Genomic DNA, 55,740 nt, shown 5'->3' on the forward strand with positions numbered 1-55,740 from the left:
TCCTATCGCGTGCAAATCAACCTGGGCGATGTATCCCCAGGCTTGAGCGCAGGGCTTTCCCTTGGTCTGGTGACGTGCGTGCTCGGGTTGTTGCTGTGGCGCCCACGCCTGGCGCTCTGGTTGACGCTCACGGGGATGGCTTGTGCGTTGCTGACCAGTGCCGGCCTTGCGGAGTTCAAGCGCTGGTGGTGGTCACCGACGCCTGCGGTGCTGGGGATGCTGTTTGGTTATCTGATCTGGAACTGGCGGCGCCTCAGTGTGGTGCTGACCTATTTCGGTTGGGAATTGGCGCGGCTGGACAGCGAGCCGAAAGTGTTTCCGGAGCGCCGTCGTGCCCAGTATTCCGGTGACGACAGTTTGCAGAAGCAAATCATGGCGCTGGAACAAGCCATGAGCCTGACCCGCGATACCCACCGATTCATCGCCGATGGCCTGGAGTACTTGCCGGTGGCCACGTTGATCAGCGATCCCCAAGGACAGATTCTGCTCGGCAACCGCAAGGCCCGCGACCTGTTTGGTGGGAATCTGGTCGGCGATGATGTGCTCGGGCGACTTAAACAGCTAGGGTATCCGGATTTGAGTCATGGGCCGGGCTCGTCTTTATCGACACTGCCGCTGCTGGAGTTTCGCGACCTCAAGGAGCGCAGCCTGCGCCTGGAGCGTGCCGAGTTGTTGCCGGCAGACGGTGATGCTCCGGTCGGCTGGCTATGGAACCTGACTGATTTGAGTGTGGAGCGCGATGCGGAGGAGCAGCGCGCGGTCCTGTTACGCTTTCTGTCCCACGACCTGCGGGCGCCTCACTCGGCCATCCTCGCGTTGCTCGACGTCCACCGTCATCAGGTGGGCGGTGATTTGCAACTCTTTGATCAAATCGAACTCCAGGTACGCCGGGCCCTGGAACTGACTGACGGTTTCGTACAACTGGCGAGGGCCGAGTCCGAGGCTTATCAGTTCCAGCCAAGCCTGTTTGCGATGCTGGTGCTGGATGTGTTCGACCAAGCGCTGCCCATCGCGCAGCAGAAACAGATCGAACTGGTCCATCAAGTGGAAGAGGAAGCCCAGGAAAGTCTGGTTCTTGCGGATCAGGCGCTGCTGACCCGGGCGTTGTTCAATTTGCTGGAAAATGCCATCAAGTACAGTGTTTCAGGTACTCGTATCCGTTTGCACGTCAGTCAACGCGACGGCTGGCTGATCTGTGAGCTCATCGATCAGGGCAAAGGCATCGCCGCTGAGGAGTTACCCGAACTGTTCAGCCAATACCGACACTTTTCTTCCGCCCAGGGTATCGATGGCGTGGGGCTGGGATTATCGATGGTCAAAGCCGTTGTGGATCGGCACGGCGGGCGAATCGAGTGTCAGAGCGAGGTGGGTCGGGGGCACGACATTCAGGCTGCAATTTCCACTGTTTACAGAATGAAAGCGAGCGACCCAGGTCGCCCTGTCATGTCGACAGTCTGTGATTGTTCCTGGCATAAAAAAACCGGCTATATCAGCCGGTTTTTTTACGTCCGAAAAAAACTTATGCACGTTTTTATGGTTTTTATCTCTCTGAGAAATATGTAAAAAAATCATAAACTTACGTACAAATAACGACGGTTTTCAAGGAAACGGTACACAGGTTATCCACAGAATCTCAGACAGCCACCTGATCGTTTGAAACCGGCGCTTGCGGAGCCGGTGGCAGCGAGCCCATTTCCCGTTGCATCTGCTCATTCCACGCCTGAACCCGGTCGTTCAATTCGGCAATGGCTCGCGGTCCGGTGCCTGCGGCATACATCGGCTCGCCAATGATCACAGTGATGACGCCCTGCTTCTTCGCCCAACCGGTTTTCGGCCAGAACTTGCCTGCGTTGTGCGCAATCGGCAGCACCGGCAATTCGGCGTTGACCGCCAAGGCACTGCCACCGCGCGAGAACTTTCCGACGGTGCCGAAAGGAACGCGCGTGCCTTCGGGGAAGATCAGCACCCAGACATTGTCCTTGAGCAACTCATCACCTTTTTGTGCCACATGCTTGAGTGCGGCTTTCGGGTTGCCGCGATCGATGGCGATCGGTCGCAGCATGGCCATGGCCCAACCGAAGAACGGCACATAGAGCAATTCACGTTTGAGCACCTGGCTCAGCGGTGAGAAGTAGGCCGAGAGAAAGAACGTCTCCCAGGTACTCTGGTGGTTTGACTGAATGACGCAAGGCCGTTCAGGTACGTTCTCGGCGCCCTTCACTTCGTAGCGGATGCCAAGAAATACTTTGCTCAGCCACAGGGCGCAGCGGCACCAGTACACGTTGATGAAGCGATAACGTGCCTTGAAGGGCAGAAACGGCGCGATAAAAAAGCTCAGGCTGCACCACAGCAAGGAGCTGGTGCCCAGCAGCAGGTAAAAGAGGAAGGTTCTGATGGCCTGCAGTATCGACATGGTGACGTTTACCGTTGCGGGCAATGCCCGCCTATGTAAAGCGCACTTCCCTATCATCCTTTGCCAGGAAATTCAGAAGCGCACACTTAGTTAAGTGCATTTGTGCACAAGTTCTGCGGCAATCGCCGCCAGATCGTCAAAAATCAATGTGCCTACCGGTAGGGTCTTGCCCAAAGTCTTTTCGCCTTTCCCGGTCTTTACCAAAACTGGCTGTGAATCGACGGCTTTGGCGGCTTCCAGGTCACCAAGGCTGTCGCCGACGAACCAGAGATTGGTCAGCGACACGTTGTAATGAGCGGCGATGGTTTTCAACATCCCGGGTTTCGGCTTGCGGCAATCGCAGCCTTCGTCCGGCCCGTGCGGGCAGTAGACGATCAGCCCGACTTCACCGCCCTGCTCCGCCACCAGCGCGCGCAAGCGCTCGTGCATGGCATCCAGTGTGGCGAGGTCGTAATAGCCGCGAGCGATGCCCGACTGGTTGGTGGCGACTGCTACCGTCCAGCCGGCCTTGCTCAACTGCGCGATGGCTTCGATCGAGCCGGGGAGTGGAATCCACTCCTCCACCGACTTGATGTAAGCGTCGGAGTCGTAATTGATCACTCCGTCCCGATCGAGAATCAGCAGCTTCAACAGCAATCCCTCAACCCAGCAGCGAAATGTCGGCAACGCCGAGGAACAAACCACGCAGACGCGCCAGCAACGCATAACGGTTGGCGCGGACTTTTGCGTCCTCCGCGTTGACCATCACGGCTTCGAAGAACGCATCCACCGGCTCGCGCAGTGCAGCCAGGCGTGCCAGGGATTCGCTGTACTGACGCGAGGCGGCCATTGGCTGTACAGCCTGGTCAGCCTGCTGGATCGCCGAGTACAGGGAGAACTCGTTGGCGTTGTCGAAGTACTTGGCTTCCACGACTGTCGGAACGGAGCCTTCGACCTTGCTCAGCAAGTTCGACACGCGTTTGTTCACGGCGGCCAGGGCCGCGGCTTCCGGCAGTTTGCGGAAGGCCTGTACCGCTTGCACGCGCTGGTCGAAGTCCAGGGCTGAACCCGGCTTCAGGGCACGTACCGACAGGTAGGTCGCAACATCGACACCTTCGTCTTCGTAACGGGCACGCAGGCGGTCGAAGATGAACTCCAGCACCGAATCGTTCAGGCCGGCAGCCTTGACCTTGGTACCGAACGCATTCACAGCGAAGGCCACCGCGTCGTTCAGGTCCAGATCCAGTTGCTTCTCGATCAGGATACGCAACACGCCCAGTGCGGCACGGCGCAGGGCGTACGGGTCTTTGCTGCCGGTCGGCAGCATGCCGATACCGAAGATACCCACTAGGGTGTCGAGCTTGTCGGCAATGGCCACGGCCGCACCGGTCAGGGTGCTTGGCAGTTCAGCGCCGGCACCGCGCGGCATGTACTGCTCGTTCAGCGCCAGTGCGACATCTTCCGGCTCGCCGTCATTGAGGGCGTAGTAGTAACCGGCGACACCTTGCATCTCCGGGAACTCGCCGACCATCTCGGTCGACAGGTCGCACTTGGACAGCAGGCCTGCGCGAGCAGCCCACGCAGCGTTGCCGCCAATGCGCGTCGCGATGTAGGCGGCGAGTTTGGAAACGCGCTCGGCCTTGTCGTAGACGCTGCCGAGTTTTTCCTGGAACACCACGTTCTGCAGGCGCAGGTTGAAGTCTTCGAGCTTCTGCTTCTTGTCTTGCTTGAAGAAGAACTCGGCGTCGGTCAGGCGTGGGCGAACCACTTTCTCGTTACCGGCGATGATCTGTTGCGGGTCTTTGCTCTCGATGTTGGCCACGGTAATGAAACGTGGCAGCAACTTGCCGTCGGCATCCAGCAGGCAGAAGTACTTCTGGTTGTCCTGCATGGTGGTGATCAGGGCTTCCTGCGGCACGTCGAGGAAGCGTTCCTCGAACGAGCACACCAGCGGCACTGGCCACTCGACCAGTGCGGTCACTTCATCGAGCAGCGCTGGCGGAACGATTGCCGTGCCTTCCTGACGGGTGGCGAGCTCTTCAGTGCGCTTGCTGATGATCTCGCGACGCTCGTTGGCATCGGCCAGCACGTAGGCGGCACGCAGGTCGGCCAGGTAGCTGGACGGCGAACCGATGCGCACGTTTTCCGGGTGATGGAAGCGGTGGCCACGGGAGTCGCGGCCGGCCTTCTGGGCGAGGATGGTGCAATCGATGACCTGGTCACCGAGCAGCATCACCAGCCACTGGGTCGGACGAACGAACTCTTCCTTGCGCGCGCCCCAACGCATGCGTTTCGGGATCGGCAAGTCGTTCAGGGAATCTTCGACGATGGTCGGCAGCAGGCTCGCGGTCGCCTTGCCGGCGATGCTCTGGCTGTAGCGCAGTTTCGGGCCGCTCTGATCGATTTCGCTCAGGTCGACGCCGCACTTCTTGGCAAAGCCCAGTGCTGCCTGGGTCGGGTTGCCTTCGGCATCGAACGCGGCCTGACGTGGCGGGCCGTCGAGGTTGATGCTGCGATCCGGCTGCTGGGTGGCCAGTGCGGTGATCAGCACGGCCAGGCGACGCGGCGCGGCGTAGACGGTTTTGGTCTCGTAGTTCAGGCCGGCAGCTTGCAGGCCCTTGTCGATACCGGCGAGGAACGCCTCGGCCAGGGTGTTCAGGGCTTTGGGTGGCAGTTCTTCAGTGCCCAGTTCAACCAGAAAATCCAGAGCACTCATTGTGCAGCCTCCAGCTTGGCCAGTACTTCATCACGCAGGTCCGGGGTCGCCATCGGGAAGCCCAGTTTGGCGCGAGCCAGCAGGTAGGCTTGCGCAACGGAACGCGCCAGGGTGCGTACACGCAGGATGTATTGCTGACGCGCGGTCACCGAGATCGCCCGGCGCGCATCCAGCAGGTTGAAGGTGTGGGAAGCTTTCAACACCATTTCGTAGCTCGGCAACGGCAGCGGCTGGTCGAGTTCGATCAGGCGCTTGGCTTCGCTTTCGTAGAAATCGAACAGTTCGAACAGCTTGTCGACGTTGGCGTGTTCGAAGTTGTAAGTGGACTGCTCCACTTCGTTCTGGTGGAACACGTCGCCGTAGGTCACTTTGCCCATCGGGCCGTCAGCCCAGACCAGGTCGTAGACCGAATCCACGCCTTGCAGGTACATGGCCAGACGCTCGAGACCGTAGGTGATCTCGCCGGTCACCGGGTAGCACTCGATGCCGCCCGCTTGCTGGAAGTAGGTGAACTGGGTCACTTCCATGCCGTTGAGCCAGACTTCCCAGCCCAGACCCCAGGCGCCGAGGGTCGGCGATTCCCAGTTGTCTTCGACGAAGCGGATGTCGTGGACCAGCGGGTCCAGGCCGACGTGCTTGAGGGAGCCCAGGTACAGTTCCTGGAAGTTGTCCGGATTCGGCTTCAGGACCACCTGGAACTGGTAGTAGTGCTGCAGACGGTTCGGGTTTTCACCGTAGCGGCCGTCAGTCGGACGGCGGCTTGGCTGCACGTAGGCAGCGTTCCAGGTTTCCGGGCCGATGGCGCGCAGGAACGTTGCGGTGTGGAAAGTGCCGGCGCCTACTTCCATATCGTAGGGCTGAAGTACCACACAACCTTGCTCGGCCCAGTATTGCTGGAGGGCGAGGATCAAGTCTTGGAAGGTACGCACGGCTGGCGTAGGCTGGCTCACGAAATTCACCTGTTTCTTGGGCTGCGATTTAAAGAGCGGGAGTATACCCGATTCATTGCTGCGCACGCCCCCTGGAGCCTTATGCCACGCTGCTTTTGGTGTTCCGAAGATCCGCTGTACATGGCTTATCACGATCAGGAGTGGGGCACGCCGCTTCGGGATGCGCAGGGATTGTTCGAGTTGCTTTTACTCGAAGGGTTCCAGGCCGGGCTTTCCTGGATCACTGTGCTGCGCAAACGCGAGCATTATCGCCAGGTGATGTTCGGTTTTGATGTCCAGCGCGTGGCGCAGATGAGCGATGCCGAAATCGACGAACTGATGCTCGACCCAGGCATCATCCGCAACCGTCTCAAGCTCAACGCGGCCCGGCGCAATGCCCAGGCCTGGCTGGCGCTGGAGGACCCGGTGGCGTTTCTCTGGTCGTTTGTCGGTGGCGTGCCTGTGATCAATCATTTCAAGGATCGCAGCGAAGTCCCGGCCGTGACGCCGACCGCCGTGGAAATGAGCAAAGGCCTGAAAAAAGCCGGTTTCACGTTCGTCGGGCCAACCATTTGTTACGCGCTGATGCAGGCCTCGGGCATGGTCATGGATCACACCCGGGACTGCGACCGCTACGCGCAGTTGGCGAACGGCGGTTAGAATGGCCGCCTCGCGCACAGCACAAAATCAGGAGTGACCTGTGGATAAGTTGAAAGGCGCCTTGCTGGTAGGCGCTCTGCGGCTGTTTGCCCTGCTTCCGTGGCGGGCCGTGCAGGCCGTGGGCTCGGCGATTGGCTGGGTCATGTGGAAAACCCCGAACCGTTCCCGCGACGTAGTGCGGATCAATCTGTCCAAGTGCTTTCCGGACATGGACCCCGGCGAGCGCGAACGTTTAGTCGGACAGAGCCTTAAGGACATCGGCAAGTCCCTGACCGAAAGCGCCTGCGCCTGGATCTGGCCGGCCCAGCGCTCCATTGATCTGGTACGCGAAGTCGAAGGTCTCGACATATTGAAGGACGCCCTCGCCTCCGGCAAAGGCGTGGTCGGGATCACCAGCCACCTGGGCAACTGGGAAGTGCTGAACCACTTCTATTGCAGCCAGTGCAAACCGATCATTTTCTATCGTCCACCGAAGTTGAAGGCGGTGGATGATTTGCTGCAAAAGCAGCGGGTGCAGTTGGGTAACAAGGTCGCCGCTTCCACAAAAGAAGGCATCCTGAGTGTCATCAAGGAAGTGCGCAAAGGTGGTGCAGTGGGCATTCCCGCTGACCCGGAACCGTCCGAATCCGCCGGGATCTTCGTACCGTTCTTCGCCACCCAGGCACTGACCAGCAAGTTCGTGCCGAACATGCTCGCGGGCGGCAAAGCGGTCGGCGTGTTCCTGCATGCCCTGCGCCTGCCGGACGGTTCCGGCTACAAAGTGATCCTTGAAGCCGCGCCAGAGGCCATGTACAGCACCGATACCGCGGAGTCCTGTGCGGCCATGAGCAAAGTGGTCGAGCGCTATGTGCGGGCGTACCCGAGCCAGTACATGTGGAGCATGAAGCGCTTCAAGAAGCGTCCGCCGGGTGAAGAGCGTTGGTATTGATTCAATTGGCATGATCTGTGGATAACCCTGGACTTGGGGTTATCCACAACCGTTCACTCAAGGGCGCAGAAGATGTCCGAACACCGCAAGTCATTCCGCATCAAGATCAGTCACGAAAGCACCGGTGATTGCCTGGGGCAAACGCGCAACCTGTCGACCACCGGTGTTTACGTCAAGCATCCGCAACTGTCGGCGCTGCCCCGGGGGGCGGTGGTCTACGGTCAGGTGCAGGACTTACCCACAGGCGCACCGCGGGTGCGCATGGAAGTGGTGCAGGTGGACGCCGAGGGCATCGGATTGCGTTATCTCTGATCAGTGCGCCTGACGCTCAAGCTTCTTCAGGAACACCGTCATTTCCTTCTCTGCCTGCTTGTCGCCATGGGCGCGAGCGGCTTCCAGGCCTTGCTCCCAGGCCTGCCGCGCGGCCGTAAAGTCCGCCAGCGCCAGATGGGCCTTGCCCAGTAATTTCCACGCCGCCGAATACTTCGGATCGAATTCGACGCAGCGCTGGAAATGCTCCGCAGCCTTGGCGTTTTCCCCCAGATCCAGATAGCCCTTGCCCAGGCCGAAGCGCAGCAATGAGTTATCCACACCCTTGGCGAGCATTTTTTCCAGGGATTCGATCATGGTGGATTCCTTGGTAGAGGTGAGTCAGGGATTAATGAATTCTAGTGAGATTGCTATCGCGAGCAGGCTCACTCCTACATGGGAGCGCATTCCAAATGTAGGAGTGAGCCTGCTCGCGATGGGGCCAGTGCAGCCTCTGCAAAACCTCAGAAGAAGCTCAACCCCACATGGAACAGCTTCTCCACATCGCGAATATGCTTTTTATCCACAAGGAACAGAATCACATGGTCGCCCGCTTCGATCACGGTGTCGTCGTGGGCGATGATCACTTCTTCGTCGCGGATAATCGCACCGATGGTGGTGCCCGGCGGCAGGCCGATGTTCTCGATGGCCTTGCCGATCACCTTGCTCGATTTCGCATCGCCATGGGCAATCGCCTCAATGGCCTCCGCCGCGCCCCGACGCAGTGAGTGCACGCTGACGATGTCGCCCCGGCGCACGTGGGCCAGTAAGGTGCCGATGGTCGCCAGTTGCGGGCTGATGGCGATGTCGATGTCGCCGCCCTGGATCAGATCGACATAGGCCGGGTTGTTGATAATGGTCATCACCTTCTTCGCGCCCAGGCGCTTGGCCAGCAGCGACGACATGATGTTGGCTTCGTCGTCGTTGGTCAGGGCCAGGAACAGGTCGGCGTCGGCAATATTCTCTTCCATCAGCAGGTCGCGGTCCGAGGCGCTGCCTTGCAACACCACGGTGCTGTCGAGGTGGTCCGAGAGATGACGGCAGCGTGCCGGGTTCATCTCGATGATTTTCACCTGATAACGGCTTTCGATGGCCTCGGCCAAGCGCTCGCCGATCTGCCCGCCACCGGCGATGACGATGCGTTTGTAGGTCTCATCGAGACGGCGCATTTCGCTCATGACTGCACGAATGTTCGCCTTGGCAGCGATGAAAAATACTTCGTCGTCGGCCTCTATCACCGTGTCGCCCTGGGGCAGGATCGGCCGGTCACGACGGAAAATCGCCGCGACGCGGGTTTCCACGTTCGGCATGTGCTCGCGCAACTGCCGCAGTTGCTGGCCCACCAGCGGCCCGCCGTAGTACGCCCGCACCGCCACCAGTTGCGCCTTGCCTTCGGCGAAGTCGATCACCTGCAAGGCGCCGGGGTGCTGGATCAGGCGCTTGATGTAGTTGGTGACCACTTGTTCCGGGCTGATCAGCACGTCCACCGGAATCGCTTCGTTCTGGAACAGCTGCTCTTCGCGGGTCAGGTACGCGGCTTCGCGCACCCGGGCGATCTTGGTTGGAGTGTGGAACAGGGTGTGGGCGACCTGGCAGGCGACCATGTTGGTTTCGTCGCTGTTGGTCACCGCGACCAGCATGTCGGCGTCATCCGCTCCGGCCTGGCGCAACACGGTCGGGAATGAGCCGCGACCTTGCACCGTGCGGATGTCCAGGCGGTCACCAAGGTCGCGCAGGCGTTCGCCATCGGTGTCGACCACAGTAATGTCGTTGGCTTCGCTTGCCAGGTGTTCCGCCAGCGAACCGCCGACCTGCCCTGCACCGAGGATGATGATTTTCATCCAGTCACTCCATTGAATCCATTTAACCGCGAGCGGCGGCGATCTTGATCAGCTTGGCGTAGTAGAACCCGTCGTGGCCACCTTCCTGGGCCAGCAACTGGCGACCATGGGGCTGCTTGATGCCGGCCGCCGTGGCGAGGTCCAGTTCCCGGGCGCCCGGTGTGCGGGCGAGGAAGGCTTCGATGACTTCGGTGTTTTCGGTCGGCAGCGTGGAACAGGTGGCGTACAGCAGGATGCCGCCGACCTCCAATGTGGTCCACATGGCGTCGAGCAACTCGCCTTGCAGCAGCGCCAGCGCGGCGATGTCGTCGGCTTGGCGGGTCAGCTTGATGTCCGGGTGACGACGAATCACGCCGGTAGCCGAGCAAGGCGCGTCCAGCAGGATGCGCTGGAACGGCTTGCCGTCCCACCACGCCTGAGTGTCGCGACCGTCGGCGGCAATCAGTTCGGCGCTCAGTTTCAGGCGTTCGAGGTTTTCCCGCACCCGTACCAGCCGCTTGGCTTCCAGGTCTACCGCCACGACGCCGGCCAGTTTTGGCTCGGCTTCGAGGATGTGGCAGGTCTTGCCACCTGGCGCACAGCAAGCGTCGAGCACCCGTTGGCCCGGCGCGAGGTCGAGCAGATCGGCAGCCAGTTGCGCGGCTTCGTCCTGCACGCTGATCCAGCCCTCGGCGAAACCCGGCAGGCTGCGCACATCGGTGGCGGCATCGAGCACGATGCCGTCGCGGCTGTACACACATGGTGTGGCGGCGATACCTGCGTCAGTCAGCAAACCGAGGTAGGCGTCACGGGTGTGATGGCGACGGTTGACCCGCAGGATCATCGGCGGATGCGCATTGTTCGCCGCGCAAATGGCTTCCCATTGCTCCGGCCAGAACGCCTTCAGGGATTTCTGCAGCCAGCGTGGGTGAGCGGTGCGCACCACCGGGTCACGTTCCAGCTCGGCGAAAATCGTTTCGCTTTCGCGCTGAGCATTACGCAGCACAGCGTTAAGCAATGCCTTGGCCCAGGGCTTTTTCAGCTTGTCGGCGCAACCGACGGTTTCACCGATGGCGGCATGGGCCGGGACGCGGGTGTAGAGCAACTGATAGAGACCCACCAGCAACAGCGCCTCGACATCGGCGTCGGCGGCCTTGAATGGTTTCTGCAGCAGCTTGGCTGCCAGTGCCGACAAGCGTGGCTGCCAGCGTGCGGTGCCGAAGGCCAGGTCTTGGGTGAAGCCGCGATCACGATCCTCGACCTTGTCCATCTGTGTCGGCAGCGAACTGTTGAGCGAGGCTTTTCCGCTCAGGACAGCGGCGAGTGCCTTGGCGGCAGCCAGACGCGGGTTCATTGGGCGTCCGCCGCTTGACCGAGGATCGTGCCGGTGGCGAATTTCTCACGGCGGCTGTTGAACAGGTCGCTGAAGTTCAGCGCTTTGCCGCCGGGCAATTGCAGACGGGTCAGGCACAGGGCCTGCTCGCCGCACGCGACGATCAGGCCGTCCTTGCTGGCACTGAGGACTTCACCCGGGGCACCTTTGCCTTCGGCAAGGTTCGCGGCCAGTACTTTCAGGGCTTCGCCGTTCAAGGTGCTGTGGGTGATCGGCCACGGATTGAAGGCACGGACCAGACGCTCCAGCTCAACCGCCGGGCGACTCCAGTCGATGCGTGCTTCGTCCTTGTTCAATTTGTGCGCGTAGGTGGCGAGGCTGTCGTCCTGCACTGCACCCTCCAGGGTTCCGGCGGCGAGGCCGGCAATCGCCTGGACCACGGCCGGCGGGCCCATTTCGGCCAGACGATCGTGCAGGCTGCCGCCGGTGTCTTCGGCACTGATCGGCGTAGCGACCTTGAGCAGCATCGGCCCGGTATCGAGGCCGGCTTCCATGCGCATCACGGTCACGCCGCTTTCGGCATCACCCGCCTCCACGGCGCGCTGGATCGGCGCTGCACCACGCCAGCGCGGCAGCAGCGAGGCGTGGCTGTTGATGCAACCCAGGCGTGGGATATCCAGCACCACTTGCGGCAGGATCAGGCCGTAGGCGACCACCACCATCAAGTCCGGTTTCAGTGCAGCCAGTTCAGCCTGAGCATCTTCATTGCGCAGGGTCGGCGGTTGCAGCACCGGGATATTGTTCTCCAGAGCAAGCTGCTTGACCGGGCTCGGCATCAGTTTTTGCCCGCGACCGGCCGGACGATCCGGTTGGGTGTAGACCGCGACGATCTCGTAAGGGCTGTCGAGCAGGGCCTTGAGGTGTTCGGCGGCGAATTCGGGGGTGCCGGCAAAGACGATGCGCAGTGGCTCAGTCATGGGTGTTCTCTATTGCGAAGCATCTTGAAAAGAAAAAGGCTTGCCGCGGCAAGCCTTTGAAGGAGGGCATCAAGCGTTTTGGCGATGCTGTTTTTCCAGCTTCTTCTTGATGCGGTCGCGTTTGAGCGTCGACAGGTAATCGACGAACAATTTGCCGTTGAGGTGGTCGCATTCATGCTGGATGCACACGGCGAGCAAATCTTCGGCGATCAGTTCGTAAGGCTGGCCGTCGCGGTCCAGCGCCTTGACCTTGACCCGTTGCGGGCGATCGACGTTTTCGTAGAAACCCGGCACAGACAGGCAGCCTTCCTGATACTGGCCCATTTCGTCGGTCAGCGGTTCGAACTCGGGGTTGATGAACACTCGCGGTTCGCTGCGGTCTTCGGAGAGGTCCATCACGACGATACGTTTGTGCACGTTGACCTGGGTAGCGGCGAGGCCGATGCCAGGCGCTTCATACATTGTTTCAAACATGTCGTCGACCAACTGACGCACTTCGTCGTCCACTACGGCCACTGGTTTGGCGATAGTGCGCAGACGCGGATCAGGGAATTCGAGGATGTTTAAAATGGCCATAAGCTTGATTAGTGCACGTGTGAAGTAAGGTCGGGTCGATGGCCTGGCGGGTCCGAAGAAATGCAGGCTACCGTTGTAAAACGTAGCTCCCTTCTGTTGACAAGCAAGTTTTGACAAGCAAGCCGGGAGCGAGCCACTGACGGCTCTGGCGTTTCACGCGAATGCACATAATAAAGGGATTCACCGCATGAGGAAATCACTACTCGCCCTGCTGCTCCTGGCTTCGGCCGGTCTGGCGTACGGGCAAGTGCAACTTCGGGAAGATATTCCCACCATAAAGCTGTCGCCTCAGGTGCGCAGCAGCCCGGTAACCGAGGCTATCCCCGGCATTGCGCTGAAATCGATCAACAGCTTTCTGCTGAGCAACCGCATCGTCGACAAGGCCGAGGATTTCGACAAGGCGCCCTACGTCGTCGCCGGTGATACCGAACGTGTACTCAGCGGCGCCGGTGACCGCATCTTTGCCCGCGGCCATTTCGATCCCGCGCAACCGGCTTACGGCATCTTCCGCCAAGGCAAGGTCTACACCGATCCGCAGAGCAAGGAAATCCTGGGGATCAACGCCGACGACATCGGCGGCGGTGAGGTCGTGGCCATCGAAGGTGACGTCGCCACCCTGGAGTTGCAACGCACGACCCAGGAGGTCCGCCTCGGCGATCGCTTGTTCAGCGGTGAAGAGCACGCGATCAACTCGACCTTCACGCCCAGCGCGCCGAGCCACGATATCAACGGGTTGATCATCGATGTGCCGCGTGGGGTCACGCAGATCGGCGAGTTGGACGTGGTTACGCTGAACAAGGGGCAGCGCGACGGCCTGGCCGAAGGCAATCTGCTGGCGGTAATGAAAACCGGCGAAACCGTGCGGGACCGGATCACCGGTCAGCCGTTGAAAATACCCGATGAGCGCGCCGGTCTGCTGATGGTTTTCCGTACCTATGACAAGCTCAGTTATGGGCTGGTGCTCAGCGCTTCGCGCTCTCTGTCGGTGATGGACAAGGTGCGAAATCCGTAAGCGTGCTTCACAAGTTACCAACAGAGTTATCCACAGCTTATTCCCGTTTGTACGGGTGCTTATTACGATCAAGGATGATCCATGTCGCTGCCTACTGTTACACCGGTTTCCCCCGCGGAACTGGAAGCCCGATTACGTCTGCACCGTTTGCCGGAACTCGGTCCGGCACGGTTCAAGAAGCTGCTTGAAGCGTTTGGCTCTGCGTCCAAAGCGATCAGCGCACCGGCCAGTGCCTGGCGTGCACTGGGTTTGCCACTGGCCTGTTCCGAGGCCAGACGTAGCACCGAGATCCGTGACGGCGCCAGTCATGCATTGGCCTGGCTGGAGCATCCGGCCCAGCATTTGCTGATGTGGGACCAACCGGACTACCCGGCCCTGCTGGCACAAATCAGCGATGCACCTCCGCTGTTATTTGTTGCGGGCGATCCGGGTATTCTGGAAAAACCACAACTGGCGATGGTTGGCAGCCGTCGTGCGTCCCGGCCGGGGATGGACACCGCTGCCGCGTTTTCCCGCAGCCTGGCAGGTGCCGGTTTTGTCATTACCAGCGGACTGGCCCTGGGCATTGACGCCGCCGCACACCAGGCCGCGCTCGACATCGGCGGGCAAACGGTCGGCGTGCTCGGTACGGGGCTCGAGAAGTTTTATCCACAGCGGAATAGACGCCTGGCGGACGCCATGATCGCGTCGGGCAGCGCAGTGCTTTCGGAGTTTCCACTGGATGCAGGCCCCAGCGCCGGCAACTTCCCCCGGCGCAACCGGATCATCAGTGGTTTGTCTCTCGGGGTGCTGGTGGTCGAAGCCAGTGTCGCCAGCGGTTCACTGATCACCGCGAGGCTGGCGGCGGAACAGGGGCGCGAGGTGTTTGCGATGCCCGGTTCGATCCATCATCCCGGTGCTCGCGGCTGCCATCAGTTGATCCGTGACGGTGCGGTGCTGGTGGAAACCATCGAACATATCCTCGAGGCCTTGCGCGGCTGGCAACGACTGTCGTTGTCCACAGAAACCTGCACCCCTGCAACGACTGACCCTCTGTTGAAGTTGTTGCATGCCGCGCCTCACACCAGTGAAGCGCTGGCCGACGCAAGCGGCTGGGCCTTGCCGAAAGTGCTGGCGGCGTTGACGGAGCTGGAAATGGATGGCCGCGCCGTGTGCGAAAGCGGGCGCTGGTTTGCGCGGGTGAGCTAGGTTTTATAAACAAGATCGGTAAACTGCGCAGAGCCTTATTCTGGAGTGTTTTTTCATGGTCAACAGTTGGCGTGTGCAACAAGCCGCGCAAGCAATTCGCGCCGGGGCGGTGATTGCCTACCCAACCGAAGCAGTCTGGGGCCTGGGTTGCGACCCGTGGGACGAGGAAGCGGTGGAACGTCTGCTGCTGATCAAGGGTCGGTCTGTGGACAAGGGGCTGATTCTGGTCGCCGACAACATCCGTCAGTTCGATTTCCTCTTCGAAGACTTCCCCGAGTTGTGGATGGACCGCATGGCCAGCACTTGGCCGGGTCCGAACACCTGGCTGGTGCCGCACCAGAATCTGCTGCCGGAGTGGATTACCGGCGTGCATGAAACCGTGGCGCTGCGGGTCAGCGATCACCCGCTGGTGCGGGACTTGTGCGCGCTGGTCGGGCCGTTGGTGTCGACGTCGGCCAACCCGCAGGGTCGCCCGGCGGCCCGTACGCGGATTCGCGTCGAACAGTATTTCCGTGGTCAGGTGGATCTGGTGCTGGGTGGCAATCTGGGCGGGCGCAAGAACCCGAGCGTGATTCGCGATCTGGCAACCGGCAGGGTTGTGCGCCCGGACTGATTGTGGCGAGGGGGCTTGCCCCCGTTCGGGTGCGCAGCGCCCGCAAAACCTGCATTCGCGTTGCACAGTTGCCGAATGCAGGGCTGCTGCGCAGCCCAACGGGGGCAAGCCCCCTCGCCACAGGTTACGGCAACAAAACAACCGAACCCGTCGTGCGCCGCGCCGACAACTCGGTCTGCGCCTTCGCCGCGTCAGCCAGTGGATAACGCTGGCTGATGTCCACGGTCAGCTTGCCGCCGATGATCATCTCGAACAACTCGTCGGCCATGCGTTGCAGGTTCTCGGCGTTGTTCGCATAAGTACCCAGGGTCGGCCGGGTCACGTACAGCGAGCCTTTCCCTGCCAGGATCCCCAGGTTCACGCCGTCGACCGCGCCGGACGCATTGCCGAAACTCACCACCAGCCCGCGCGGCGCGGCGCTGTCGAGTGAAGTCAGCCAGGTGTCCTTGCCAACGCCGTCGTACACCACCGGGACTTTTTTGCCGTCGGTCAATTCCAGCACACGTTGCGCGACATTTTCATGGCTGTAGTCGATGGTCGCCCAAGCGCCGTTGGTCTTGGCCAGCGCGGCTTTCTCCGCCGAGCTGACGGTGCCGATCAACTTGACGCCCAAGGCCCTGGCCCATTGGCAGGCCAGGGAACCGACCCCACCGGCCGCCGCATGGAACAGGATGGTTTCGCCACCTTTGAGTTCATAAGTCTGACGTAGCAGGTACTGCACGGTCAGGCCCTTGAGCATCACGCCAGCGGCCTGTTCGAAGCTGATGGCATCCGGCAGTTTCACCAGATTGGCCTCGGGCAAGACGTGAACATCGCTATAGGCCCCCAGCGGACCGCTGCCATAGGCGACGCGATCGCCGATCTTGAAGCGGGTCACGTCGCTGCCAACCGCCTCGACCACGCCGGCACCCTCTGAACCGACACCCGACGGCAGGGACGGTGGCGGGTACAAGCCGCTGCGGTAATAGGTGTCGATGAAGTTCAGGCCGATGGCCTTGTTGGTCACGCGTACTTCCTTCGGACCTGGCTCGGCAGGCTGGTAATCCACATATTCGAGCACTTCGGGGCCGCCATGGGCGCGGAACTGGATACGCTTTGCCATCAGAACTCTCCATAGGTTGTTTTACCAAGCTCCCTATCGGACTCCTAAGCTTGATCTTCGTCAACTGCGGCGAGGTGACTTGCGATGGTATGCTACGCGCCCATTTGCGCAGGCTGAGCTCCAATGGAGCGCCGCGTTGTTTTGCCCGATTCAAGGTGATGACATGACGACCCGCACCGAGGCCGTAAAAGCCTACCTGCTCGACCTGCAAGACCGTATTTGCGCCGCCCTGGGAGCCGAAGACGGTGGCACGCAATTCGTCGAAGACGCCTGGACCAGGCCGGCGGGCGGTGGCGGTCGCACCCGCGTGATAGAAAACGGCGCGGTAATTGAAAAGGGCGGCGTCAACTTTTCCCATGTATTCGGCAGCGGTCTTCCACCGTCTGCCAGCGCCCATCGACCGGAACTGGCCGGCCGTGGCTTCGAAGCCCTCGGCGTGTCGCTGGTGATTCACCCGCACAACCCGCATGTGCCGACTTCCCACGCTAACGTGCGCTTTTTCATCGCTGAAAAAGAAGGTGAAGAACCGGTCTGGTGGTTTGGCGGCGGCTTCGACCTGACCCCGTATTACGGCAACGAAGAAGACTGCATCCACTGGCACCGCGTCGCCGAGCAGGCCTGTGCGCCGTTCGGCCCGGACGTCTACCCGCGTTACAAGGCCTGGTGCGACAGCTACTTCCACATCAAGCATCGTCACGAGCCGCGTGGCATCGGTGGCCTGTTTTTCGACGACCTGAACGAGTGGGACTTCGACACCAGCTTCGCCTTCATGCGCGCCATCGGTGATGCGTACATCGACGCCTATCTGCCGATCGTGCAGCGCCGCAAGAACGATGCGTTCACCGCCCAGCAGCGCGAGTTCCAGGAGTTCCGCCGAGGTCGCTACGTTGAATTCAACCTGGTCTACGACCGCGGCACGCTGTTCGGCCTGCAATCGGGTGGGCGTACCGAGTCGATCTTGATGTCGCTGCCGCCGCAAGTGCGCTGGGGTTACGACTGGAAGGCAGAGCCTGGCAGCGAAGAAGCGCGCCTGACCGAGTACTTCCTGCAAGATCGCGATTGGTTGGCCGAAGCCTGAACGAGGAATCCTGATGGACCGTTACGTCGTATTCGGTAACCCGATTGGCCACAGCAAATCGCCGCTGATCCATCGCCTGTTCGCCGAGCAGACCGCGCAAAAGCTGGACTACAACACGCTGTTGGCACCACTGGACGACTTTTCCACCTGTGCCCGGACGTTTTTCCTCGAAGGACGCGGCGCCAATGTGACGGTGCCGTTCAAGGAAGAAGCCTATCTTCTGGCGAACAGCCTGACGGCGCGGGCGCAGCGGGCCGGAGCGGTGAACACCCTGAGCAAACTGGCCGACGGCAGTCTGCTGGGCGACAACACCGATGGCGCCGGGCTGGTGCGCGATCTGACGGTCAACGCCGGGTTCAGCCTCAAGGGCAAACGCATCCTGCTGCTCGGTGCCGGCGGCGCGGTACGCGGTGCTTTGGAGCCCTTGCTGGCCGAGCAAGCGGCATCGGTGATCATCGCCAACCGCACGGTGGAAAAGGCCGAGTTGCTGGCGGAACTGTTCTGCGATCTGGGGCCGGTCTCGGCCAGCGGCTACGACTGGTTGCGGGAGTCGGTGGACCTGATCATCAACGCGACGTCGGCGAGCCTGACCGGCGATGTGCCGCCGATTGCTGCCAGCCTGATCGAGCCGGGCAAAACGGTGTGCTACGACATGATGTACGGCAAGGAACCGACTTCGTTCTGCCGCTGGGCCAGTGAACACGGGGCGGCGGTGGCGATGGATGGCTTGGGGATGCTGGCCGAGCAAGCGGCGGAGGCGTTTTTCCTGTGGCGCGGAGTGCGACCGGATACGGCGCCGGTGTTGGCTGAACTTCGCCGGCAGTTGGCCCTTTAAAGTCTTTAATCCTCAAACCGGATCGGGCACTTCTGCGCCCCTTCCAGCTTCCTCAGCTCTTCCACCACCTGCGGCCGGGCCCGGCGCAAGGTCAGGCTGCGGTCCTGGCGAAGCAGGCGCCGCGCTTCCTGATGCAGCATTTCCACCCCGGAATAGTCGATGAAGTTGATCTGTTGCGCCTCGATCACCACGCGCGCGCCGTGCATGCGTTGCAGGCGCACTTGCAGGTAATGGCTGGCGCCGAAAAAGATCGAGCCCCCTACCCGCAGAATGTCTTCCTCGCCATCTCGCACATGCTGCACCCGTGGTTGCGATGTGCGTTTGAGGTAGAAAAAAAGCGAGGCCAACACACCGGCGTAGATCGCCGTCTGCAATTCCAGCAGCAGGGTGGCGACGCAGGTCAGCGCCATGACCACGAACTCGGCGCGGCTGACCCGCAACAATGCGCGAATGCCGCGATGGTCCACCAGTCCCCAGGCGATCAACAGAATGCTGCCGGCCATGGCCGGAATCGGGATGTGTGCGATCAGGCTCGCACCGAAGATCGCAAACAGCGCCACCCACAGTGCCGAAAAAATCCCGGCCAGCGGCGAACAGGCCCCCGCTTCATAGCTCAGGCCTGAGCGAGTGAAGGAACCGGCTGACAGCGATCCGGAAAAAAACGCACCGACGATATTCGACAGGCCTTGGGCACGAACTTCCTGATTCGCGTCGAGTAATTGCTGCGAACGTGCGGAGATCGAGCGGGCAATCGACAGGCTGGTGACCAGTCCGAGCATACCGACCGCCACCGCGCTGGGCAGCAGGCGCAGGATCAGATCGAGGTCCAGCGGCAACGGACTGAAGGGCGGCAGTTTGCCGGTGAAGGCGCTGACCAGTTGCACATGGCCGAACATTGATGGCCAGAGCCAAACCAGCAAACCGCCGAGAATCAGGGTGATCAAGAGCGTCGGCCAGCGTGGCAGCAGCAGCTTGAGGATCACACCCACCACCACCGTCGCCAGCCCCAGCGCCAGCGAAGGTTTGTCCATTTCGCCGAAATGACGCAACAAGGTGATGAAACTGTCCAGCGCGGTGGCCTGGCTGGGCAAGTCCAGCCCCAGCAGGTTAGGCAATTGACCGATGGCAATCACCACGGCGGCACCCAGGGTGAAGCCGAGCACCACCGAGTGCGAGACGAAATTCACCAGCGCGCCAAACCGCAACAATCCCAGCAACCACTGAAAGAGGCCGGCCAGAAACGTCAGCAACAGGATCAACATGACGTAGTCCTGCGACGCTGGAACGGCCAGAGGACTGACGCTGGCGTACAGGACAATGGAGATAGCCGCCGTAGGACCGCAGATCAAATGCCACGACGAGCCCCAGAGACAGGCGATCAATACCGGGATGATTGCCGCGTACAGGCCGTATTCCGGCGGCAGGCCGGCAATCAGTGCATAGGCAATGGATTGCGGCAACGCGAGAATCGCGCCGCTGAGGCCTACGATCAGGTCGCGACCGACACTGGCGCGAGTTTGCCGGGGTAGCCAGGTGAGGAATGGGAAGAGTGAATGGCGGCTTGGCAGGGCCATGGGGCCTCTCGGTTGGGGATTTTGCGCAAGGGTAGCAGGACAAGGTGATCATTGTGGCGAGGGAGCTTGCTCCCGCTGGACCGCGTGGCGGTCCCAAAAGGGCAATCACGATGTGTCTGACTCATCGAGGTAACCGGATTGCGTCTGCTGCGCAGCCGAGCGGGAGCAAGCTCCCTCGCCACAGGTAATCATCAGAGTTTGGCTTTGACCGCCGGCAACGCATCCTGCCCATCCACGGTCTTCACTCCATCGAGCCACTTGTCCAGCACCGCCGGGTTGGCCTTGATCCACGCCTTGGCCGCGTCGGCATTGCTGACTTTCTTGTTCACCACCTCGGCCATGATGCTGTTCTCCATGTCCTGGGTGAAGTTCAGGTTGGTCAGCAGTTTGCCGACGTTCGGGCAGGCCTGTGCATAACCTTTGCGGGTCAGGGTGTGCACGCTGCCGGTGTCACCGAAGTATTTCTCGCCACCCTTCAGATAGTGCATTTTCAGTTGCACGTTCATCGGGTGCGGGGTCCAGCCGAGGAAGGTCATGAATTTCTGTTTTTTCACCGCGCGGGACACTTCCGCCAACATCGCCTGCTCGCTGGATTCGACCAGTTTCCACTGACCCATGTCGAAATCGTTTTTCTTGATGATCTCTTGCAGCGAGATATTCGCCGGCGCGCCGGAGCCGATGCCGTAGATCTTGCGGTCGAACTTGTCGGCGTATTTGTTCAGGTCGGCAAAGTTATGCACACCCGCGTCCCACACGTAGTCCGGAACGGCGAGCGTGAATTCGGTGCCGTCGAGGTTCTTCGCCAATTGCGTGACATCGCCGTTGGCGACGAACTTGTCGTAAAAGCCCTGCTGCGCCGGCATCCAGTTACCCAGGAACACATCGACCTGGCCATCCTTGAGTCCGCCAAAGGTGATCGGCACCGCGAGGGTGTCGACCTTGGCCTTGTAGCCCATGCCGTCCAGCAGAAACCCGGTGATGGCATTGGTCGCGGCAATGTCGCTCCAGCCCGGGTCGGCCATTTTCACGGTCTCGCAACTCTGATCGGCAAATGCCGATGCACTGCCCAGAGCCAGCAGCCCGACCGTCAGTACTGTGGATAACCTTTGCATGGACTTCCCCTTAACATTATTGGTTTTGGCAGGGTTGTGGATAACGCGCTTTACGCTCCAGATCGTCGAGGTCGATGTGGTTGCGCATGTACTGCTGACTGGCGTCGACCAGCGGCTGGTGATCCCAGCTCTTCAGCTTGCCGAGGGTCAGCGCCTCGGTCACGAAGCGTCGGCGCCGCTGGCTGGCGAGCACCTGCTGGTGAATCGCCGGAATGTTCCATTTGGCCCGTGCCTCGGCGAGAAAATCGTCGAAAAGCTGGCGATGTTGCGGCGAATGACTGAGTTCTTCCAGTTCGCGAGGGTCATTCTGTACGTCGAAGAGCAGGCAAGGGTCGTCTTCGCTGTAGATGAATTTGTAGGCACCTCGGCGGATCATCATTAACGGACTGATGGTGCCTTCGGCCATGTATTCGCCGAACACCTCGTCGTGACCGCCCTGCCCTTGCAGGTGCGGGACCAGCGAGCGTCCGTCCAGCGGCAAACCCGGTTCCAGCGAGCCGCCGGCCAGTTCGACGAAGGTCGGCAACAGGTCCGCCGTGGAAACACTGGCGCTGACCCGGCCGGCGCCGAACTGCCCTGGTGCGCTGATCAGCAGCGGCACCCGTGCAGCCATTTCGTACCAGTGCATTTTGTACCAGAGGCCACGCTCGCCGAGCATGTCGCCGTGGTCACCGGAGAACACGATGATGGTGTCATCGATCAGCCCGGTATCCTCGAGGGTTTGCAGGAGTTTGCCGACGTTGCTGTCGATATAGCTGCACGCGCCGAAATAGGCGCGGCGGGCATCGCGGATCTTATCCACAGGCAGTGGCTTGTCCCACAGGTCGTAGACCTTGAGCAGGCGTTGCGAGTGCGGATCGAGACCATGCGGGTCCGGGGTTGTAGGCAGCGGAATGTCGGCATCGTCGTACAAATCCCAGAAAGCCTTGGGAATCGTGTACGGATCGTGTGGGTGAGTCATGGAAACGGTCAGGCAGAAAGGCTGGTCGCCATCCTCGCGGATATGGTCGAACAGGTACTGCTGGGCCTTGAACACCACCTCTTCGTCGAAATCCAGCTGATTGGTGCGCACGCACGGGCCGGCTTGCAGCACTGACGACATGTTGTGATACCAGGTCGGGCGCACGTCCGGTTCATCCCAGTTCACCGCCCAGCCGTAGTCAGCCGGGTAGATGTCACTGGTCAGGCGTTCTTCGTAGCCATGCAACTGGTCCGGGCCACAGAAATGCATCTTGCCCGACAGAGCGGTGCGGTAGCCGAGGCGGCGCAGGTAGTGGGCGTAGGTCGGTACGTCGGCGGGGAAATCGGCGGCGTTGTCGTAGGCGCCGATCTTGCTCGGCAACTGGCCGCTGACCAGGGTGAAACGCGACGGCGCGCACAATGGGCTGTTGCAATAAGCCGAGTCGAACACCACGCCTTGTGCGGCGAGGCGGCTCAGATGAGGCAGTTTGATGGGCGATGGGCCGTAGAACGGCAACATTGGCGCGGCCATTTGATCGGCCATGATGAAAAGAATGTTCTTGCGCTTCATGTGATCGCGGCATTCCATAGTGGATGTTTATGCGAGAGTGCTGGCTTCGAGAATGAAACCCTCGCACCTTGCGGTAAAGCCCATGCACGGCAATGACTAGGATAAGCACAGCTTATGTATGACGCCCTTGGTGACCTGTCACTGGATCTGCTTCGCGCCTTCGAAGCGGCGGCCCGTCAGCGCAGCTTCACCGCGGCGGCGGTTGAACTGGGCACCACGCAACCGGCCATCAGTCAGCAAATCAAACGCCTGGAAGAACAACTGGCAACACGTCTGTTCGACCGCATTTATCGTGGAATCGAACTGACTGAGGCCGGGCAGATCCTTTTCGAGCAGGTTCAGCTCGGTTTACAGAATATAGACGCAGGATTGAGCGCAATCAGCGCACAGCAACAGCATGAAGTGCTGCAGGTGGCCACGGATTTTGCCTTCGCCGCCTATTGGCTGATGCCGCGCCTGCACCGCTTTCACGCGGCTAATCCGCAGGTGGATGTCAGCCTGGTCACCAGTGAACGCAGCCATAACATGCTACGTACCGATATCGATGTGGCGGTGCTGTTCGGCGATGGCCGCTTCAAGCAGGGTGAGAGCCACTGGCTGTTCAGCGAGGAAGTGTTTCCGGTGTGCAGCCCGCAGTTGTTGAGCGAACGTACCCTGCCCTTGCCGGCCCAGGCATTGCTGGAGTTTCCGTTGCTGCACCTGCGCGGCGAACACAGCAGTAACTGGTTCGACTGGAGTGGTGTGTTCCGCGAGCTGGGTATCACTTCGCCCCCGGCGCCCGGGCAGTTGCGCTTCGACAACTACACCCTGCTGATTCAGGCGGCGATTGGCGGCCAAGGCGTAGCCATTGGCTGGCGCCACCTTGTGGATAACTTGCTGGCGCAAGGGTTGTTGTGTCGTCCGATTGGCGAAACGGTGATGTCGAGGCTGGGTTACTACGTGGTCCTGCCCCAGCGCAAACGACGCGGAGCATTGATCCAGCAGTTTGTGGATTGGTTGATGGCTGAACAGGCGAGCAGTGCGCAATCGCTCAACGGCCTGACGCTGCCGTCCATTGCGGTTTAGCTGTCGGTGGCGATGAAGTTGACGTGCTCTCGGATGTGCAGGTTCAAGTGCAATTCATCGGCAATGCCCACGGCGGTGCGGGCCAGCCGTTCCAGCGGTTCGGCCAACCGCGGCTCGAGGTTGCCACCGATTTGGGCAAAATGTTCGATGGTCAGCCCAGGTACACCGCGCGGCTCGTTAACCAGCGTCCACTTCAATGGACTGCTCTGCAGTGCCTCGCGGATTTCCTCGGCGGCGTGACGCTGCAAGCTGTCCTCGGATTCCGGATCGTCCAGCACGTCGAAATCACCCACCAGAAACAACCGGGTGATGTTTGCTGCCTGCATGCCATCGATTAGCGCATCCACTGCCAGCACCTGCTCGACCGGGCCCGGCACGATGTTTTTTTCCACGTGTTCGCTGTTGAACGGTAAGCCTGGAGCGTCCAGCAAACAGATGACCACGGAGCTGCCGGCCACACTCTGTTTGACCCGTTGCGCGTCGAGCAGGTCGCCAGTCTTGGTGCGCAGCCCCGGACGGGGTGCCAGCGCATTGAGGTCATCGAGAATCGCGATGACTTCATGCTGGCGCCGCAGCATTTCAGCCATCAGCGCACTGCCCAGGCTACTCATGGCACCATAAAGCACCACTTTCACGACGGGGGTTTCGGCATTTTTCATGGCTGGGCTTCCTGTTTTCCAGCGGCTATATGATGTTTGACCCGCAGGAATCAGCGAGGGTTCGAACAGTTTTCAGAGGGGTTCAGATGCAGCAGATCACGGGTTACCACGCCCACGTTTATTTCGATGCCGGCACGATCGGGCAGGCGCGGGCCTTGTGTGAGCAGGCAGCGCAATTGTTTCCACTGAAAATAGGCCGCGTGCACGAGAGGCCGGTCGGTCCGCACCCGGACTGGAGCTGCCAGTTGGCGTTCGAGCCGCAGGTGCTGGGCGACGTGCTGCCGTGGCTGGCGCTGAACCGCAAGGGTCTGGTGGTGTTTCTGCACCCGGACACCGGCGACGATCTGCTTGACCACACCGAGCATGCGATCTGGATGGGTGCTATTCGTCCGTTGGACCTGACTGTTTTTTGATCAGAGTGCTTCTTCAGCCTCACCGGGCAAGTGTTCGTCCAGATGCAGCCACGGCAAGCGGCTGTCAGTCCAGATGTGCCGCTCGGCCGGTGCTTGCTCGGGATGGTCGAGGGTGGCAATGGTCAGGTCGATGCTTTCCGGGCTCAGGTGCGTCACCAGCGCCAGTTGCGCCCCACAGTGGCCGCAGAAATATCGCACGCAGGTGGATGAAGAATCGTACCGCGACGGCGTCCCGGCCAGCCATTGAAAGGCTGATGCCGGCACGGTGATCCAGGTGGTCACGGTGCCGCCGCTGACCCGTCGGCAAATCGAACAATGGCAGTGGGCGATATCGTGCAGCGGCCCGCTGAATTGATAGCGCAGTTGCCCGCAATGGCAGCCGCCGGTGTGAAGTTCGCCCATGTTCAACCTCCCGCCCTGTGTTCAATGACTTGAAATCCAATCCGACGATCGGTTGCACATCCGGTCCTTGCTTTCATTGGCGAAAGCTGGCTGAAAGCTTCCCCGATTAGGATCGCCCCCACTACCGGCAACAGACCGGTTGGCCAATGCCAGCGTTTTATCGCTCGCACAGCCCATTTAACAACAACAATGGTGATTCTGATGTCCTCTTCTATCCGCCGCTTCGCTGCAACTCCACCCGTACGTCTCGTGCCTCCCGTTCTGCGCTGATCCTGCCCGATCCGCCCATTCCCTAGCCGCGCTACGCCTGGAGTATTCCCATGCTGACTTTCCTTGGCTTCGCCATGGTCATCACGTTCATGTTCCTGATCATGACCAAGCGCCTGTCCGCGCTGATCGCCCTGATCATCATTCCAATCATCTTTGCCCTGTTCGGCGGTTTTTCGCCGAAGATCGGCCCGATGATGCTCGAGGGCATCACCAAGCTTGCGCCGACCGGCGTGATGCTGATGTTCGCTATTTTGTACTTCGCCCTGATGATCGACTCCGGCCTGTTCGACCCGGCCGTGCGCAAGATCCTCAAACTGGTCAAGGGCGACCCGCTGAAGGTTTCGGTCGGCACCGCCGTTCTGGCGCTCGTTGTCTCCCTCGATGGAGACGGCGCGACCACTTATATGATCTGCGTGGCCGCCATGCTGCCGCTCTACAGCCGTATCGGCATGAGCCCGCGGATCATGGCCGGCCTGATCATCCTCGCCGGTGGCGTGATGAACATGACCCCATGGGGTGGCCCGACCGCTCGCGCGGCCAGTGCGTTGCATGTGGACCCGTCCGACATCTTCGTACCGATGATTCCTGCGATGCTGGCCGGTGTGGTGGCGATCCTGGTCATCGCCTACTTCTACGGCAAGCGTGAACGTGCTCGCCTGGGTGAACTGCACCTGGTGGGCGATGAAATCGACCACAGCGAAATCAGCGTTTCGCAGTTCCCGGATGCCCGTCGTCCGAAGCTGATCTGGTTCAACGGCGCCCTGACCCTGGCCCTGATGGGCACCCTGATCGCCGGCCTGCTGCCTTTGCCGGTGCTGTTCATGGTGGCGTTCAGTATCGCCATGATCGTCAACTATCCTTGCCTGCAACAGCAGAAGGATCGCGTCGCGGCCCACGCCGGTAGCGTGCTGGCGGTGGTCGGGTTGATCTTTGCGGCCGGTATCTTCACCGGTATCCTGACCGGCACCGGGATGGTCGACGCCATGTCGAAAAGCCTGTTGGCGGTGATTCCTGACTTCCTCGGCCCCTACCTGGCGGTGATCACGGCACTGGTAAGCATGCCGTTCACTTTCTTCATGTCGAACGATGCATTTTATTACGGCGTGTTACCGGTTCTTGCCGAAGCCGCCAGCCATTACGGTATAACCGCAGTGGAAATGGCACGTGCCTCGATCGTCGGTCAGCCCGTCCACCTGTTGAGCCCGCTGGTTCCATCGACCTACCTGTTGGTGGCCCTGGCCGGCATCGATTTCGGTGACCACCAGCGCTTCACCCTGAAGTGGGCAGTGCTGGTTTGTATCTGCATACTGATTGCTGCACTGCTGTTGGGGACTTTCCCGGTGTTCAGCACTCTATAAGCCCAAGACTCACCACTTCGGGTCCAGGCTTCGCTGTTTGAAGCCCGGGCCCGTTGTGGTTTAACAATCGCTCAAAGGAATACACATGGAATGGCTGACCAACCCTGAAATCTGGGTTGCCTTCTTCACCCTGACCGCCCTGGAAATCGTCCTGGGTATCGATAACATCATCATGATTTCGATCCTGGTCAGCCGCATGCCCAAACACATGCAGGCACGCACCCGGATTTTCGGTCTGGCGCTGGCCATGGTCACGCGAATCCTGCTTCTGCTGTCGATCACCTGGGTCATGCGCCTGACGGCGGACCTGTTCGTAGTATTTGGCCAGGGTATTTCCGGACGCGACCTGATCCTGTTCTTCGGTGGTCTGTTCCTGCTGTGGAAAAGCTCGCAAGAGATGTACCACGCGCTGGAAGGTGAAGATGAAAGCAACGACGAACCTTCGGGCAAAGGCGGCAACTTCCTCTACACCATCGTCCAGATCGCGATCATCGACATCGTGTTCTCCCTGGACTCGGTAATCACCGCGGTCGGCATGGTCTCCCACGTACCGGTCATGGTCGCGGCGATCATCGTGGCTGTGCTGGTGATGATGTGGGCATCCGGCACCATCAGTGAGTTCATCGACAAGCACCCATCGCTGAAAATGCTGGCGCTGTCCTTCCTGTTGATCGTCGGTACGGTGCTGATTGCCGAATCCCTGGACGTGCACGTGCCAAAAGGTTACGTCTACTTCGCCATGGCGTTCTCGCTGGCGGTGGAAGCGATCAACATCAAGATGCGCACTGCCATCGCGAAAAAGAAGAAACAGCAGGATCCGGTAAAGCTGCGCAAGGATATTCCGGGCCAGTAACCCGGTAGCGGTAAGTACGCAAAACCTGTGGGAGCGAGCTTGCTCGCGATAGCGGTCTGTCAATCAACATCCATGTTGAACCTGATGGCCTCATCGCGAGCAAGCTCGCTCCCACATTGTTTTGTGGTGTCCGCTCATGACAGTTTTGTTTCAATCCCTTCTTTGGCTATGCGATGCTGGCGCGCAGACCGTTAGCCAACTACAGCTTAAGTACAGAACGTAGAACGTCGCGCGGTACCGTCAACTTGCTCCTTTGGGGCGCTACACCACAGGGGGTCTTTATGCTCACCCTGCTCAATTTGCTTTCTGCCGTGGCCCTGCTGATCTGGGGCACGCACATCGTCCGAACCGGCATCCTGCGGGTCTACGGCACCAACTTGCGCCATGTCATTAGCCATAACATGTCCAACCGCTGGCTGGCTTTCGGCTCCGGGATCGCCGTGACGGCGATGGTCCAGAGCAGCAACGCCACCGCCATGCTGGTCACTTCCTTTGTCGGCCAGGGCCTGATGGCGCTTACACCGGCGTTGATCACCATGCTCGGTGCCGATGTCGGTACGGCCCTGATGGCGCGGGTGCTGACGTTCGATCTGTCGTGGCTGTCGCCCCTGCTGATTTTTGCCGGAGTGATTTTCTTTCTGTCGCGCAAGCAGACCCGACTCGGGCAGATGGGCCGTGTCGCCATTGGCTTGGGGTTGATCATTCTGGCGCTGCAACTGATTGTCGAAGCCGCGCACCCGATTACCCATGCCAAAGGGGTGAAGGTGATTTTCGCCTCGCTCACCGGCGACCTCCTGCTCGACGCCCTGGTCGGTGCGCTGTTCGCGATGGTGTCCTATTCCAGCCTGGCCGCTGTATTGCTCACCGCGACCCTGGCGGGCGCCAACGTGATCAGCCTGCCGGTGGCCATCGGGCTGGTGATCGGCGCCAATATCGGCAGCGGCATCCTCGCCTTCCTCAGCACCAGCATGCAGAACGCCGCCGGGCGCCAAGTGGCGCTGGGCAGCCTGCTGTACAAACTGATTGGTCTTTTATTGATCATTCCGGTGCTCGATCCGCTGGTGCACTGGCTCGACGGCCTGGATTTCAGCCCTCAGGAAATGGTCATTGGCTTTCACCTGCTCTACAACACCGCGCGTTGCCTGATCCTGCTGCCCAGCGTCGGGCCGATGGCCAGGTTTTGTGCCTGGGTGCTGCCGGAGCGTCCGCTGGCAAACGGTACGGCCAAGCCCCGGCACCTTGACCCCACGGCGTTGGTCACCCCCGGTTTGGCGCTGGCCAACTCGGCCCGGGAAACCCTGCGCATGGGCGACCTGATCGACAACATGCTCGAAGCCATGCTCGACGTGTTGCACGGCAAGCAAACCGCCGTCACCCAGGAAATGCGCCGCCTCACCGACGATGTCGAAGCGCTCTACAGTGCGATCAAGTTGTATCTGGCGCAAATGCCCCGGGAAGATCTCAGTGATCAGGACAGCCGGCGCTGGGCGGAAATCATCGAACTGGCGATCAACCTGAAACTGGCCAGCGACTTGATCGAACGCATGTTGCGCAAGGTCCAGCAGCAGAAAACCTCACAGCGCCGGTCGTTTTCCGAAGTCGGGCTGGACGAATTGACCGGGCTGCAAACCCAGTTGATCTCCAACCTGCGGCTCGGGATGTCGGTGTTTCTCAGCGGCGACCCGGAAAGTGCCCGTCAATTGGTGCGTGAAAAACGTCGTTTCCGCGCACAGGAACGGCGCCTGGCCCACGCTCATGTCAGCCGCTTGCAACTTAAAATCGTGCAAAGTATCGAAACCAGTTCGTTGCACCTGGAGCTGATCGCCGACATGAAGCGTCTCAATTCGCTGTTTTGCAGCAGTGCCTACGTGGTGCTGGAAACATCGGACACAGGTGCGTTGGTGGTCGATGATTTGAGCGACATCACTCATTCACCCTGAACGTCCACAGTTGCCTGAAGTCTGTTGAACTTACGCTAGCCGTACGGAAGCCGTTATGCGTTGTCTGTTGTTCGTCTGCCTGTTGCTTGGTTCATTCCCGTCATTCGCCCTGGATCGCTTCCAGGTCGAGGGCTATACCCTGCGCAACGGTTTGCAGTTACTGCTCAAGCCTGTCACTGACCGCGGGCACGTGGCGATCCGGCTGGTGGTCGGCGTTGGTCTGGACGATTTCAAGTGCGAAGAAAAGGAGCTGCCGCATCTGCTGGAACACCTGTTGTTCAGCGGTATCGACGCCAGTGGCGAAGGCGGCCTGGAAGAACGCATGCAGGCTCTGGGCGGTGAGTGGAACGCGTTCACTAGTAACGCCGATACGACTTTCGTCATCGAAGCCCCGGCGAAAAACCAGCGCAAGGTGCTCGACCTGCTGCTGGCGTTGCTGACCCAGACCCGTTTCGACGACAACGCCATCAACGCGGCCAAGCAAGTGGTCGAGCGTGAAGACGGCGGCCACTATTCGCACCTGCAACGCTGGCTTGATCGTCAGGACCTCGGCCACACGGCCAGCAACCAACTGGCCGTGGAACTGGGTCTCAAATGCCCGGAGCGTGCGCAAGTCGATGACCTGACCCGTGAACAACTGGAGCAGGTGCGCAAGGACTGGTATGCGCCGAACAATATGACCTTGATCGTGGTCGGAGACCTCGACAAGTTGCTGCCGGCCTATCTGGAGCGGGCGTATGGCGCACTGGAAGCGATCACCCCTGGCGAGCATCCGCCGCTGCCGCAAATCCAGGCCAGCGCCGCCCATGAGCGCACCTTGACCCACGGTCTGGTCGGCAACGGCGCCAAGTTGCACTGGCTGGTACCGGAGCCGGTCCTGGAGGATGGGCACGACGAAACCTTCGATTTGCTCAAGGACTATCTGGATTGGGCGCTCTATCGCCAGTTACGCCTGGCTCACGGTTTGTCCTACGGCCCGTGGGCGGAACGCGAGGTGTTCGGCGGCGTAGGTTTCATGAGCCTCAATGCCGACCTTGAACGCGACGACGTGGCCGATGCCGAACAAGTACTTGAGGACCTGAAGGCCGGACTGCTCAAGGACGGCCTCAATGCCGATACCTTCAACCGCCTCAAGCAGGCCGCAATTGCCCGCCAGGCCTGGGCCGTACAAGGCAACAGCGCGTTGGCCGACTACTACTGGAGCGCCATCGGCGACTACGAGGACGGTCGTTTCACCAACCCGACCCGGGAGCTGCAAGGGGTGACCCTGGAAGAAGCGAACAAGGCCGTGCGTGAATTGCTCCTGCAACCGGGGTATTTGCGGATCGAGAAGGCGTTGTTCAGCTATGACCAGTTGATGTGGCTGGTGGTCGGGGGAGCGGGCTTGATCGTGTTGATGCTGGTGGGCTGGCGTTTGCATCGCAAGAAGTAACCATTCCATGTGACAACGGACTGAGAGGCCTTGCCGGTTCCCTGTGGTGTTACTGACCGCGAACCCTCGCCACAGCGCCGCACCAGCGGTACCCTGTCGAGGTTTTTTCCTACGACGACTGTGAAACCGCCGAATGCAAAACCTGACCCTTTTCGTACAGCGCATCCTCGAATTGATGAAGCGCTACCCTGGGGTCATTGCGCTCTGTGGTTTCATCTCCGGGGTGGGCAGTTTCATTCTGGTCGATCGCCAACAAGGCCTGGCGAGCTGGATCACCACCATCATGCTGATCAGCTGGATCTGGCTGATGCTGGAAAACAGCCTGACCAAGCTGTTCACGCGCATCTTCAAGCGAGAAATCCCGGAGCCGTTGCTGCGTTACGCAACGCAGATGATCCATCAGGAAAGCCTGTTCTTTGTCCTGCCGTTCTTTTTCATCACCACGACGTGGAACAGCGGCCAGCTGGTTTTCACCGGGCTGCTGGGCGTCGCGGCGCTGATTTCGATCATCGACCCGCTTTACTACAAGTGGCTGGCTCCCCGACGCTGGGCGTTTCTGGCCCTGCACACCCTGACCCTGTTCGCCGCGCTGCTCACCGCGCTGCCGGTGATCATGCACCTGACCACCGCGCAAAGTTTCAAATGGGCACTGGGTATCTCGGTGCTGTTGTCGTTCCCGAGCCTGGCGTCGATCTTCCCGATACGTACCCTGCGCAGTGCGCTGGCGATCTTGAGTATCACCCTGGGCATCGGCGCCGTTGGCTGGGCGCTGCGCTCTTGGGTGCCGCCGGCGACGCTGTGGATGACCGATGTGGCCATCAGCACGCAGATGCAAGACCGCACGCCGGGTGCCAGCCTCGACGAAGTCAGCGCCGAGCAGATTCGCAATGGCGGGCTTTACGCGTACACCGCGATCAACGCTCCACGTGGCCTGGACGAACGGATTTATCACGTCTGGCAGTTCAACGGTAAAGAGGTCGACCGCATCCCCCTGGATATTCGTGGCGGGCGCAAAGAAGGTTACCGGGCCTGGACCCACAAGCAGAACTTCCCGGGCAATCCGGCCGGCAAATGGCAGGTTCGGGTGCTGACCGAAGATGGCCAGGTCATCGGCGTGCTGCGTTTCGAAGTCACGGACAGCACAGCGATCAAAGAAAAGTAGTCCGGTTCGTGCTATTACGTAGGCTGCGTAATCACTGAACAAGCACGGAGCTTATGATCAGCAGCACGATGGCCGGCAACGCCCGATTGGACACGTCGATTACCCCTGCGCGGTTGCGGGTGACGGGCGACTGGACGCTTGCCCATTACGCAGACCTCAAGCTGTTGAGCGAAAAGCTCCACGGCCAGTACGACGCCAACACCCCTATCGACCTCAATGGTCTCGGCGCCCTCGACACCGCCGGCGCCTCGCTGTTGGTCGAGCTGCTCGGCTCCGAGCGCCTCGGCCGTTCCGCCGAACATCCTGATTGCACGCTCTCCGCCGCCGATCGGGCGTTGCTGCAAACCGTCTACTGCTCGTTGACCGATTTCTGCGTACCGATCAAGGAACCGGAAGTCAGCGTTTCCATTCAGTTACTGACCCGCATTGGCCGCGCGGTGGACACCGTCTGGCAGGACACCCTGCAGCTGCTGGGTTTTGTCGGTCTGATCATCGAAACCATCGTCCGCGGTTTGTTTCGTCCCAAGCGCTGGCGCGTCACGCCGATGATCGCCCATATCGAACAGACCGGTCTCGACGCCGCCCCCATCGTTGCGTTGCTGACTTTTCTGGTGGGCGCCGTGGTGGCGTTTCTCGGGTCGACGGTGCTGGCCACTTTCGGCGCCACCGTTTTCACCGTGGACCTGGTGGGGTTTGCCTTCCTGCGCGAGTTCGGTGTGTTGCTGACCGCGATCCTGATGGCCGGGCGCACCGCCAGTGCGTTCACGGCGCAAATCGGTTCGATGAAGGCCAACGAGGAAATCGACGCCATCCGCACCTTGGGCCTCGATCCCGTGGAGTTGCTGGTGGTGCCGCGGGTCCTGGCGTTGCTGATCGCCCTGCCGATGCTGACCTTCCTGGCGATGGTGTCGGGGATTATCGGCGGTGCCGTGGTCTGCGCGGTGGCGCTGGATATCTCGCCGGCGATGTTCCTGTCGCTGCTGCAAACGGACATCGGCGTTCAGCACTTTCTGGTGGGGATCGTCAAAGCGCCGGTCTTCGCCTTCCTCATTGCCGCGATTGGTTGCCTCGAAGGCTTCAAGGTCAGCGGCAGCGCTGAGTCGGTGGGTGCCCACACCACATCGAGCGTGGTGCAGTCGATTTTCGTAGTGATCGTGATGGATGCGATAGCCGCGATGTTTTTCATGGAGATGGGTTGGTGAGTCGTGTCCCCCGAGCGCCCTCCGAGGCGGTAATTGAAGTCCGTGGGCTGTGCAACCGCTTTGGCCGCCAGAGCGTGCACGAGAACCTCGACCTGGACTTGTACAAAGGCGAGATCCTCGCCGTGGTCGGCGGCTCCGGCAGCGGCAAATCGGTGCTGCTGCGCAGCATTGTCGGGTTGCGCCAGCCCAGTGAAGGCGTGGTGAAAGTCTTCGGGAAAAACCTGCCGACCTTGTCCGAGCATGAGCGTTCGCTGGTGGAACGCCGCTTTGGTGTGCTGTTCCAGAAAGGCGCGCTGTTCTCTTCGCTGACGGTGACCGAGAACGTCGCCCTGCCGCTGATCGAACACGCCGGCTTGAGCCGTAACGACGCCGAGCACCTGGCGGCGGTGAAAATGGCCCTTGCCGGGTTGCCGCTGTCGGCGGCGGAGAAATACCCCTCGTCGCTGTCCGGCGGCATGATCAAGCGGGCCGCGCTGGCCCGGGCGTTGGCGCTGGACCCGGACATACTGTTTCTCGACGAGCCCACCGCTGGTCTCGACCCGATCGGTGCCGCCGCGTTCGACCAATTGATCCTGACCCTGCGCGATGCCCTGGGCCTGAGTGTCTTTCTGGTGACCCACGACCTCGACACGCTCTACACCATCACCGACCGGGTGGCGGTGCTGGCGCAGAAAAAAGTGCTGGTGGCGGACGCCATCGACAAGGTGTCGGAAACCAACGATGCGTGGATTCACGAATACTTCCATGGCCCTCGAGGCCGCGCGGCATTGACGGCCGCCCAACAGCTCAAAGAGGTCTGACATGGAAACCCGAGCCCATCATGTATTGATCGGCCTGTTCACCGTGATTGTGGTGACGGCCGCGCTGCTGTTCGGTCTGTGGCTGGCCAAGTCCAGTGTCGACACCGAGTTCAAGGACTACGAAGTCGTGTTCAACGAGGCGGTCAGCGGTTTGTCCAAGGGCAGTTCGGTGCAGTACAGCGGGATCAAGGTTGGCGACGTGATCTCGCTGCGCCTGGACCCGAAAGACCCGCGCCGGGTGCTGGCGCGAATTCGCCTGGCCGGCGATACCCCGGTCAAGGAGGACACCAATGCCAAGCTGGCCCTGACCGGGGTCACCGGGACTTCGATCATCCAGCTCAGCGGCGGCACGCCACAGAGCCCGACGCTCAAGGGCAAGGATGGCAACCTGCCGACCATTATCGCCTTGCCCTCGCCCATCGCCCGCCTGCTCAATGACAGCAACGATTTAATGTCCGGCGTGAACACGCTGATGCATAACGTCAACTTGATGTTTTCCACGGAAAACATCGAGCGCATCAGCAATACCCTGGAGCACTTGGAGCAAACCACCGGGACCATTGCCGAACAGCGCGGCGATATCCGCCAGGCCATGCAGCAACTGGCCTCGGTCGGCAAGCAGGCCAACACCATGCTGGAGCAGACCACGGCGCTGATGCGCAATGCCAACGGGCTGCTCAATGATCATGGCAAAGAGGCGCTGGGCAGCGCCGAGCTGGCGATGAAGTCGCTGCAGGAAAGCAGCGCCACCCTCAACAGACTGATCACCGCCAATGAGGATTCGCTCAACAGCGGCATGCAGGGGCTCAATGGCCTGGGCCCGGCCGTGCACGAGATGCGCGAAACCCTGTCCTCGCTGCGTGCCATTACCAAACGCCTGGAGGCCAACCCCAGTGGTTACCTGCTGGGCGGTGACAAGACCAAGGAATTCACACCATGAAGCTGATTCGGATCGCTCTCCTCGCTGGCTTCACGCTGATCAGTTCGTGCTCGATCCTGCCCAAGCCAGAGCCCTTCGAGGTCTATCGATTGCCGTCGGCCCAGAGCGCATCGGCCAGCCATGGCATGCCGCAGCGCTGGTCGCTGCGCCTGAGCAAACTCCAGTCCAGCGAAGCGTTGAACAGTCCGAACATTGCAGTGATTCCCCAGGGCGATGTGATCAGCCACTACAAGGGTTCACGCTGGAGCGACCCGGCGCCGGTGCTGGTGCGCAATCGCCTGCTGGAAGGTTTCCAGCATGACGGGCGGGTGCCGTTGCTGAGCACCGATGACAGCATTTTCCAGACCGATCTTGAATTGGGCGGTAGCCTGCAGGCGTTCCAGACTGAATACCAGGGCACGAATGCCAGCGCGGTTGTGCGCCTGGATGCATTGCTGGTGCGCAGTTACGACCAGCGCATCCTCGCCAGCCGCCGCTTTGAAGTGCGCCAGCCTTTGAGCGATGTGCAGGTTCCGGCGGTGGTGGTCGGGTTCGGCCAGGCGAACGATCAGCTGACCGCGCAGGTGGTGAACTGGGCGGTTGAGCAAGGGCAGAAATTTGCGCCGCCACCAAGGCCTTGAAATTCTGCGCAATCCCTTGTGGGAGCGAGCTTGCTCGCGATGACTGAGGCACATTCACAATCAATGTGCCTGACACACCGCCATCGCGAGCAAGCTCGCTCACAGTTGATTTGTGTCGGCCTTATCAGCTCTGCAAAAAAGCCTGATGCAACTCAGCCAGCGTTTCAAAGTGATACGCCGGCGCTTCGGCGCTCAACTCTTCATGGCTGCCGAACCCGTAACCCACCGCCGCCGCGTCCAGGCCATTGCTGCGCGCGCCGATCAGGTCGTGCTTGCGGTCGCCGATCATCAAGGTGTTGGCCGGGTCCAGGTTTTCTTCGGCCATCAGGTGAGCGATCAACTCCACCTTGTTGGTCCGGGTGCCGTCCAGTTCGCTGCCGTAAATCACCTTGAAGTGTTTGGCAAAGTCGAAATGCCGGGCGATTTCCCGGGCGAACACCCAGGGTTTCGAGGTGGCGATGTACAGCTGCCGCCCTTGTCCGCCCAGGGTTTCCAGCAGCGGTGTGACACCATCGAACACGCGGTTTTCGTAGAGACCGGTGACCTTGAAGCGCTCGCGATAGAAATTCACCGCCTCCCAGGCCCTGGCTTCATCGAAGTCGTAGAACTGCATGAACGCCTGCAACAGCGGCGGGCCGATGAAGTGTTCGAGTTTTGCCAGGTCCGGCTCATCGATACCCAGTTTGCCCAGGGCGAACTGGATCGAACGGGTGATGCCCTCGCGCGGGTCGGTGAGGGTGCCATCGAGGTCGAACAAAACGGTTTGGTAATGCATGTCGAATCCTGAATAAGCGGAGCGAGTCAAAGCTGGTCGTAGCCTTCGGCCAGATGCAGGTCCTTGAGCTTCACGTAGTTCGCCGCGCTGTAGGTGAAAAACGCGCGTTCCTTGTCAGTCAGCGGGCGGATCTGCTTTACCGGGCTGCCTACATACAGGAAGCCGCTTTGCAGATGCTTGCCCGGCGGCACCAGGCTGCCGGCACCGATGATCACATCATCGTCGACCACCGCGCCGTCCATGACGATGCTGCCCATGCCGATCAACACCCGGCTACCTACCGAGCAACCATGCAGCATGACCTTGTGGGCGATGGTCACGTCATCGCCGATCAGCAGCGGAAAACCGTCGGGATTGAACGGCCCGGCGTGGGTGATGTGCAACACGCAGCCATCCTGCACGCTGGTGCGCGCGCCGATGCGGATGCGGTGCATGTCGCCACGGATCACGGTCAGCGGCCAGACCGAACTGTCTTCGCCAATTTCAACGTCGCCGATCACCACCGCCGAGCCGTCGACAAAAGCGCCCTTACCCAGCCGTGGCGTGTGGTTCTGATACTTGCGAAGGTTCACGATAGGGTTTCTCTCTGTTGCTGATAGCTGCGGTGAACGTCGATTGTAATTAAGATGGCTGCATGTTTCTCCAGCCAAGGTATCAACCGTGAGCGTGAACAACCCTCTTTTGCAGTCCTATGACCTGCCGCCGTTCTCCGCCATCCGCGCCGAACACGTACAACCGGCCATTGAACAGATCCTGGCTGACAACCGTGCCGCTATCGTCGAGATCCTCAAGACCCAGGTCAAACAGCCAACGTGGGCTGGCCTGGTACTGGCGATGGACGAACTCAACGACCGCCTGGGTGCCGCCTGGAGCCCGGTCAGCCACCTCAATGCCGTGTGCAACAGCGCCGAACTGCGTGAAGCCTACGAGTCGTGCCTGCCGGCCTTGAGCGCCTATTCCACCGAAATGGGCCAGAACCGCGAACTGTTCCAGGCTTTCGAAGCCCTGGCCAACAGCCCGGAAGCCGCCGGTTTCGACGTGGCGCAGAAAACCATCCTGGAACACTCCCTGCGTGACTTCCGTCTGTCGGGTATCGACCTGCCGGAAGCCGAACAGAAGCGTTACGCCGAAGTGCAGAGCAAGCTGTCCGAACTGGGCAGCCGTTTCTCCAACCAGTTGCTCGATGCCACGCAGGCGTGGACCAAACACATCACCGATGAAGCCGCCCTCGCCGGCCTGACCGACTCGGCCAAGGCGCAAATGGCCGCAGCAGCTCAGGCCAAGGATCTGGACGGCTGGCTGATCACCCTGGAATTCCCGAGCTATTACGCGGTGATGACCTACGCCCAGGACCGCGCACTGCGTGAAGAAGTCTACGCCGCCTACTGCACCCGCGCGTCGGACCAGGGCCCGAACGCCGGCCAGAACGACAATGGCCCGGTCATGGAAGAAATCCTCGACCTGCGTCAGGAGTTGGCCAAGCTGCTGGGTTTCAGCAGTTTCTCCGAGCTGAGCCTGGCGACCAAAATGGCCGAGTCCAGCGGTCAGGTGCTGAGTTTCCTGCGCGACCTGGCCAAGCGCAGCAAGCCGTTCGCCACCCTGGATCTGGAACAGCTCAAGGCCTATGCGGCCGAGCAAGGTTGCCCGGACCTGCAAAGCTGGGACAGCGGTTTCTACGGCGAAAAACTCCGTGAGCAACGCTACAGCGTGGCCCAGGAAGCCCTGCGCGCCTACTTCCCGATCGACAAAGTGCTCAGCGGCCTGTTCGCCATCGTCCAGCGCCTGTACGGCATCGAGATTGCCGAGCAGAAAGGTTTCGACACCTGGCACCCGGATGTCCGCCTGTTTGAAATCAAGGAAAACGGCCAGCACGTCGGCCGCTTCTTCTTCGACCTCTATGCCCGCGCCAACAAGCGTGGCGGTGCCTGGATGGATGGCGCCCGCGACCGTCGTCGCACCGCAGGCGGTGTATTGCAAAGCCCGGTGGCGAACCTGGTGTGCAACTTCACCCCGGCCGACAGCGGCAAGCCCGCGCTGCTGACCCATGACGAAGTCACCACCCTGTTCCACGAGTTCGGTCACGGCCTGCATCACCTGCTCACCCGCGTCGAGCATGCTGGCGTGTCCGGCATCAACGGCGTGGCCTGGGATGCGGTCGAGCTGCCGAGCCAGTTCATGGAAAACTGGTGCTGGGAGCCGGAAGGCCTGGCGCTGATTTCCGGTCACTATGAATCCGGCGAGCCGCTGCCTCAGGACTTGCTCGGGAAAATGCTCGCGGCGAAAAACTTCCAGTCCGGCCTGATGATGGTTCGCCAACTGGAGTTCTCGCTGTTCGACTTTGAACTGCACGCCACCCACGGCGACGGCCGCAGCGTGCTGCAAGTGCTCGAAGGCGTGCGCGACGAGGTTTCGGTGATGCGTCCGCCGGCCTACAACCGTTTCCCTAACAGCTTTGCGCACATCTTCGCTGGCGGTTACGCCGCGGGTTACTACAGCTACAAATGGGCTGAAGTGCTGTCCGCCGATGCGTTTTCGAAGTTCGAAGAGGAAGGCGTGCTTAACGCCGACACCGGTCGTGCGTTCCGCGAAGCAATCCTGGCCCGTGGCGGCTCCCAGGAGCCGATGGTGCTGTTCGTCGACTTCCGTGGTCGTGAGCCATCAATTGACGCACTCTTGCGCCACAGCGGCCTGAGTGAGGACGCGGCAGCATGAGTGAGGGACCTGTGATTACGAAAAAACGCTTTATCGCCGGGGCGGTCTGCCCGGCATGCAGCGAGCCGGACAAGTTGATGATGTGGAATGAAGACCAGGTCCCGCACCGAGAGTGCGTGGCCTGCGGTTACTCCGACACACTCAATGAGCAAGGGCTGTCGGTGCCCAAGGAATTGGGTACGCGGGTTAATACCAGCGCACTCAAACCTGCCGACACCAAGGTTCAGGCGGTTCAGTTCTTCCCGAATCCGAAACTGAAGAAAAAGCCTGACGAACAACACTGAGTGAAAAAGGCCCCCGTTGCGCAATGCAACGGGGGCCTTTTTTTATTCGATATGAGCGGACTTGAACCAGCTTTTCATCGAGCACGCGGCGAACGGGCTGGTGCTGCAATCGCCATTGGCCAGGGCCGTGCGCAGTTTTTCCACGTCGGCCTGCATCATGTAGCGAATGCCGTCCTTGAAGTGGGTGCTGTCGCCAAAGCCGCCCTGGGTCATTTCATTCAGGGCCTCCTCCTTGGTCCAGCCCTGGATGACAACCCGGTACATGGCTGCCATCAGGCCGGTACGGTCGGAACCGTGTTTGCAGTGCATCAGTACAGGGCCTTTGGCTTCGGCAGACTGAATGGCGCGCAAGGCCTTGAGCACATCGGCGTCGTCCACGTGGTTGGTGCGATAAGGCAGCTGTACCTGCGTGATGCCTGGCGTGGACAACCAACTGGAGTCTGCTTCGGGCAGGAAGTTGATCACCGTGCCCACCTTGAGTTTCTCCAGCAGCGGCACCGCGCCCTTGTCCGGCAAGGCGCTACGATAGAGCGTCGGCGACATCTGGAAGAGGTTGTATTGCTTCTCGACCGGTTGAGCCCAGTCTGCCGGACGCTGCGTCACACTATCGTCAGCAAGTGCCGGTGTCAGGTTAACGAGTGCAGCCAGCGACAGGCATATTGCAGATAAAAAACGTGGAAAAGACATGCTTGGCGACCGTTCAGAAAGGGACGGGAAGAGGGTGGCAAGGATTAGCCATGCACGGTCAAAGGCCTGTGAGCTGACTGTCAAAGAATCGTGAAGCCTGCGCTCAGGTTATAGTTTCAGTTTGATGAATGCTTTGAGCAAGCCGTTCAGTTCGGCCCCATAGTCAAACACCTGTCCAGTTTCAGGGTTGCGCTCACGACCTTCAAAAGGCGAGCCGGAATCCGCAGATTTGGTCTCGTACACACCGAGGCTATACAGTTGATGATCCTCTTCATCAATGTCAAATACCTCAACATCTACTCGAAGCTCAGCGGGAAGACAATAAAGGTACGCTATGCCCTCTGGAGCAATTACTTGTTGATGATAAAAAGCGAGTGCAAGATTTGTAAGGGCGGCAATGTCCTTTTCGTCGATGCTATTGTCTGGAGTGACATTGATATCGGACCATGGATCAAAATCGAACTTTGAAGTCTTGCTATCGTTTTTTATATGGAGTGTCACGGAGGGAGCGCTTGCGAGAACATCAGCGAACTGCTCCATTGTTTTGTTTGGATACTCGCCTGCCCTTATTAGTTTGATAACTATCTGCACATCTTCCGGCGTTTTTATTTTTTGTAGATAAGCACCGGTTTTTATGGGCTTGGACATTTTTTATCCTCGAGGATGTCTGGAATGCATGCGGGAGCCCGCATGCATTCGGCATAGCGCTTTCCAGTGATTGGAAAATCAGGGCTCAGGGATTGACGATACTGGCATAAGCCTTTGCCAGCGCCTGCAACTTGGCTTTGTCGTCGGCACCGATGTTTCCGTCGCCATCGACATCCTTGACGACGGCCCTGATGCTGAACGAGTTACCACGGTCGGTGGAAGTGGCGGTGTAGTAAGTTGAGTCGACCAGCTTTTCAATTTGTATTTCATTTTCCGCATCCCAACTCAACTCTTTTCGAGCCAGTTGTAGCGAAACCAGTGTGTTGGGCTCCGAAGGGCTCGGTTGCATGAGTTGCAGGAAGATACCGCGCTGATTAAAGAATGACATTAATAAATCCCTTTATTTGATGGCTGTTGAGGGTGTTGCTTGTCGGGCTGAATATACGGGTGGGTATTGGATCTAACCACTGACTATATGTTTCCTCAGTTTTCTCCTCATTGATGAACAAGTAACTCACGACGCCCCGTCGCCAGATGAAGGGCTGAGCGGTACTGGTCGATTCGTAGCGGGTCGTATACTGTATAAATATACAGATAATGGAGTCCGCCAATGGTTAGCTCTCTGCCTCCCCGTGGCCGCGGTACCGCAACCAACCCGCACAACCGATTTGCCCCCAGCCATTCGGTGGTTGAGGATGACGGCTGGTACCAGGAAGTACCGCTCACCCAAGGCACTGAGGTGAGTATTGAAACGGCGAAAACCATCATTACCCGCAACGCGTCGCCGGACTTGCCCTTTGACCGATCGATCAATCCCTATCGCGGTTGTGAGCATGGCTGCATCTACTGCTACGCAAGGCCAAGCCATGCCTATTGGGACATGTCGCCCGGGCTGGATTTCGAAACCAGACTCATCGCCAAGACCAACGCCGCGCAGGTGCTGGAGGAACAACTCTCAAGACGTGGGTATCAATGTGCGCCGATCAACCTCGGCTCCAACACCGATCCCTATCAGCCGGTCGAGCGTGAATACAAGGTCACCCGGCAAACACTCGAAGTACTCCTGCGTTACCGACACCCCGTGACCATCGTCACCAAGGGCTCGCTGATTCTTCGCGACCTGGACCTGCTGACCGAGCTAGCCAGCCAAAGACTGGTGGCGGTAATGATCAGCCTGACCACTCTGGACGACGAACTCAAACGCATCCTCGAACCCCGCGCCGCAGCGCCCAAGGCCCGATTGCGGGCGATCAGGGTCATGCGCGAGGCGGGCATTCCGGTGGGCGTGCTGTGTTCACCGATGATTCCGATGATCAACGACAGTGAGCTCGAAAGCCTGCTCACAGAGGCTCATGCGGCCGGGGCGCAAAGTGCTGCCTACATGATGTTGCGCCTGCCGCTGGAAGTGGCGCCGCTGTTCGAAGAATGGCTGGGCGCCCACTATCCGCAACGGGCGGCGCATGTGTTGAGCCTGATTCGGCAGAGCCGTGGTGGTGAGCTCTACGACAGCCGCTTTGGCGCTCGAATGCGCGGCGAAGGTCCCTTCGCCGACCTGCTGGCACAGCGCTTTGCCAAAACCATCAAGCGTCTGGAGCTCAATCATCGGGAAGGCTTCGACCTGGACTGCAATGCCTTTTGTCCGCCCGGTCGCCAAATGTCGTTGATTTGAGGACAATTGGCCTATGGTTGAGTACTGAAGATCGCGCTCACGCCTTAGGCTGGTCACGTTTTTTGTGACCTGGAACACGCATTCCAGAGCGTTTTATTCAGTTTCAATTAAGATTCGGCCGCTACCTTGTTCATCGAGTGACTGATGGGTCGAGATGTTTGGCCTGGATGTTTTTTAACCAGCCACTGGCTTCACACCGGACCACACGGGATGACTCCCTGAGGCCGCCAATGAGGATGAATTGATGAGTGACAAGGATAAACAGCCGTTGGCTGCGTCGGCTTCAGCCCAACCCGAGGCCGAAACCGCCGATGCAGCGTTGCAGCATATCGTTGACGGCTTTTTGCATTTTCATCATGAGATCTTTCCTCAGCAGGAAGAGCTCTTCAAGAAACTCGCCACGGCCCAGCGGCCGCGAGCGATGTTCATCGCCTGCGCCGACTCGCGCATCGTTCCCGAGTTGATTACCCAAAGCTCCCCCGGCGACCTGTTCGTGACCCGTAACGTCGGCAACGTCGTGCCGCCCTACGGGCAAATGAACGGTGGTGTTTCCACGGCCATCGAGTACGCCGTACTGGCTTTGGGGGTGCATCACATCATCATTTGCGGGCATTCCGACTGCGGCGCCATGCGCGCGGTGCTCAACCCGGACAGTCTGGAAAAAATGCCCACGGTCAAAGCCTGGCTGCGTCATGCCGAAGTGGCCAAAACCATGGTGCAGGAGAACTGCAACTGCTCTAGCGAAAGCGAAAGCATGCACATCCTCACCGAAGAGAATGTGATCGCCCAATTGCAGCATCTGCGCACCCATCCGTCGGTGGCCTCGCGCATGGCCAACGGTCAGCTGTTTATTCACGGCTGGGTCTACAACATCGAAACCAGCGAAATCAAAGCGTACGACGCCGATCAAGGTTGTTTCCTGCCGCTCAATGGCAGCCTGCCGATTCCCGTGGCGACGCCCAAAGCGCGCTTCTAAATCCTCCTAAATCGTTGTGTGGTTCAGCCGAGGCTGCCGTTCAGGCAGCCTGGCTTTGCCATGCCTGAAGAAAACTTCGGGAGTTTCAACATGCGTGCTGCTCGACTCAAAGCTGTTCTGCCACGGGAGCTGCTGGCTTCGGTGGTTGTGTTTCTGGTCGCCCTGCCCCTGTGCATGGGCATCGCGATTGCCTCGGGACTGCCGCCGGCCAAAGGCCTGATCACCGGCATCATTGGTGGTCTGGTGGTTGGCTGGTTGGCCGGTTCGCCGCTGCAAGTCAGCGGCCCGGCGGCGGGCCTGGCCGTTCTGGTATTCGAATTGGTTCGCCAGCACGGTATCGCCATGCTTGGGCCCATTCTGTTGCTGGCGGGATTGCTGCAACTGGTGGCTGGCCGTTTGAAGCTGGGCTGCTGGTTTCGGGTGACGGCACCCGCGGTGGTTTACGGCATGCTGGCCGGGATTGGCGTGCTGATCATCCTGTCTCAGGTGCACGTGATGCTCGATGCCGTGCCCAAACCCTCGGGCCTGGATAACCTGGCGGCCTTCCCGGCGGCGTTGGCTCAGGCGTTGCCCACGTTTGGCTGGCAAGCCGGGTTGCTCGGTTTGTCGACGATCGCCGTCATGTGGCTGTGGGAGAAATCCCGTCCACAATCCCTGCGCTTCGTTCCTGGCGCGCTACTGGGCGTCGGTCTGGCCACGCTTGCCAGCCTGGTGCTGGCGTTGCAGGTCAAACGGGTCGAGGTTCCGGCCAACCTGACGGAGGCCATCGACTGGCTGAAGCCCACGGATCTGCTCAACCTGGCTGATCCGACCCTGCTGATCGCGGCGTTTGCCGTGGCCTTCATCGCCAGCGCCGAAACTCTTCTCTCGGCCGCGGCGGTTGATCGCATGCACAGCGGCCAGCGCTCGGACTTCGACCGGGAATTGTCGGCGCAAGGTATCGGCAACATGCTGTGTGGCCTGCTTGGGGCGTTGCCGATGACCGGCGTTATCGTACGCAGTTCGGCGAATGTTCAGGCTGGAGCAACCACTCGGTTTTCGACCATTTTCCACGGCCTGTGGTTGTTGGCGTTCGTGCTGTTGCTGTCCAGCGTGCTGCAAAGCATTCCGGTGGCGAGCCTGGCGGGTGTGCTGGTGTACACCGGTTTCAAGCTGGTGGATCTCAAGGTCTTCCGTGGTTTGGGCCGGTATGGTCGGGCGCCGATGTTCACCTATGCGGCAACCGCGCTCGCCATCGTTTTCACGGACCTGCTGACTGGTGTGTTGATTGGCTTTGGCCTGACGCTGGTAAAACTGGCGCTGAAAGCATCGCGGTTGAAAATCAGCCTGATCGACCTGCCGCAGGAAGGGCAAATGGAATTGCGCCTGGTGGGCGCGGCGACCTTCCTCAAAGTGCCGGCGCTGACCCGGGTGCTGGGCAGTATTCCACCCGGCGCGACGGTGCATGTGCCGCTCAATAACCTGAGCTACATCGATCACTCGTGTCTGGAGCTGCTGGAGGAATGGGGCCGGGCGAATGCGGCCAAGGGTTCGAAGCTGCTGATTGAATCGCGGGGGTTGAAGCGCAGACTCGAAGGCAGGGTTCGTACCAACACCGGCATAGGTGCGGCTGGCTGAGGACCAATGCGGGAGCGAGCTTGCTCGCTCCCGCAGGGGATTGTGTTTACCGGTGGATCAAGCCGCCGGCTGATCCAGTTCCAGGCCTACGCCCAAGCGCCGCGACATGCACGGCCAGCGTTTCCACGCGGCACCGGTGTCCGGGCTGTTGAGCTTCTCGCGGTAGGTTTCCACCGACTCCAGTGCGAAGCTTTCGTCGTTGAGCATCTCGTCGATGGCGTGATGCACCACTTCGTCCAGTTGGTTGGCGAACGACTCACCGATCAATTGGTGAGCAATCAGGTTGGCGACAGTCATGTCCAAGGGGATCAGTGGCTGGCCGAAATGCTTGATGTACAGGTCGTTGACCTCCTCGACAAACCGGTGCGCCAGATAGGCTTCATCCAGCAGGCTGTCGAGCCCGATATGGCCGGCCATGATGGCTGGCGGCTGGAGGAAGTACTGTTCGGCGATTGTCAGCACCGGTTTGATCTGTGACTCAATGCCCGCTTCCCTGGCGACTTCATTGGCTGCATCCAGCAGATCGGGCACTTCTTCGATGTAGGCGGCGACGAATCGCGTCAGTACGCCGTTGGTATCGGCCTCCGGCAATTGGATCGCCGGGTGCAGATGAGGCAATTTACTTTCCAGCTGACGCGTCAGCAGGCCGGTCTCGGCTTCGTGTTGTTGGGCTTTTTGGATCTGCTCGCGCAATGCGGCGGTGTTCATGAAAACTCCAGGAAACAAGGCAATGAAATAGGGAAGACATAACTTAGCTGGCTTACGAAAAATGCTAAGACGCATTTGTCATAATTATTTCATCCTTGAGACGGCCCCGTTATATCGGTTTGCCACCACTCGTCTGCATCCTTCTCCATTCGTGCCCTGCAACGCAAGTTAATGCTGTTTCAGATCATTTACGCCTTCGCATTGCGAGGTCGGAGTCGCTGTCTATACTCGGGTTGGAATGGAGTTAGCTGATGACGCCCGACTGCATATGCAGCAAGGCCCGGTGCTCAAGTTCGTAGTCTGATGCAGCCGCTCCCTTGCCGCAGGTGAAAGCCGGCGGGATAACAAGAACGATAAGGGGAACCCGCAATGATGCGACATCCACATGTCTGGATGGGCCTCCTGTTGTGGTCGATTTTCAGTCAGGCGCAAGCGGCCTGGACTGTGAATATGGCGCCTGGAGCGACTGAAATCAGTCACGCAGTATTCGACCTGCACATGATCATTTTCTGGATCTGTGTGGTGATCGGCATCATCGTATTTGGAGCCATGTTCTGGTCGATGATTCTCCACCGCCGCTCGACCGGGCAGGTGGCCGCCAAATTTCATGAAAGCACCACCGTCGAAATCCTATGGACCATCGTGCCCTTCCTGATCCTCGTGGCCATGGCGGTTCCCGCTACCGCGACCCTGATCAAGATGTACGACGCCAGCGAGCCGGAGATCGATATCCAGATCACCGGCTACCAGTGGAAGTGGCACTACAAATACCTGGGCCAGGACGTCGAGTTCTTCAGCAACCTGACCACCCCACAGGATCAGATCCACAACAAGGAAACCAAGGGCGAGCACTACCTGCTCGAAGTCGACAAGCCATTGGTGCTGCCGGTCGGTGCCAAAGTGCGCTTCCTTGTGACCTCCGCCGACGTGATCCACTCCTGGTGGGTGCCGGCATTCGCGGTCAAGCGCGATGCGATTCCCGGGTTCGTCAATGAAGCCTGGACCCGTGTCGACAAGCCCGGCATCTACCGTGGCCAGTGCGCCGAGTTGTGCGGCAAGGATCACGGCTTCATGCCGACCGTGGTCGAGGTCAAGGAAAAGGCCGATTACGAAAAATGGCTGGCCGATCGCAAGACCGAGGCCGCGCAGCTCAAAGAGCTGACCAGCAAGGAATGGACCCTCGACGAGCTCAAGGATCGCGGCGACAAGATCTATCACACCACCTGCGTGGCCTGTCACCAGGCCGAAGGCCAGGGCCTGCCGCCGATGTTCCCGGCGCTCAAGGGCTCGAAGATCGCCACCGGGCCCAAAGAGGCCCACCTGAGCATTGTCTTCCACGGCAAGCCTGGCACCGCCATGGCCGCGTTCGGCAAACAACTCTCGGAAGTCGATATTGCAGCGGTCGTGACCTATGAACGTAACGCTTGGGGCAACAACAAGGGCGACATGGTCACGCCTAAAGAAGTGCTGGAGCTGAAACAGGCGGAAAGCAAATGACCCGGTCTATTGCGCACGTAAGGAACCGGTCGGGGCTACGCACCCCGGCCTGCCCAGCCCATCTGTTTGCAGGAGACAGGACATGACTGCTGTAATCGATGAACATGTTCATACCGCCACCGACCACGCCCACGGCCCCGCCAAAGGCCTGATGCGCTGGGTGCTGACCACCAACCACAAGGACATCGGTACGCTGTACCTGTGGTTTGCATTCTGCATGTTCCTGCTTGGCGGTTCGTTCGCGATGGTGATTCGCGCCGAGCTGTTCCAGCCGGGGCTGCAGATCGTCCAGCCGGAATTCTTCAACCAGATGACCACCATGCACGGTCTGGTGATGGTCTTCGGTGCGGTGATGCCGGCCTTCGTCGGCCTCGCCAACTGGATGATCCCGCTGATGATCGGCGCGCCGGACATGGCTCTGCCGCGCATGAACAACTTCAGCTTCTGGCTGTTGCCGGCGGCGTTCCTGCTGCTGGTGTCGACCCTGTTCACCCCCGGTGGCGGGCCGAACTTCGGCTGGACGTTCTACGCGCCGCTGTCGACGACCTACGCGCCGGAAAGCGTGACCTTCTTCATCTTCGCCATCCACTTGATGGGGATCAGTTCGATCATGGGTGCGATCAACGTGATCGCCACCATCCTCAACTTGCGCGCCCCCGGCATGACGCTGATGAAAATGCCGCTGTTCGTCTGGACCTGGCTGATCACCGCGTTCCTGCTGATCGCGGTGATGCCGGTACTGGCCGGTTGCGTGACGATGATGCTGATGGACATCCATTTCGGCACCAGCTTCTTCAGTGCCGCCGGTGGCGGAGACCCGGTGCTGTTCCAGCATGTGTTCTGGTTCTTCGGTCACCCCGAGGTGTACATCATGATCCTGCCGGCGTTCGGTGCCGTCAGCTCGATCATTCCGGCCTTTTCGCGCAAGCCATTGTTCGGCTACACCTCGATGGTCTACGCCACGGCGAGTATCGCGTTCCTGTCGTTCATCGTCTGGGCGCACCACATGTTCGTGGTCGGCATTCCGCTGGTGGGCGAGCTGTTCTTCATGTACGCCACGCTGCTGATTGCGGTGCCGACGGGTGTGAAGGTGTTCAACTGGGCCAGCACCATGTGGCAGGGCTCGCTGACGTTCGAGACGCCGATGCTGTTTGCCGTGGCGTTCGTGATCCTGTTCTCCATCGGCGGTTTCTCCGGGTTGATGCTGGCCATCGCCCCGGCGGACTTCCAGTACCAGGACACCTACTTCGTGGTCGCGCACTTCCATTACGTGTTGGTGCCGGGGGCGATCTTCGGGATCTTCGCCTCGGCCTACTACTGGATGCCGAAATGGACCGGCCACATGTACGACGAAACCCTGGGCAAGCTGCACTTCTGGCTGTCGTTCATCGGCATGAACCTGGCCTTCTTCCCGATGCACTTCGTGGGACTGGCGGGCATGCCGCGGCGGATTCCGGACTACAACCTGCAGTTCGCCGACTTCAACATGGTGTCGTCGATCGGCGCATTCATGTTCGGCGCCACGCAGATCTTCTTCCTGTTCATCGTGATCAAGACCATTCGCGGCGGCCCGCCGGCACCGGCCAAGCCGTGGGACGGGGCTGAAGGCCTGGAGTGGAGCATTCCGTCGCCGGCGCCGTATCACACCTTCACCACGCCGCCGGAAGTGAAATGAACACCTGCCCTTCTGTGGGAGCGAGCCTGCTCGCGATAGGGCCAACTCGGTGTGTCAGACACACCGCTATCGCGAGCAAGCTCGCTCCCACAGGGTTTGGTGTGGAGGTTCGAAGTCATGGCTGACTCGATTTCGTTGAAGAAACTGGTCACGCGCCTGCTGACCGTGGTGGTGGCAATGTTTGTGTTCGGCTTTGCCCTGGTGCCGATCTACGACGTGATGTGCAAGGCCTTTGGCATTAATGGCAAGACCGGCGGGCAGTACGAGGGTGAGCAAACGGTCGACACCTCGCGGCAAGTGCGCGTGCAGTTTCTGTCGACCAACACCGCCGACATGCCCTGGGACTTCTATCCCAAGGGCGAGGAACTGGTGGCCCATCCGGGGGCGGTGAACGAGATGATCTTCATCGCTCACAACCCCACCGATAGGCCGATGAGTGCCCAGGCTGTGCCGAGCATTGCGCCGAGCACCGCGGCGGCGTACTTCCACAAGACCGAATGCTTCTGTTTTACCCAGCAAGTGCTGCAGCCCGGTCAGAGGATCGAGATGCCGGTACGTTTCATCGTTGACCGTGACATGCCCAAGGAAGTGAAGCACCTGACGCTGTCTTACACGCTGTTCGATATCACCGCCCGACATCCACCGGTAGCTGTAAACACTGGCGGCTGAGCGTGCCCGATAAGGAGAACAATAAATGGCAACTCATGAACATTATTACGTTCCCGCCCAGAGCAAATGGCCGATCATCGCCACGCTCGGCATGGTCACCACCGTGTACGGCCTGGCTACCTGGTTCAACGATCTGAAAGCGGCGCGTCCGGAATCCCACGGGCCTCTGATCTTTTTCGTCGGCGGGCTGATGGTGGCTTACATGCTGTTCGGCTGGTTCGGTACGGTGATCAAGGAAAGTCGCGGCGGCTTGTACAGCGCGCAGATGGATCGCTCGTTCCGCTGGGGCATGAGCTGGTTCATTTTCTCGGAGGTGATGTTCTTCATCGCCTTTTTTGGCGCGCTGTTTTATGTCCGTCACATCTCCGGCCCAGCACTTGGCGGTGAAGGCGCCAAAGGCATTGCGCACATGTTGTGGCCGAACTTCCAGTTCACCTGGCCGCTGCTGAGCAACCCCGACTCGAAACTGTTTCCGCCGCCCAAGGAAGTCATCAGCCCCTGGGGTCTGCCGTTGCTCAACACCGTGTTGCTGGTGAGCTCCAGCGTGACCGTGACCATCGCCCACCATGCCTTGAAAAAGGGCCATCGCGGCGCACTGAAACTCTGGCTGGCGCTCACCGTATTGCTTGGTTGTGCGTTCCTCACCTTCCAGGCCGAAGAGTACATGCACGCCTACCATGAGCTGGGCCTGACCCTGGGCTCGGGCATCTACGGCGCGACCTTCTTCATGCTCACCGGGTTCCACGGCGCCCACGTGACCATCGGCACCCTCATCCTGTTCGTGATGCTGGTGCGGATCATGCGCGGGCACTTCGACAACGAGCACCAGTTCGGTTTCGAAGCGGCGAGTTGGTACTGGCACTTCGTGGATGTGGTGTGGATCGGGCTGTTTGTCTTCGTCTATGTGCTCTGAGGCTGTGAGTTTTTAGTTACCAGGGGGCATGGGAAACCAACTGGCCGCTGAAAAAACCCCAGGTGATCAGACCCAGGGTAATGGCGGCCAGAGTGACACGCACACTCAAGGCAATGACGAGGCGGTTTGAGCGGCTGTCGTCCTTGACCAGAAAAAACAGGCCGCTGAACAGGCTGACAACCGTGGCAATCAGCATCAGGACGATGGCTGCTTTGAGCATGGTGAGACTCCGGGGGGATAAGCGATGCACTTGAGTATAGCTATCGCGATGACCGACTTTCTGGCGATGCCATGAAGCGCTTTCGGCCGGGTATCGTGCCAACGCTGGTGGTGGCGCTGTTGCTGCCGCTACTGGTGTCCCTGGGGTTCTGGCAATTGAGCCGGGGCGCGGAGAAAAGCGCGCTGCTGCAAACCTACGCCGAGCGCCGGGCCGCTGAGCCGATGGCCAGCACCGAACTGCAACACACGACAGACCCAGCCTTTCGTCGGGTTCACCTGTACGGCCGGTTCGATGCCGAACACAGCCTGCTGCTGGATAACAGTCAACGCAACGGCAGGGTTGGCGTCGAGCTGTTGCAACCCTTTCACGATCAGGCCAGCGGGCTTTGGCTGTTGGTCAATCGCGGCTGGCTGCCTTGGCGGGAGCGCCGCACACCACCGCAATTCAAGACACCTGGCGAAGCAGTCAGCCTCAACGCGTGGGTCTACGTCTCCCCCGGGGCGCCGTTCCAATTGCACGCAGATCCCACAACGTTGACATGGCCCAAGCTGATTACGGCCGTTGAGCCAGACAAGCTCTGGACAGCACTGAATCGCGAAGGCTTTGCCTACGAACTACGTGCCGAAACCGGCCCCGTCACCTATCAGGCCGACTGGCCCGTAGTCGCCATGGGCCCGGAAAAACACATCGCTTATGCCGTGCAGTGGTTCGCCATGGCGATCGCCCTGTTCGGTCTTTATCTCTATCTCGGCTGGCACAACGCAAAGGAGAAACACCATGGGAGCGGCCATGAATCCACCCAGCATGTCTGAGGCGAAACCTTCGGTGAACCGGCGCAAGGGCCGTATGCAACTGCTGCTGATCCTGCTCGGGGTGATCGGTCCGATGATCCTCGCCACCGGCATGTACAAGCTGAATTTCTGGGTGCCCGAGGGCCGCAGTTATCACGGCGAACTGATCGGCAACGGTCAGACCCGCGCGGACATCGGCGTGCAGGCCCAGGAAGAGCGTTGGCAGCTACTGGTGACGGCGCCCAAGGATTGCGCAGTGGATTGCCAGCAACTGGTGTATCTGGCGCGGCAAATCCAGATCGGCCTTGGCCGCGATGCGTCCCGCGCCAGCCATGCATTGGCCGCCGCGCAGACGCTGAACAGCGATTACGAGACTAAACTTCAACGCGAGTACCCACAGTTGCAACGCTATTCACTGGACTTGCCTGCCCACACAAAAGGCGCCCAGAGCAATGACGCGCCGCACCTGTGGATCATCGACCCCCACGGCAATCTGGTGCTGCGCTACGACCCGTCGGTGAAGGGCAAGGACCTGCTCAACGATCTGCGCCACCTGTTGAAACTGTCGAACATCGGATAAGGGCATCGTCATGGCCAAACCTGGATTTCGCCTCGCGTTGTTTGCCACCTTGCTGGCACTGATTGTGGTGTTGCTCGGCGCCTACACCCGCCTGACCCACGCCGGCCTCGGCTGCCCGGACTGGCCGGGCTGCTATGGCTTCATCAGCGTGCCGAAAAGCGAAGCCCAACTGGCCCATGCCGAATTGCATTTCCCGGACGCTCCGGTCGAGGCCCACAAGGGCTGGAACGAGATGGTCCACCGCTACTTCGCCGGCACGCTGGGGTTGTTGATCGCGGTGTTGGCCGGTCGTTCGTGGGTTCATCGCCGCCATCCCGGGCAGCCGGTGAAGCTGCCGTTGTTTCTGTTGGCGGTGGTTTTTGGCCAGGCCGCGTTCGGCATGTGGACGGTAACGCTCAAGCTCTGGCCGCAGGTGGTCACCGGGCATTTGCTGGGCGGCTTCGCGACCTTGAGCCTGTTGTTTCTGCTGACCTTGCGCCTGTCCGGCGTACTCCCGGCGCTGACCGTGCCACGACGTTTGCAGCACTGGGCGACGGCGGGGCTGCTGCTGGTGATCGGACAAATCGCCCTCGGGGGCTGGGTCAGTTCCAATTACGCCGCGGTGGCCTGTATCGACTTCCCGACCTGCCACGGACAGTGGTTGCCAGCGGCGGACTTCGCCAACGGCTTTCACCTGACCCAGCACATCGGCCCGAACTACCTCGGCGGGCAACTGGACAGCGATGCCCGTACGGCGATTCACCTGACCCACCGCATCGGCGCCCTGCTGGTGACTCTGGTGCTGCTCGGTCTGGCCTGGCAACTGAAAGCGGTCGGCATGACGCGCCTGGCAGGCCTGGTGCTGATCGCCCTTGGCGCACAAATCACCCTGGGCATCAGCAACGTGCTGTTCCATCTACCGCTACCGGTAGCCGTTGCGCATAACGCGGGCGGGGCGGCGTTGTTGCTGACCATGGTGCTGGTCAATTACCACGCCCGAACCAGTCTGGTCCGGGTCAAGCAAGCGCGCTGGCACTTCAGCCCGCGTAAACATTCAGCCGGGCCCATAACAATAAAAGGAGAGATGCCATGGCGATTCTGATCGGCGAACGTCCCAGTCAGGCGATCTGGCGTGACTACCTGGAACTGACCAAACCCAAGGTCGTGGTGCTGATGCTCATCACTTCACTGGTGGGGATGTTCCTCGCGACCCGCGCCGGGGTGCCGTGGACGGTGCTGATTTTCGGCAACCTGGGCATCGCCCTGTGTGCCGGTGGCGCAGCGGCGGTCAATCATGTGGTGGACCGGCGCATCGACGCGGTGATGGCGCGCACCCACAAACGGCCGCTCGCCGAAGGCCGGGTTTCGCCGACCGCCGCGCTGACGTTCGCGCTGGTATTGGCGGTCCTGGGGCAAGCCATGCTGCTGGCGTTCACCAACCCGCTGACCGCGTGGCTGACCCTCGCCTCGTTGCTCGGCTACGCGGTGGTCTACACCGGATTCCTCAAGCGCGCGACCCCACAGAACATCGTCATCGGTGGTCTGGCCGGTGCCGCGCCGCCATTGCTCGGCTGGACCGCCGCCACCGGTCACGTCAGCGCCGAACCGCTGCTGCTGGTGCTGATCATCTTCGCCTGGACCCCACCGCACTTCTGGGCGCTGGCGATCCATCGCAAGGAGGAATACGCCAAGGCTGACATCCCGATGCTGCCGGTCACCCACGGCGAGCACTACACCAAGACTCACATCCTGCTTTATACCTTCGCATTGCTTGCCGTCAGCCTGATGCCTTATGTGATCCACATGAGCGGCACGCTCTACCTGGTCTGCGCGCTCGGGTTGGGCGCGCGGTTTCTGCAATGGGCCGTGGTGCTGTACCGTGGCACTCGGCCGCACGCGGCGATCAACACGTTCAAGTACTCTATTTACTACTTGTTCCTGCTGTTTATCGCCCTGCTCGTAGACCACTACCTACTGTTGAACCTATGACTCGAACCCAGAAAACCGTCTTCATTCTCGTCGCCCTGGTCGCATTGATCCTGGGCCTGACCGTCAACAAGATATTGTCCGGGAAAAACCAGGGCGATCCGACGGCGCTGATCGACGCCGGCATCATCTTGCTGCCGCAGAGCCGTAATCTGCCGGACGTGATGATGACCAATCAGGACGGCCAGCCAGTCGCGATCAATGAATTGAAAGGCAAGTGGAGCCTGCTGTTCTTCGGCTACACCTTCTGCCCGGACATCTGTCCGACCACCCTTGCCCAGCTACGGCAGATCAAGAGCGAGTTGCCGCCCGAGGCTGTGGATAAATTGCAAATCGTGCTGGTCAGCATCGACCCCAATCGCGATACGCCCAAGCAACTCAAGCAGTACCTGGGCTACTTCGACCCGCAGTTCATCGGCCTGACCCCGGCGTCGACCGATGAGCTGCAAACGATCGCCAACGCGGTGAGCATTCCATTCATTCCGGCGGACACCAGCAAGCCCAACTACACCGTTGACCACAGCGGTAACCTCGCGGTGATCGGGCCGGATGGCACTCAGCGCGGGTTTATTCGGGCGCCGTTGAACAATGTGAAATTGGTGGCGCAGTTACCGGTGATGCTCAAGCGCAACTGAAAACACCACCGAGCCCTGTGGGAGCGAGCCTGCTCGCGAAGGTGTGTCAGCTGCATGGGTGTCGACTGACACTCCATCGCGAGCAGGGGGGGCCGTGATTCGGGCACAAAAAAGGGGCGCATTCGAATGCGCCCCTTTTCGTTGCAGCAGTTCGATCAGAACGCCGGCACTACCGCGCCTTTGTACTTCTCGAGAATGAAGGCCTTCACTTCCGGGCTGTGCAGGGCTGCGACCAGTTTCTTCATCGCGTCGCTGTCCTTGTCGTCCGGGCGAGCCACCAGAATGTTCACGTATGGCGAGTCGCTGCCTTCGATGAACAGCGCGTCCTTGGCCGGATCGAGCTTGGCTTCCAGCGCGTAGTTGGTGTTGATCAGCGCCAGGTCGACCTGGGTCAGCACGCGCGGGATGGTCGCGGCTTCCAGTTCGCGGATTTTCAGGTCCTTGGTGTTCTCGGTGATGTCCTTGACGGTCGACAGGATGTTGTTCGAATCCTTCAACTTGATCAGGCCGGCCTTGGCCATCAGCAACAGCGCACGGCCGCCGTTGGTGGCGTCGTTCGGGATGACTACGTTGGCACCGCCAGGCAGTTCGGCAATGGTCTTGTACTTGCTGGAGTAAGCGCCCAGGGGCTCCAGGTGCACGCCGGCCACGGAAACCAGGTGGGTGCCCTTGGCCTTGTTGAACTCATCCAGGTATGGCTGGTGCTGGAAGAAGTTGGCGTCCAGGCGTTTTTCCGCGACCTGCACGTTCGGCTGGATGTAGTCGGTGAATACCTTGACCTTCAGGTCCACGCCTTCTTTGGCCAAGGCCGGTTTCACGAATTCGAGGATCTCGGCGTGCGGAACCGGTGTGGCCGCGACGGTGAGGGTTTCAGCGTGGGCAGAGAATGCCGCAACGGCCGCGAAGGCCACGAGTAGT

The 55,740-nt window shown here is 60.3% G+C and carries 56 protein-coding genes and 1 pseudogene (2 of these 57 running past the window's edge); 34 read left to right on the forward strand and 23 right to left on the reverse strand.

Annotation, left to right across the window (positions count from 1 at the left end):
• Positions 1–1,417, forward strand: a pseudogene (locus AABM52_RS00225) (sensor histidine kinase) (it extends 120 nt beyond the left edge of the window).
• A 216-nt stretch (positions 1,418–1,633) separates the two neighbouring features.
• Here the strand turns inward: AABM52_RS00225 and AABM52_RS00230 are convergent.
• From AABM52_RS00230 to glyQ, 4 genes are all read right to left on the reverse strand, one after another.
• Positions 1,634–2,413: a 1-acyl-sn-glycerol-3-phosphate acyltransferase gene (locus tag AABM52_RS00230; protein ID WP_150728122.1), complete on the reverse strand. Its 780-nt coding sequence runs from the start codon at positions 2,411–2,413 to the stop codon at positions 1,634–1,636.
• A gap of 90 nt (positions 2,414–2,503) precedes the next feature.
• Positions 2,504–3,049: a D-glycero-beta-D-manno-heptose 1,7-bisphosphate 7-phosphatase gene (gene gmhB / locus AABM52_RS00235; RefSeq protein ID WP_223459112.1), complete on the reverse strand. Its 546-nt coding sequence runs from the start codon at positions 3,047–3,049 to the stop codon at positions 2,504–2,506.
• 4 nt (positions 3,050–3,053) lie between these two features.
• Entirely contained in the window at positions 3,054–5,108 is a 2,055-nt protein-coding gene (glyS, locus tag AABM52_RS00240) for a glycine--tRNA ligase subunit beta (RefSeq protein ID WP_347909883.1), read from the reverse strand.
• Complete coding sequence (glyQ, locus tag AABM52_RS00245) at positions 5,105–6,058, reverse strand: glycine--tRNA ligase subunit alpha (protein WP_025112261.1); 954 nt, start codon at positions 6,056–6,058, stop codon at positions 5,105–5,107. Before glyQ ends, glyS begins: the two co-directional genes overlap by 4 nt.
• Positions 6,059–6,139: 81 nt before the next feature.
• On the opposite strand from glyQ, the gene AABM52_RS00250 reads away from it, so the two are divergent.
• From AABM52_RS00250 to AABM52_RS00260, 3 genes are all read left to right on the forward strand, one after another.
• Positions 6,140–6,697: a DNA-3-methyladenine glycosylase I gene (locus AABM52_RS00250; RefSeq protein ID WP_150728125.1), complete on the forward strand. Its 558-nt coding sequence runs from the start codon at positions 6,140–6,142 to the stop codon at positions 6,695–6,697.
• Between the two features lie 40 nt (positions 6,698–6,737).
• Positions 6,738–7,625 (forward strand): lysophospholipid acyltransferase, encoded by an 888-nt coding sequence (locus AABM52_RS00255; RefSeq protein WP_347909884.1) that lies wholly within the window; start codon positions 6,738–6,740, stop codon positions 7,623–7,625.
• Positions 7,626–7,697: 72 nt separating this feature from the next.
• A complete protein-coding gene (locus AABM52_RS00260; RefSeq protein WP_347909885.1) occupies positions 7,698–7,937 on the forward strand; it encodes a PilZ domain-containing protein in 240 nt (79 codons plus the stop codon).
• On the opposite strand, the gene AABM52_RS00265 is transcribed toward AABM52_RS00260, so the two are convergent.
• The 5 genes from AABM52_RS00265 to def form a co-directional block, all read right to left on the reverse strand.
• The gene (locus AABM52_RS00265) at positions 7,938–8,252 is read right to left on the reverse strand and encodes a tetratricopeptide repeat protein (RefSeq protein WP_347909886.1); all 315 of its coding nucleotides are present in this window, start codon (positions 8,250–8,252) and stop codon (positions 7,938–7,940) included. It lies immediately after the preceding gene.
• Positions 8,253–8,398: 146 nt separating this feature from the next.
• Positions 8,399–9,775 (reverse strand): Trk system potassium transporter TrkA, encoded by a 1,377-nt coding sequence (trkA, locus tag AABM52_RS00270; RefSeq protein ID WP_046042728.1) that lies wholly within the window; start codon positions 9,773–9,775, stop codon positions 8,399–8,401.
• Between the two features lie 22 nt (positions 9,776–9,797).
• Positions 9,798–11,108 carry a 16S rRNA (cytosine(967)-C(5))-methyltransferase RsmB gene (gene rsmB / locus AABM52_RS00275; RefSeq protein WP_347909887.1) on the reverse strand — a complete coding sequence of 437 codons (1,311 nt, stop codon included), beginning with the start codon at positions 11,106–11,108 and terminating at the stop codon, positions 9,798–9,800.
• Positions 11,105–12,064, reverse strand: a complete 960-nt coding sequence (gene fmt, locus AABM52_RS00280; RefSeq protein WP_347909888.1) for a methionyl-tRNA formyltransferase — start codon at positions 12,062–12,064, stop codon at positions 11,105–11,107. The genes rsmB and fmt overlap by 4 nt, the downstream gene beginning before the upstream one ends.
• Before the next feature lie 69 nt (positions 12,065–12,133).
• A complete protein-coding gene (gene def, locus AABM52_RS00285) occupies positions 12,134–12,640 on the reverse strand; it encodes a peptide deformylase (RefSeq protein ID WP_347909889.1) in 507 nt (168 codons plus the stop codon).
• A 187-nt stretch (positions 12,641–12,827) separates the two neighbouring features.
• Between def and AABM52_RS00290 the strand changes: the two genes are divergently transcribed.
• From AABM52_RS00290 to AABM52_RS00300, 3 genes are all read left to right on the forward strand, one after another.
• Positions 12,828–13,652, forward strand: coding sequence for a peptidoglycan-binding protein (locus tag AABM52_RS00290; protein ID WP_347909890.1), 825 nt, complete (start codon positions 12,828–12,830; stop codon positions 13,650–13,652).
• A gap of 81 nt (positions 13,653–13,733) precedes the next feature.
• Entirely contained in the window at positions 13,734–14,840 is a 1,107-nt protein-coding gene (dprA, locus tag AABM52_RS00295) for a DNA-processing protein DprA (protein ID WP_347909891.1), read from the forward strand.
• 55 nt (positions 14,841–14,895) lie between these two features.
• Positions 14,896–15,453, forward strand: a complete 558-nt coding sequence (locus AABM52_RS00300) for an L-threonylcarbamoyladenylate synthase (protein WP_347909892.1) — start codon at positions 14,896–14,898, stop codon at positions 15,451–15,453.
• Positions 15,454–15,577: 124 nt separating this feature from the next.
• Here the strand turns inward: AABM52_RS00300 and AABM52_RS00305 are convergent, their stop codons facing one another.
• A complete protein-coding gene (locus AABM52_RS00305; protein WP_347909893.1) occupies positions 15,578–16,555 on the reverse strand; it encodes an NADPH:quinone reductase in 978 nt (325 codons plus the stop codon).
• A gap of 163 nt (positions 16,556–16,718) precedes the next feature.
• On the opposite strand from AABM52_RS00305, the gene hemF reads away from it, so the two are divergent.
• Both hemF and aroE read left to right on the forward strand, forming a co-directional pair.
• The gene (gene hemF / locus AABM52_RS00310) at positions 16,719–17,633 is read left to right on the forward strand and encodes an oxygen-dependent coproporphyrinogen oxidase (protein ID WP_347909894.1); all 915 of its coding nucleotides are present in this window, start codon (positions 16,719–16,721) and stop codon (positions 17,631–17,633) included.
• Between the two features lie 13 nt (positions 17,634–17,646).
• Positions 17,647–18,468 (forward strand): shikimate dehydrogenase, encoded by an 822-nt coding sequence (gene aroE, locus AABM52_RS00315; RefSeq protein WP_347909895.1) that lies wholly within the window; start codon positions 17,647–17,649, stop codon positions 18,466–18,468.
• A gap of 5 nt (positions 18,469–18,473) precedes the next feature.
• On the opposite strand, the gene AABM52_RS00320 is transcribed toward aroE, so the two are convergent.
• The 3 genes from AABM52_RS00320 to betC form a co-directional block, all read right to left on the reverse strand.
• Positions 18,474–20,042: a SulP family inorganic anion transporter gene (locus AABM52_RS00320; protein ID WP_347909896.1), complete on the reverse strand. Its 1,569-nt coding sequence runs from the start codon at positions 20,040–20,042 to the stop codon at positions 18,474–18,476.
• Between the two features lie 191 nt (positions 20,043–20,233).
• Positions 20,234–21,154 carry a choline ABC transporter substrate-binding protein gene (gene choX / locus AABM52_RS00325; RefSeq protein WP_347909897.1) on the reverse strand — a complete coding sequence of 307 codons (921 nt, stop codon included), beginning with the start codon at positions 21,152–21,154 and terminating at the stop codon, positions 20,234–20,236.
• A 16-nt stretch (positions 21,155–21,170) separates the two neighbouring features.
• Positions 21,171–22,685, reverse strand: coding sequence for a choline-sulfatase (gene betC, locus AABM52_RS00330; protein WP_347909898.1), 1,515 nt, complete (start codon positions 22,683–22,685; stop codon positions 21,171–21,173).
• A 114-nt stretch (positions 22,686–22,799) separates the two neighbouring features.
• Here betC and AABM52_RS00335 point away from each other — a divergent pair, with 114 nt between their 5' ends.
• Entirely contained in the window at positions 22,800–23,750 is a 951-nt protein-coding gene (locus tag AABM52_RS00335; protein ID WP_347909899.1) for a LysR family transcriptional regulator, read from the forward strand.
• Here the strand turns inward: AABM52_RS00335 and AABM52_RS00340 are convergent.
• On the reverse strand, positions 23,747–24,409 hold the full coding sequence (locus tag AABM52_RS00340) for an NAD(P)H-binding protein (RefSeq protein ID WP_347909900.1): 663 nt from the start codon (positions 24,407–24,409) through the stop codon (positions 23,747–23,749). The two genes, AABM52_RS00335 and AABM52_RS00340, sit on opposite strands and share 4 nt — an antisense overlap.
• Positions 24,410–24,495: 86 nt before the next feature.
• On the opposite strand from AABM52_RS00340, the gene AABM52_RS00345 reads away from it, so the two are divergent.
• A complete protein-coding gene (locus tag AABM52_RS00345) occupies positions 24,496–24,822 on the forward strand; it encodes a DOPA 4,5-dioxygenase family protein (protein WP_347909901.1) in 327 nt (108 codons plus the stop codon).
• Here AABM52_RS00345 and AABM52_RS00350 read toward each other — a convergent pair whose 3' ends face one another.
• Complete coding sequence (locus AABM52_RS00350) at positions 24,823–25,224, reverse strand: GFA family protein (RefSeq protein ID WP_347909902.1); 402 nt, start codon at positions 25,222–25,224, stop codon at positions 24,823–24,825. It abuts the gene before it with no gap.
• Between the two features lie 320 nt (positions 25,225–25,544).
• Here AABM52_RS00350 and AABM52_RS00355 point away from each other — a divergent pair, with 320 nt between their 5' ends.
• The 9 genes from AABM52_RS00355 (at position 25,545) to AABM52_RS00395 (ending at position 35,801) form a co-directional block, all read left to right on the forward strand.
• A complete protein-coding gene (locus AABM52_RS00355; RefSeq protein ID WP_347909903.1) occupies positions 25,545–26,852 on the forward strand; it encodes a CitMHS family transporter in 1,308 nt (435 codons plus the stop codon).
• A gap of 85 nt (positions 26,853–26,937) precedes the next feature.
• Positions 26,938–27,705, forward strand: coding sequence for a TerC family protein (locus tag AABM52_RS00360; protein ID WP_347909904.1), 768 nt, complete (start codon positions 26,938–26,940; stop codon positions 27,703–27,705).
• Between the two features lie 281 nt (positions 27,706–27,986).
• Positions 27,987–29,645 carry a Na/Pi cotransporter family protein gene (locus AABM52_RS00365; RefSeq protein WP_347909905.1) on the forward strand — a complete coding sequence of 553 codons (1,659 nt, stop codon included), beginning with the start codon at positions 27,987–27,989 and terminating at the stop codon, positions 29,643–29,645.
• Between the two features lie 55 nt (positions 29,646–29,700).
• Positions 29,701–31,077: an insulinase family protein gene (locus AABM52_RS00370; protein WP_347909906.1), complete on the forward strand. Its 1,377-nt coding sequence runs from the start codon at positions 29,701–29,703 to the stop codon at positions 31,075–31,077.
• A gap of 133 nt (positions 31,078–31,210) precedes the next feature.
• The gene (locus AABM52_RS00375) at positions 31,211–32,239 is read left to right on the forward strand and encodes a DUF5924 family protein (RefSeq protein ID WP_347909907.1); all 1,029 of its coding nucleotides are present in this window, start codon (positions 31,211–31,213) and stop codon (positions 32,237–32,239) included.
• A gap of 53 nt (positions 32,240–32,292) precedes the next feature.
• Positions 32,293–33,441, forward strand: a complete 1,149-nt coding sequence (locus AABM52_RS00380; RefSeq protein ID WP_347909908.1) for an ABC transporter permease — start codon at positions 32,293–32,295, stop codon at positions 33,439–33,441.
• Positions 33,438–34,241 carry an ATP-binding cassette domain-containing protein gene (locus tag AABM52_RS00385; RefSeq protein WP_347909909.1) on the forward strand — a complete coding sequence of 268 codons (804 nt, stop codon included), beginning with the start codon at positions 33,438–33,440 and terminating at the stop codon, positions 34,239–34,241. Before AABM52_RS00380 ends, AABM52_RS00385 begins: the two co-directional genes overlap by 4 nt.
• Before the next feature lies 1 nt (position 34,242).
• Complete coding sequence (locus tag AABM52_RS00390) at positions 34,243–35,181, forward strand: MlaD family protein (RefSeq protein ID WP_347909910.1); 939 nt, start codon at positions 34,243–34,245, stop codon at positions 35,179–35,181.
• Positions 35,178–35,801 carry an ABC-type transport auxiliary lipoprotein family protein gene (locus tag AABM52_RS00395; protein WP_347909911.1) on the forward strand — a complete coding sequence of 208 codons (624 nt, stop codon included), beginning with the start codon at positions 35,178–35,180 and terminating at the stop codon, positions 35,799–35,801. The genes AABM52_RS00390 and AABM52_RS00395 overlap by 4 nt, the downstream gene beginning before the upstream one ends.
• A 124-nt stretch (positions 35,802–35,925) precedes the next feature.
• Here AABM52_RS00395 and AABM52_RS00400 read toward each other — a convergent pair whose 3' ends face one another.
• Both AABM52_RS00400 and AABM52_RS00405 read right to left on the reverse strand, forming a co-directional pair.
• On the reverse strand, positions 35,926–36,576 hold the full coding sequence (locus tag AABM52_RS00400; RefSeq protein ID WP_347909912.1) for an HAD family hydrolase: 651 nt from the start codon (positions 36,574–36,576) through the stop codon (positions 35,926–35,928).
• A 26-nt stretch (positions 36,577–36,602) separates the two neighbouring features.
• Complete coding sequence (locus AABM52_RS00405; protein ID WP_102702126.1) at positions 36,603–37,148, reverse strand: gamma carbonic anhydrase family protein; 546 nt, start codon at positions 37,146–37,148, stop codon at positions 36,603–36,605.
• Positions 37,149–37,236: 88 nt separating this feature from the next.
• Here AABM52_RS00405 and prlC point away from each other — a divergent pair, with 88 nt between their 5' ends.
• Positions 37,237–39,288 (forward strand): oligopeptidase A, encoded by a 2,052-nt coding sequence (gene prlC, locus AABM52_RS00410; RefSeq protein ID WP_347909913.1) that lies wholly within the window; start codon positions 37,237–37,239, stop codon positions 39,286–39,288.
• Positions 39,285–39,572 (forward strand): YheV family putative zinc ribbon protein, encoded by a 288-nt coding sequence (locus AABM52_RS00415; RefSeq protein WP_008018424.1) that lies wholly within the window; start codon positions 39,285–39,287, stop codon positions 39,570–39,572. The genes prlC and AABM52_RS00415 overlap by 4 nt, the downstream gene beginning before the upstream one ends.
• Before the next feature lie 42 nt (positions 39,573–39,614).
• Here AABM52_RS00415 and AABM52_RS00420 read toward each other — a convergent pair whose 3' ends face one another.
• From AABM52_RS00420 to AABM52_RS00430, 3 genes are all read right to left on the reverse strand, one after another.
• A complete protein-coding gene (locus AABM52_RS00420; protein ID WP_347909914.1) occupies positions 39,615–40,259 on the reverse strand; it encodes a dual specificity protein phosphatase family protein in 645 nt (214 codons plus the stop codon).
• A 108-nt stretch (positions 40,260–40,367) separates the two neighbouring features.
• Complete coding sequence (locus AABM52_RS00425) at positions 40,368–40,907, reverse strand: hypothetical protein (RefSeq protein WP_347909915.1); 540 nt, start codon at positions 40,905–40,907, stop codon at positions 40,368–40,370.
• 85 nt (positions 40,908–40,992) lie between these two features.
• Positions 40,993–41,295, reverse strand: a complete 303-nt coding sequence (locus AABM52_RS00430; protein WP_347909916.1) for a hypothetical protein — start codon at positions 41,293–41,295, stop codon at positions 40,993–40,995.
• Positions 41,296–41,517: 222 nt separating this feature from the next.
• On the opposite strand from AABM52_RS00430, the gene AABM52_RS00435 reads away from it, so the two are divergent.
• The 3 genes from AABM52_RS00435 (at position 41,518) to AABM52_RS00445 (ending at position 45,169) form a co-directional block, all read left to right on the forward strand.
• On the forward strand, positions 41,518–42,576 hold the full coding sequence (locus AABM52_RS00435; RefSeq protein WP_347909917.1) for a PA0069 family radical SAM protein: 1,059 nt from the start codon (positions 41,518–41,520) through the stop codon (positions 42,574–42,576).
• Positions 42,577–42,820: 244 nt separating this feature from the next.
• On the forward strand, positions 42,821–43,552 hold the full coding sequence (locus AABM52_RS00440) for a carbonic anhydrase (RefSeq protein ID WP_008045785.1): 732 nt from the start codon (positions 42,821–42,823) through the stop codon (positions 43,550–43,552).
• A 90-nt stretch (positions 43,553–43,642) separates the two neighbouring features.
• Positions 43,643–45,169 (forward strand): SulP family inorganic anion transporter, encoded by a 1,527-nt coding sequence (locus AABM52_RS00445; protein ID WP_347909918.1) that lies wholly within the window; start codon positions 43,643–43,645, stop codon positions 45,167–45,169.
• Between the two features lie 57 nt (positions 45,170–45,226).
• Here the strand turns inward: AABM52_RS00445 and AABM52_RS00450 are convergent, their stop codons facing one another.
• Entirely contained in the window at positions 45,227–45,877 is a 651-nt protein-coding gene (locus tag AABM52_RS00450) for a hypothetical protein (protein ID WP_347909919.1), read from the reverse strand.
• Between the two features lie 369 nt (positions 45,878–46,246).
• Between AABM52_RS00450 and coxB the strand changes: the two genes are divergently transcribed.
• The 4 genes from coxB to AABM52_RS00470 all read left to right on the forward strand — a co-directional run bounded on the left by coxB (position 46,247) and on the right by AABM52_RS00470 (position 50,631).
• Entirely contained in the window at positions 46,247–47,374 is a 1,128-nt protein-coding gene (coxB, locus tag AABM52_RS00455) for a cytochrome c oxidase subunit II (protein WP_046042691.1), read from the forward strand.
• An 82-nt stretch (positions 47,375–47,456) separates the two neighbouring features.
• Complete coding sequence (gene ctaD, locus AABM52_RS00460; RefSeq protein WP_046042690.1) at positions 47,457–49,049, forward strand: cytochrome c oxidase subunit I; 1,593 nt, start codon at positions 47,457–47,459, stop codon at positions 49,047–49,049.
• A gap of 117 nt (positions 49,050–49,166) precedes the next feature.
• Positions 49,167–49,718 (forward strand): cytochrome c oxidase assembly protein, encoded by a 552-nt coding sequence (locus tag AABM52_RS00465; RefSeq protein WP_347909920.1) that lies wholly within the window; start codon positions 49,167–49,169, stop codon positions 49,716–49,718.
• 25 nt (positions 49,719–49,743) lie between these two features.
• Entirely contained in the window at positions 49,744–50,631 is an 888-nt protein-coding gene (locus AABM52_RS00470) for a cytochrome c oxidase subunit 3 (RefSeq protein WP_347909921.1), read from the forward strand.
• A 16-nt stretch (positions 50,632–50,647) separates the two neighbouring features.
• On the opposite strand, the gene AABM52_RS00475 is transcribed toward AABM52_RS00470, so the two are convergent.
• Positions 50,648–50,851 carry a twin transmembrane helix small protein gene (locus AABM52_RS00475; RefSeq protein WP_007969817.1) on the reverse strand — a complete coding sequence of 68 codons (204 nt, stop codon included), beginning with the start codon at positions 50,849–50,851 and terminating at the stop codon, positions 50,648–50,650.
• Positions 50,852–50,922: 71 nt separating this feature from the next.
• On the opposite strand from AABM52_RS00475, the gene AABM52_RS00480 reads away from it, so the two are divergent.
• From AABM52_RS00480 to AABM52_RS00500, 5 genes are read left to right on the forward strand one after another with little or no spacing between them, the layout of a single operon-like run.
• Positions 50,923–51,663 carry an SURF1 family protein gene (locus tag AABM52_RS00480; protein WP_347909922.1) on the forward strand — a complete coding sequence of 247 codons (741 nt, stop codon included), beginning with the start codon at positions 50,923–50,925 and terminating at the stop codon, positions 51,661–51,663.
• Entirely contained in the window at positions 51,629–52,222 is a 594-nt protein-coding gene (locus tag AABM52_RS00485; RefSeq protein WP_347909923.1) for a hypothetical protein, read from the forward strand. The genes AABM52_RS00480 and AABM52_RS00485 overlap by 35 nt, the downstream gene beginning before the upstream one ends.
• A 10-nt stretch (positions 52,223–52,232) precedes the next feature.
• Complete coding sequence (locus AABM52_RS00490; RefSeq protein WP_347909924.1) at positions 52,233–53,303, forward strand: COX15/CtaA family protein; 1,071 nt, start codon at positions 52,233–52,235, stop codon at positions 53,301–53,303.
• Entirely contained in the window at positions 53,291–54,190 is a 900-nt protein-coding gene (gene cyoE / locus AABM52_RS00495) for a heme o synthase (RefSeq protein ID WP_347909925.1), read from the forward strand. The genes AABM52_RS00490 and cyoE overlap by 13 nt, the downstream gene beginning before the upstream one ends.
• Positions 54,187–54,822 carry an SCO family protein gene (locus AABM52_RS00500; protein ID WP_347909926.1) on the forward strand — a complete coding sequence of 212 codons (636 nt, stop codon included), beginning with the start codon at positions 54,187–54,189 and terminating at the stop codon, positions 54,820–54,822. Before cyoE ends, AABM52_RS00500 begins: the two co-directional genes overlap by 4 nt.
• A gap of 155 nt (positions 54,823–54,977) precedes the next feature.
• Here the strand turns inward: AABM52_RS00500 and AABM52_RS00505 are convergent, their stop codons facing one another.
• Positions 54,978–55,740: the 3' portion of a MetQ/NlpA family ABC transporter substrate-binding protein gene (locus AABM52_RS00505; RefSeq protein WP_347909927.1), read on the reverse strand. 8 nt of this gene lie beyond the right edge of the window; the window shows 763 of its 771 coding nt (coding positions 9–771); its start codon lies beyond the right edge, outside the window; it ends in the stop codon at positions 54,978–54,980.

Origin of the sequence: Pseudomonas grandcourensis (assembly GCF_039909015.1) — a bacterium.
Taxonomy (GTDB): Bacteria; Pseudomonadota; Gammaproteobacteria; order Pseudomonadales; family Pseudomonadaceae; genus Aquipseudomonas; species Aquipseudomonas grandcourensis.

Coding starts and splice junctions, on each gene's coding strand:
- betC (WP_347909898.1), bottom strand. CDS start 22,685: ATGAAGCGCAAGAACATTCTTTTCATCATGGCCGATCAAATGGCCGCG.
- aroE (WP_347909895.1), top strand. CDS start 17,647: ATGGACCGTTACGTCGTATTCGGTAACCCGATTGGCCACAGCAAATCG.
- choX (WP_347909897.1), bottom strand. CDS start 21,154: ATGCAAAGGTTATCCACAGTACTGACGGTCGGGCTGCTGGCTCTGGGC.
- fmt (WP_347909888.1), bottom strand. CDS start 12,064: ATGACTGAGCCACTGCGCATCGTCTTTGCCGGCACCCCCGAATTCGCC.
- AABM52_RS00390 (WP_347909910.1), top strand. CDS start 34,243: ATGGAAACCCGAGCCCATCATGTATTGATCGGCCTGTTCACCGTGATT.
- AABM52_RS00230 (WP_150728122.1), bottom strand. CDS start 2,413: ATGTCGATACTGCAGGCCATCAGAACCTTCCTCTTTTACCTGCTGCTG.
- AABM52_RS00400 (WP_347909912.1), bottom strand. CDS start 36,576: ATGCATTACCAAACCGTTTTGTTCGACCTCGATGGCACCCTCACCGAC.
- glyS (WP_347909883.1), bottom strand. CDS start 5,108: ATGAGTGCTCTGGATTTTCTGGTTGAACTGGGCACTGAAGAACTGCCA.
- AABM52_RS00380 (WP_347909908.1), top strand. CDS start 32,293: ATGATCAGCAGCACGATGGCCGGCAACGCCCGATTGGACACGTCGATT.
- AABM52_RS00305 (WP_347909893.1), bottom strand. CDS start 16,555: ATGGCAAAGCGTATCCAGTTCCGCGCCCATGGCGGCCCCGAAGTGCTC.
- AABM52_RS00395 (WP_347909911.1), top strand. CDS start 35,178: ATGAAGCTGATTCGGATCGCTCTCCTCGCTGGCTTCACGCTGATCAGT.
- dprA (WP_347909891.1), top strand. CDS start 13,734: ATGTCGCTGCCTACTGTTACACCGGTTTCCCCCGCGGAACTGGAAGCC.
- AABM52_RS00360 (WP_347909904.1), top strand. CDS start 26,938: ATGGAATGGCTGACCAACCCTGAAATCTGGGTTGCCTTCTTCACCCTG.
- AABM52_RS00345 (WP_347909901.1), top strand. CDS start 24,496: ATGCAGCAGATCACGGGTTACCACGCCCACGTTTATTTCGATGCCGGC.
- rsmB (WP_347909887.1), bottom strand. CDS start 11,108: ATGAACCCGCGTCTGGCTGCCGCCAAGGCACTCGCCGCTGTCCTGAGC.
- AABM52_RS00430 (WP_347909916.1), bottom strand. CDS start 41,295: ATGTCATTCTTTAATCAGCGCGGTATCTTCCTGCAACTCATGCAACCG.
- AABM52_RS00445 (WP_347909918.1), top strand. CDS start 43,643: ATGCGTGCTGCTCGACTCAAAGCTGTTCTGCCACGGGAGCTGCTGGCT.
- AABM52_RS00250 (WP_150728125.1), top strand. CDS start 6,140: ATGCCACGCTGCTTTTGGTGTTCCGAAGATCCGCTGTACATGGCTTAT.
- AABM52_RS00465 (WP_347909920.1), top strand. CDS start 49,167: ATGGCTGACTCGATTTCGTTGAAGAAACTGGTCACGCGCCTGCTGACC.
- AABM52_RS00490 (WP_347909924.1), top strand. CDS start 52,233: ATGGCCAAACCTGGATTTCGCCTCGCGTTGTTTGCCACCTTGCTGGCA.
- coxB (WP_046042691.1), top strand. CDS start 46,247: ATGATGCGACATCCACATGTCTGGATGGGCCTCCTGTTGTGGTCGATT.
- AABM52_RS00475 (WP_007969817.1), bottom strand. CDS start 50,851: ATGCTCAAAGCAGCCATCGTCCTGATGCTGATTGCCACGGTTGTCAGC.
- def (WP_347909889.1), bottom strand. CDS start 12,640: ATGGCCATTTTAAACATCCTCGAATTCCCTGATCCGCGTCTGCGCACT.
- AABM52_RS00485 (WP_347909923.1), top strand. CDS start 51,629: ATGGGAGCGGCCATGAATCCACCCAGCATGTCTGAGGCGAAACCTTCG.
- AABM52_RS00500 (WP_347909926.1), top strand. CDS start 54,187: ATGACTCGAACCCAGAAAACCGTCTTCATTCTCGTCGCCCTGGTCGCA.
- trkA (WP_046042728.1), bottom strand. CDS start 9,775: ATGAAAATCATCATCCTCGGTGCAGGGCAGGTCGGCGGTTCGCTGGCG.
- AABM52_RS00375 (WP_347909907.1), top strand. CDS start 31,211: ATGCAAAACCTGACCCTTTTCGTACAGCGCATCCTCGAATTGATGAAG.
- AABM52_RS00350 (WP_347909902.1), bottom strand. CDS start 25,224: ATGGGCGAACTTCACACCGGCGGCTGCCATTGCGGGCAACTGCGCTAT.
- AABM52_RS00450 (WP_347909919.1), bottom strand. CDS start 45,877: ATGAACACCGCCGCATTGCGCGAGCAGATCCAAAAAGCCCAACAACAC.
- cyoE (WP_347909925.1), top strand. CDS start 53,291: ATGGCGATTCTGATCGGCGAACGTCCCAGTCAGGCGATCTGGCGTGAC.
- AABM52_RS00355 (WP_347909903.1), top strand. CDS start 25,545: ATGCTGACTTTCCTTGGCTTCGCCATGGTCATCACGTTCATGTTCCTG.
- AABM52_RS00470 (WP_347909921.1), top strand. CDS start 49,744: ATGGCAACTCATGAACATTATTACGTTCCCGCCCAGAGCAAATGGCCG.
- AABM52_RS00425 (WP_347909915.1), bottom strand. CDS start 40,907: ATGTCCAAGCCCATAAAAACCGGTGCTTATCTACAAAAAATAAAAACG.
- AABM52_RS00435 (WP_347909917.1), top strand. CDS start 41,518: ATGGTTAGCTCTCTGCCTCCCCGTGGCCGCGGTACCGCAACCAACCCG.
- hemF (WP_347909894.1), top strand. CDS start 16,719: ATGACGACCCGCACCGAGGCCGTAAAAGCCTACCTGCTCGACCTGCAA.
- AABM52_RS00480 (WP_347909922.1), top strand. CDS start 50,923: ATGAAGCGCTTTCGGCCGGGTATCGTGCCAACGCTGGTGGTGGCGCTG.
- AABM52_RS00320 (WP_347909896.1), bottom strand. CDS start 20,042: ATGGCCCTGCCAAGCCGCCATTCACTCTTCCCATTCCTCACCTGGCTA.
- AABM52_RS00420 (WP_347909914.1), bottom strand. CDS start 40,259: ATGTCTTTTCCACGTTTTTTATCTGCAATATGCCTGTCGCTGGCTGCA.
- AABM52_RS00365 (WP_347909905.1), top strand. CDS start 27,987: ATGCTCACCCTGCTCAATTTGCTTTCTGCCGTGGCCCTGCTGATCTGG.
- AABM52_RS00300 (WP_347909892.1), top strand. CDS start 14,896: ATGGTCAACAGTTGGCGTGTGCAACAAGCCGCGCAAGCAATTCGCGCC.
- ctaD (WP_046042690.1), top strand. CDS start 47,457: ATGACTGCTGTAATCGATGAACATGTTCATACCGCCACCGACCACGCC.
- AABM52_RS00335 (WP_347909899.1), top strand. CDS start 22,800: ATGTATGACGCCCTTGGTGACCTGTCACTGGATCTGCTTCGCGCCTTC.
- AABM52_RS00340 (WP_347909900.1), bottom strand. CDS start 24,409: ATGAAAAATGCCGAAACCCCCGTCGTGAAAGTGGTGCTTTATGGTGCC.
- AABM52_RS00265 (WP_347909886.1), bottom strand. CDS start 8,252: ATGATCGAATCCCTGGAAAAAATGCTCGCCAAGGGTGTGGATAACTCA.
- AABM52_RS00415 (WP_008018424.1), top strand. CDS start 39,285: ATGAGTGAGGGACCTGTGATTACGAAAAAACGCTTTATCGCCGGGGCG.
- AABM52_RS00440 (WP_008045785.1), top strand. CDS start 42,821: ATGAGTGACAAGGATAAACAGCCGTTGGCTGCGTCGGCTTCAGCCCAA.
- AABM52_RS00290 (WP_347909890.1), top strand. CDS start 12,828: ATGAGGAAATCACTACTCGCCCTGCTGCTCCTGGCTTCGGCCGGTCTG.
- AABM52_RS00370 (WP_347909906.1), top strand. CDS start 29,701: ATGCGTTGTCTGTTGTTCGTCTGCCTGTTGCTTGGTTCATTCCCGTCA.
- AABM52_RS00260 (WP_347909885.1), top strand. CDS start 7,698: ATGTCCGAACACCGCAAGTCATTCCGCATCAAGATCAGTCACGAAAGC.